This window comes from Serratia sp. P2ACOL2 (assembly GCF_003691565.1).
Taxonomy (GTDB): domain Bacteria; phylum Pseudomonadota; class Gammaproteobacteria; order Enterobacterales; family Enterobacteriaceae; genus Serratia; species Serratia liquefaciens.
This window is the reverse complement of the sequence record NZ_CP033162.1, coordinates 2,231,886-2,288,395: the sequence shown is the minus strand read 5'-3', so window position 1 is coordinate 2,288,395 and position 56,510 is coordinate 2,231,886. Positions and strand designations below refer to the sequence as shown.

The window sequence follows — 56,510 nt, the reverse complement described above, 5'->3', positions numbered from 1 at the left end:
TGATGGTGCTGGGCTTTCCCTGCAATCAGTTCGGTTCCCAAGAGCCCGGTAATCCCCTGGAGATCGCCAACTTCTGCACTCTGAACTACGGCGTCAGCTTCCCGCTGTTCAGCAAGATTGAGGTCAACGGTCCTGGGGCGCATCCGCTGTTCAATGAATTGAAACGCCTTGCTCCGGGCGTATTAGGCAGCCAGCGAATCAAATGGAACTTCACCAAATTCCTGCTGACCGCCGACGGTCAACGGGTGAAACGCTTCGCACCGATCACCAAACCCGAGCGCCTGTTCGACCGCATTGAAACCCTGCTGAAATAACCTTGTTTTAGACGGGCTGAGCCCCTTCAGCCCCTCTCACCTTCCCTTCCTACAAAAAGGTTCCATCGGTAAGAAAATTTTCCTTGATGTAACCTTTCGTTCACATGATAATGATTCTCACTTTGATATTAATTGCTATTTAACGGTCTGTTTTATAAACACATGACGATGGATAATCACAATCACGACTTACCTGCCAAAACCGTAAGCCCCGCGGTGAGTGGCCTGACCTCGCCTCCCTGCTACGACAGCGCTCAGCTGCTCGACGCCGAGGGCGTGGCGATCATCATCCATCAGGGCCAGCGCTACCAGCTGCGGCAGACCAAAGCCGGGAAATTGATCCTGACCAAATAACACCCATCCCTCACGCCAGCCACCCCGATCGATATTGATCCAGGCAGCCAGCAAATCTATTGATATGTTAAAAACATACGGAGAGTTGCGACATGCCTCTGATCCCTTACACCCGGCTGCGTTTATCCGCATTGAGTCTGGCGATTGCCTGCGCTCTGCCGACGGTGACTTTTGCACAAACCAACCACACGGCTTCTTCTTCCAGCGATGTGTCGGCTAAAACGAGTAAAGCCAGCGACGAAACCCTGACCGTTGCCGCCACCGGCAATGCACGCAGCAGTTTTGAAGCGCCGATGATGGTCACCGTGATCGAAGGCAATAGCCCTGAAAGCCAGACCGCCACCAGCGCCGCCGACATGCTGCGCCGCGTGCCGGGCATAACCGTCAATGGCACCGGCCGTACCAATGGCCAAGATGTTTTCATGCGCGGCTACGGTAAAAACGGCGTACTGACGCTGGTAGACGGTATCCGTCAAGGCACCGATACCGGTCATCTTGGCGCCACCTTCCTGGATCCGGCACTGGTAAAACGCATTGAAGTGGTACGCGGCCCTTCGGCCCTGCTTTACGGCAGTGGCGCACTGGGCGGCGTAATTGCTTATGAAACCGTGGATGCCGCCGATCTGCTGCTGCCAGGTCATGACACCGGGTTCCGGGTTTACGGCACCGCGGGCAGTGGCGATCACAGCCTGGGTATGGGCGCCAGCGCCTATGGCAAGACCGACAACCTCGACGGCCTGCTGTCATTCGGCACTCGCGACGTTGGGGATTTGCGTCAGGGCAACGGTTTTGACGCGCCCAACGACGAGACCATCAGCAATGTGCTGGCCAAAGGCACCTGGAAGATTGATGAAAATCAATCATTAAGTGGTGACCTGCGCTACTACAACAATCGGGCGCAGGAACCGAAAAACCCGCAGGAGTCCGCCAGCAGCAGCGGTAACCTGATGACCGATCGTTCAAGCATCCAGCGTGACGGTCAACTCAGCTACAAACTTAAACCGGTGGGTCAGGATTGGCTCGACGCCGTAGCCAAAGTCTATTATTCCGAAGTGGAGATCAACGCCCACACTCATGGCAACGAAGACGAGGCGCGTAAACAAACTACCCGTGGCGCGAAACTGGAAAACCGCACCCGCCTGTTTGCTGACACCTTCGCTTCTCATCTGTTTACCTATGGCAGTGAAGCTTACAAGCAGGAACAAACGCCGGGCGGTGCAACAGAGAGCTTCCCCCAAGCGAAAATCAACTTTGCTTCCGGTTGGTTACAAGATGAAATTACCCTGCGAGACCTGCCGGTGACCCTGCTTGCCGGGACTCGTTACGATAACTACAAAGGCTCAAGCGACGGCTATGCGGATGTGGATGCTGACAAGTGGTCATCTCGTGGCGCTATCAGCATTACGCCAACCGATTGGCTGATGTTGTTCGGTTCTTACTCGCAGGCATTTCGTGCGCCGACCATGGGTGAAATGTATAACGACTCTAAACATTTCTCTATTCCCATGGGACCTACCACCATCACCAACAATTGGGTACCTAATCCGAATCTGAAACCGGAAACTAATGCCACCCAAGAGTATGGTTTCGGGCTGCGCTTTGACGATCTGCTCTTAGCTGACGATAGTCTGCAATTCAAAGCCAGTTACTTCGACACCAAAGCCCGAGACTACATCACTACCGACGTCACCATGGAGTTGGGACGTGGTCCCCGTGGCCCTTATTGCATCAGTTGCACCACTTTCTCGACCAATATCGATCGTGCGAAGATCTGGGGTTGGGATGCCATGTTGAGCTATAAAACGCCAATTTTTGGCTGGGATTTGGCATACAACCGAACACGTGGAAAAAATGAAACCAGCGGCGAATGGTTAAACAGCATCAATCCAGACACCGTTACCAGCACGCTGGATATCCCGCTGGGTGAAACCGGTCTCTCTACCGGGTGGGTTGCGACGTTGGCCCAACGCGCCAGCCGTGTAGAAACTGGCACGCCAGAGCAAGGCGGCTACGGCGTCAATGATTTCTACCTGAGCTATAAAGGCCGCGATCGTCTGCAGGGCGTTACCACCACCGTGGTGCTGGGCAACGCCTTCGACAAAGAATACTACTCGCCGCAGGGCATTCCGCAGGATGGCCGCAACGCCAAACTGTTGGTCAGCTATCAGTGGTAACGTTTTGAATCCGGCGGGCAACCCGAATGCCCGCCGATTGCACCTCTCACAGGAGAACTATCAATGAGCAATACCCTCTACCAACGCTACCAGCAGGCAAAAATTGATAACCCAGGCAAATACGCGCGCGATCTGGCCGAGCTGCTTAGCGTTAGCGAAGCAGAACTGACCCATGCTCGCGTCGGTCAGGATACTCGTCGTCTGCAGGCCGATGCCCGCACCCTGCTGACCGAGCTGGAGCAGGTTGGCGTCACCAAATCCATCACCCGTAACAGCTACGCGGTGCACGAGCAGATGGGGCGCTACCTCAACCAGCATCTGAACGGCCACGCGGGGCTGATCCTCAACCCACGCGAATTGGATTTGCGGCTGTTCCTCAATCAGTGGGCCAGCGCCTTCGCCATGAGCGAAACCAACAAGCGCGGTGTGCGTCACAGCATTCAGTTCTTCGATCATCAGGGTGATGCGTTGCATAAGGTGTACACCACCGACGAAACCGACCTGGCCGCCTGGATGGCGCTGGTGGAACGCCACCTGAGTGCAGAAAACCCGGCGTTGGCACTGAAAGCCCCGGACGCCACCGTCAGTAACGCCGCACCGGACAACGAAAAGATCGACCGCGAATGGCGTGAAATGACCGATGTTCACCAGTTCTTCCAGTTGTTAAGCCGCAATAAGCTGACGCGTCAGCAGGCCTTCAAGGCCGTCGGCAACGATTTGGCCTACCGGGTGGATAACAGCGCCCTGTCCCAGTTGCTCAACGCAGCGTTGGATCTGCAAAACGAAATCATGATTTTTGTCGGCAACCGCGGCTGCGTGCAGATCTTCACCGGTCAGATCGAGCGTCTGATGCCGCAGGAAGGCTGGATTAACGTGTTTAACCGTCGTTTCACCCTGCACCTGATCGAAGACGCAATTGCCGAAAGCTGGATCACCCGCAAGCCAACCAAAGACGGCTTTGTCACCAGCCTGGAGCTGTTTGCCGCGGACGGCACGCAAATCGCCCAGCTTTACGGCCAGCGTACCGAAGGCCAGCCGGAACAAACCCAGTGGCGTGAGCAGGTTGCCGCGCTTGAACCCAAGGACATTGCCGCATGAAACCCTCATTGACCCGTCGCCTGGCGTTGTGCATTGCGCTGGCGTTACCCTTCTCCGCTGCGGCGGCGGAACGTATTGTCTCGATAGGCGGTGACGTCACCGAAATTGCCTTCGCACTCGGCGCGGGCGATGAGGTGATTGCGCGCGACAGTACCAGTCTGCAACCGGAAGCCGTCAAAAAGCTGCCGGATGTCGGCTACATGCGTCAGCTTAATGCCGAAGGTATTCTGGCGTTGAAACCTTCGCTGGTGCTGACGACCGAACTGGCCGAACCGGCGCTGGTGCTCAAACAGCTGGAAGAAAGCGGCGTTAAGATCGTACGCATTCCGGGCGATACCACGTTGCAAAGCGTGCCGGAGAAAATCGAGGTGATCGCCAATGCGTTGCAGCGTACCGAGCAAGGCAAAAAGCTGAGCCAACGGTATCAGCAACAGCTGGCGGCGGTGAAAACCGATGCTCTGCCGGTCAAGGTCCTGTTCGTCATGAGCCACGGGGGGATTACGCCGATGGCCGCCGGGCAACACACCGCCGCCGACGCGGTCATCACGGCAGCCGGTTTGAAGAATGCGATGCAGGGATTCAGTCGCTATCGTCCCCTGTCGCAGGAAGGCGTGATCGCCAGCGCGCCCGATCTGCTGTTGGTCACCACTGACGGCATAAAAACGCTCGGTGGCCAACAACAATTGTGGAACTTGCCGGGCGTCGCACTCACGCCAGCGGGGAAAAACCACCGCGTGCTGGTGGTTGACGATATGGCGCTGCTGGGCTTTGGGCTGGAAACGCCGGCGGCGTTGGCCAAACTACGCCACGCGGCGGAGCAAAAGTAATGCGCAGTCGCACTTCCCCACGCGTGGCGATTGCCGGCCTGCTGGTGTTACTGGCGCTGCTGGCGCTGGGTGCCGCCAATATGGGGGCATTGCCCCTGTCGTTTCGCACTCTGTGGCAACAGCCGTTCAGCGACACCGCCTGGCATATCTGGTTAAATATCCGTCTGCCGCGCGTACTGCTGGCGGTGGTGATCGGCTGTGCATTAGCGGTATCTGGTGCCGTCATGCAAGGGTTGTTTCGCAACCCGCTGGCTGACCCGAGCCTGCTGGGCATCAGCAGCGGCGGCGCGCTGTTTGTCGCGCTGATTATCGTGATGCCTCTGGCGTTGCCTCCGGTGATTGCCCTGTATGGCCATATGCTGGCGGCGTTCCTCGGCAGCATGCTGGTGTCGCTGTTGATCTACGGTATCAGCCGCAGCGGCCACGGCAGCCTGTCGCGCCTGCTGCTGGCGGGGATTGCCATCAACGCCCTGTGCATGGCGGCGATTGGCGTGCTGTCTTACCTCAGCAACGACCAACAGCTGCGTCAGTTCTCGCTGTGGATGATGGGCAGCCTTAGCCAGTCGCAATGGCCGACGCTGGTGGTGTGCGCTTCCCTGATCCTGCCGACCACCTTACTGACCCTGTTACAGGCGCGTCGCCTGAATCTGTTGCAACTGGGGGATGAAGAAGCACATTACCTCGGGGTCAACGTCCAGCGCGCCAAGCTGCAACTGCTGTTGCTTAGCGCCTTGTTGATTGGCGCTTCGGTGGCGATGAGCGGCGTGATTGGCTTTATCGGTCTGGTGGTGCCGCACCTGGTACGCATGCGCCTCGGCGGCGACCACCGCTGGCTGTTGCCCTGCTCCGCGTTGGGCGGTGCCTGCCTGCTGTTGGTCAGCGATACGCTGGCACGCACCCTGGTAGCACCGGCGGAAATGCCGGTCGGGTTGATGACCAGCCTGATCGGCGGGCCTTACTTCTTATGGCTGGTGATGCGCCAGCGGGAGCGTGTGGGTGGATAACTCCTCAAGCCTGACGGTGCAGCAATTGCGTTACAGCCTGGGTTCACGTCGGCTGATAAACGACGTTTCGCTCAGTATCGCCAGCGGCGAAATGGTGGCAATAATCGGGCCAAACGGCGCAGGTAAGTCTACGTTGTTGCGCTTGTTAACCGGCTATCTGGCTCCGGGTTGCGGCGAATGTCAGCTGCTGGGACGACCGTTAGAACAGTGGCAACCGCAGCAGCTGGCGAAGGTACGCGCGGTGATGCGCCAGCACAGTGATTTGGCCTTTCCTTTTACCGTGGAGGAAGTGGTCAGCATGGGACGCGCGCCGCATGGCAAACGCGATGCACGGCACGCGGTGCAACAGGTGATGGCGCAAACCGACTGCCTTGAACTGGCCCAACGCGATTATCGCCAGCTTTCCGGCGGCGAGCAGCAACGGGTACAGTTGGCCCGCGTGCTGGCACAACTTTGGCAACCACAGCCCACCCCGTCCTGGCTGTTCCTTGACGAACCGACTTCGGCACTGGATCTCTACCACCAGCAACATACGCTGAGGTTGCTGCGCACGCTTACGCGCCAACAGCCGATCGCGGTGTGCTGCGTGCTGCATGACCTCAACCTGGCCGCGCTGTATGCCGACCGCATTTTATTGCTGCATCAGGGGCAATTGGTCGCCTCGGGTACGCCGCAGGAGGTGTTGCAGGCGGAAATACTCACCCGCTGGTATCAGGCAGATTTGGGGGTAGTACATCACCCGGAAGTGGCGTTACCGCAGGTGTATTTACGCCAGTAGTGGCAGTACCGGGCGCGGTACCCGCCGCGCCCGTCATCCTTTCATTTCCGTGCCTCTAACTCGAGCAGGATATCTCCAGATGCTTGCCCCAATCCGGCGGCAATGCGGCGAGATCGTCATATTCCGGCGCGTCAGCAAACGGCGTCAACAAGGCCTGATGCAGGCGCGCCAGTTTGCTGACATCATCCCGTTCGGCACTTTCAATCGCCTGCTGCGCCAGATAGTTGCGCAGGATCAGCTTCGGATTCACCGCCTTCATCGCCTGTTGACGCTCAGCGTCGCTCACCTGTTCTTGCTGCAAGCGCTGGCGGTATTGTTGGTACCAACCGTCGAACGCAGCGCGATCGATAAATTCATCACGCAGCGGCGACTGCGCCTGTTGCTGTTCGGTATGACTTAACAAGCGGAAAGTTCGGCTATAGTCCCGGCCTTCTTGCGCCATCAGGCTCAGCAACCCGGTGAGCAAATCGTTATCCTGCTGCGATTGGGTGAAGAAGCCGAGCTTGGCGCGCATCTGTTCCCCGTAAGCGCGCATCAGGGCCGGTTCATAGGCCGCCAGCGCCTGCTGCAGCTGTTCCGTACTCATCAGCCCGGACAGGGTCTGTGCCAGCCGATGGAGGTTCCACAGCGCCACCGCCGGTTGATTATCGAAGGCATAGCGCCCCTGATGATCAGAGTGGTTGCAAATATAGTCGGGCTTGTAGTCGTCGAGGAAGCCATAAGGGCCATAGTCGATGGTAAGACCCAGAATCGACATGTTATCGGTGTTCATTACGCCGTGAGCGAAACCGACGGTCTGCCAATGGGCGATGAGCCGCGCAGTGCGCTCAACCACGTCGGTAAACCACAGTAAGTAACCCTCCGCCTGATCTTGCAACTGCGGCCAGTGACGGGCAATGACAAAATCGGCCAGCTGCTGCACCTGTTCCGGCTGCTTGCGGTAATAAAAATGCTCAAAGTGGCCGAAACGCACGTGGCTTTCCGCCACGCGTAGCAACATCGCTCCACGCTCAGGTTGCTCACGGTAAACCGGCTCCTCACTGGTCACAATGGTCAGCGCACGGGTGGTTGGAATGCCCAGATGGTGCAGTGCCTCGGAGGCGAGGAACTCACGGATCGCCGAACGCAGTACCGCACGCCCGTCGCCCATGCGTGAATAAGGCGTCAATCCCGCCCCTTTCAGGTGCCAGTCCATGCTGCGGCCATCCGCCAGGCGTTGTTCACCCAGCAAAATGCCCCGGCCATCCCCCAACTGCCCGGCCCAAACGCCGAACTGATGGCCACTGTAAACCTGCGCCAGCGGTCGCGTGCCCGGCAACAGTTTCTCACCCGCCCAAATCGGGGTTTTGTCCTGGGTAAACCAGCTTTCGTCCAGCCCCAGTTCGCGTGCCAGCGGTTCGCTGTGATACAGCAAACGAGCGCCTTTCAGCGGAGTGGGATTCAATTCGGTATAAAAACCGGCTAACTGATGTTGGTAAGCGTTTTCAAACTGCGGCATAGGCCCTCCGTTGCACCTAGTGTAGAGCTTGAACGGGGCGATTAACACAGAGGAAATGCAGGGAGAACGCATCTGCCTGATACCTGGGCAGATGCGGGGATCAGCGTTTATGCCGATACGGTTTGAATGCCTTTTTACGCTGAGCGGGAAAATACCCGATCGGCGAGAAAATCATAATGAATAACAGCGCCGGAATCACATCTGACATCATCCAGTCCATTATTGGCTCCGTTGTGTGTTGTACTCTCAATTATTGTTATTGAACTCATCGGGTGTTACCCGTAACGCTGCCAGATTGTCCACACCAACGCTGGGCCATAAAAAACCTTGCAGGCCAAAAACCCCGGCGTGTCTGAGCTTATTAAAATATTCCCTTTTCTCTATTCCTCCGACGATTACCCCCTTACACAGTAGATTGATATTCTTTAATAACGAGTCAATGACCACGTCATATCCCTGATGGGTAAACAACTGCCAGTAAAAACGCTTGTCGATCTTGACGTAGTCGAACAACCCATCATACAAGGCGGTCAGGGTCGCCTGGCCGGAGCCGAAATCATCCAACCACAGCGAAAACAATTCGCTCAGCCGGAGGATCTTTGGATTGTTTTTGCCGGCCGAAAGATTCGGAAAACCCTCACTGATTTCGAAAGCAATAAATGGCCATTGCCTGATACGGTCACAGAGTTGGCCGTCAGCGAGAATCAAATCGACCAGGGTTTCTTCAATATTAAGCGTCAACAAAACGTCGTTTTCGACAAACCAGGCGGCATTCTGTTCTGCCAGTTTCAATTGCTCATTAAATAACTCAATCTTTTGCTCAGCGGTCAGTAAATTAATCCCAATGTCAGCCGGCATAGCCAAATCACCGTCCAGACTATTAAAGCGGTTCAAAATTTCTACCGCTAACAGCCTGCCCTCCATTGAGTAAACAGGTTGAAAAACATAGCTACTAATAAAGTCAGCTTCGAATTGTATTTTCATTTCAATGCCACAGGCTGAATGGCGAGCATCTCATCGTATATCAATATATTTTATCGATCAATCCCTCTGAGATTAATCGGAAATATCAATGCAATTAGTGATAACTTATCATTTAATTGATAGATTAAAGCTATGTTGCGTCCACTTGGCACGGTATCAAAAACAATTTGGCTTAAGACAGAGTTGGCGAAACCCCACTAAATTTAAGCCATATTTAGGTTAAGTAATATAGTCACACTGAAAATTTGGCTTATCGCTATTGTTTTCATTAAAGAAATTCTTAAACATATCTAAATATCAATTAAGCATGAAATCTGCACAAGCGCAAGCGCGCCGCAAACTGATTAAATTTAATAACGCATCAATTCCGTACGTTATTCTTTGCATTGAAACAGCAAAAAAATGCCCACCTTGCTTTATTGGAAATTCATGCTACCCACTATTGAGGTGGCTTTCGGCAGCAGAAAGCCGATAAAAACAATAAAGCGGCGCAAACTTGCGGCATAAAAAAAGGATGACACCGTCATCCCTTGATATTTAAAGCGTGGTTGTTATTTGATCGTTTCGACCAGCCATTGCCGCAGCTCGGCTAACTCGGTAGCCTGCTCCGGGAACTGAGCAATCAGTTTGTCGCAGCACTCAGCCAAGGCTTCACTGCGGTAAGCGCAACCCACCAGCATCTCTGCCAAACGCTGCAGCGGTGCCGGACTCAGGCTGTCGGTAAAAATCTGCGCCCGGCAGATCTGCCCCTTTTCTACGTCAAAGAAGATATCCACCCCACCCCAGACAAAGCGTTCGTTCAGTAAATGGCTAAATGCCGGCGCCTTGCCGAAATTCCATTCCCAACTGCTCTGTTTGGCAAACTGCGCGGCGAAATCCGGCAGGTCGGGATAGACATCCGGTGAGATGATTTCCGCCGTAGCGGTCTCGCCATAGTAGTCAAAGAATGCCTGAGTCACCGCATCGCAGACCTGCTGGTGGCTGATGTCAGGTTTAAATTCCACCAGGTTGGCCACCCGGGAGCGTACCGAGGTGATGCCCTTGGCCTGCAGCTTTTTGGGATCCGGATTAAGATAATCCGCCAGACGGTTAAGATCGGCATTCAGTAATAAGGTGCCATGGTGGAACCCGCGATCCTGGGTTTCCCGATAGGCCGAGCCGGAGATTTTACGCACGCCTTCCGGCGTTTCGATCACCAGATCATTGCGGCCCGATGCCGTGGCAGAAATACCCAACTGGGCCAACGCCTGCAGAATGATACCGGTGGAAAGAGTTTTGTCGTAACCCGGTTTGCCCGCCATAAAGGTAAAACAGGTGTTACCCAGATCGTGGAATACCGCTCCACCGCCGCTGCTACGACGCGCCAGGCGAATGCCGTCCTGCTCCATTCGCCGGGTGTTGCACTCTTTCCATGGGTTTTGTGACTGGCCTATGACCACCGTTTCGGCATTGCGCCATAAGAACAGGATTTTCTGCGTGGTCATTTCGCGGAAGATGCACTCTTCCACGGCCAGATTGAACCAGGGGTCGTAAGAATCGGAAATCAGTAAGCGTAAGTTATTCATGGCGGTCCCCGCTAAGCACGTGATGCCGCCATGATACACCAAATCAACAGCTTAAGATTAAATGCGCCGCGCCTGCCAGTAGGCTTTTTTCCAATATACATTGTCCAGCGAGGATCGCATTACGCCACGGCTGGTGGAGGCATGAATAAACTGATCGTTGGTATCATAAATGCCAACGTGCAAACCGTTCTCACCGCCGCCGGTTTTGAAAAACACCAGATCGCCCGGCATCAGCTCATCACGCGAGACTTTGGTTCCCAACGAGGTTTGTTCCACCGTCGAACGAGGTAGTTGCATATCGAAACGGTCGCGGAAGGTGCGATAAACGAAACCGGAACAGTCAACGCCGCCGCGATCGACCCCACCGTAACGATAAGGTGCGCCGTACCATTGACGCAGTTGCTCATTCAACTGAGCCACCACCACGATAGAGTCCGCCAGCCGACCGCTGGGCGGCGGTGCATGACTGCTACAACCGGCAAGAATTAAACTGGCTAATAAAAACCAAATACGCATCCGCATAATATCCCTTCATTGAACACGTTGCCGCATCATGCCGTCCGGTAAAAGCATACCGCCTGCGAGGCAAAGCCGGCACCACGTAAGGAAAGCGCTATTTGGGGCTAATTTATCCCCCTGCCGGGGAAAAAGGCAAGCACGGTGAAGGAGATAATCGCATTGGCGCCACTTTTTGCGCTATTAAGGCGTTTTTACCTTGGCCTGGCTGTTAATCAGCCACACGCCAAACAGGATAAACAGCGTTCCCAACGTTTTCAACAGGGTGGCGGATTCGTTAAACCACGGCAGGATCACCGCGGCCAGGTACACCAGCGCATAGCTCACGCTCAGCAGTGGGTAAGCGCGGTTTAGTGGCAGATGGTGCAGCGCGAAGAACCAGCATAGCATGGACAACGCATAACCGAAGATACCACCGCTGACCGCCAGTAGCGGCACCCAATACTGGGCAAACAGGCTTAACGTCACGTCGGCAAACGACATCAGAGGGATCTGCGCCATACCCCACTTCATCAGTAGCTGCGCCAGCGTGACCAAGAGTACGCTGGCCGCGCCCCAGGCGTAACCCCTCATGGATTGATACTCATCAGCAGGATCCCCAACATGATCGACGCCACGCCGTACCAATGACGTGCGGTGGTGGGTTCGTTAAACAACCACCGGGCAGCTAATGTCACCAACACAAAATTCAGGCTGAGCGTCGGATAAGCCAGGCTGAGCGGCAAGCGCTGCAGCACGTTGAGCCAGACCGCCATGCCCAACCCCAGCAACAACACCGCCAGAAGCAGCCAGCGCAGCGTCACCCCCCGTCTGACGTCGGGGGGCAATTGCCAACTCTGGGCCGCTTGTTTCTGGCACAGCTGCCCACCGCAGGTGAGCAGGCTGACCACCAGCACCAGCAAGTAGCCGACTATCATGGCTGCTGTTGATACCAAAGCAGCGCTAAGCGGTTCATCTCAACCACTTTATCCGCTGCCGGTAAGGTTTGCGGCACGTGATCCCCTCTCGACAGTTGCAATACCAATGAGACGTCACCCTGTTTTCGCGCCTGGGCCAACCACTGCGGGAAGTCGGCATCGCTGATGAAATGGCTGCGGGAATCCGGGTAGGCCAGGCCATAAGCCACCTCACCTTTCTCGCTGAACATCAGCACATCGCTGCGCTTCAACTCCCAGGCCAGCCCTGCCGCTACCCCTGCGCTGTCGGTCAATACGTAACGGCTATGGCCCAACTGCGCCATATTTACGCTGATAAAGTTTTGCGGCAGCTTGGAGTCAGTGACCTGCTGCGGAATGGCGTAACCCACCAGCAAGCACAGCAGTAGCGGACAAGCCGCCGCCCAGCGCCAGCGTTGCGCGTTATTACGCGCCGACACTATGGCAAATAACAGCCAACCGCCGAACATAATAATGCCGATGACGATCTTCGGCCACTCTTGTGCCCCAAACAGCTTCACCTTCGGCAGCAATCCTGAACCCAGCACCAGCAGCGCCACCACGCAAATCAGACCAAATAAGCCGTTCAGCAATGCGTTGATCTTGAAGGTTTTGCTGCGTAGGCTTGCCGCATAATCCTCAGCGTAAGCGGCCATCAACAGCGCCAACGGCGCCATGCACGGCAAAATATAGGTCGGCAGTTTGCCTTTGGCGATGCTGAAAAAGATCAGCGGCATCATCACCCAACTCAGCAGGAAGAACAGCTCCGGCCGTTGGACGCGTTCACGCCAACCCTTAAGCAAAGATCCCGGCAACAACGCCAGCCACGGTAATACCGCCGCCATCAAAATCGGGATGTAATACCAGAACGGCGCTTTGTGCTGGGCGTTATCCTCGGCAAAACGCTGAATATGCTCCACCCAGAAGAAGTAGTTCCAGAAGTCCGGCTCACGTTGAGCAATAGCCAGCGCCCAAGGCAGGCTAAGCAATACCGCGGTCAGGATCGCCAACGGGCCGTAGATCAAGAGATCCTTGATCCGCCGCTGCTGAATGACTATCGGGATCACCGCAATCACCGGCACCGCCAGCGCCAGGAACCCCTTGGTCATAAAGCCCATGCCGCAGGCCAGCCCCAGCAACACGTAACCGCCGACTTTACCCTTGACCGTGGTGGCTTTCAGCGTCAGGTAATAACTGACCATAGCCGCCACCAGCCACAGGGAAATCATCGGATCCAGCACGCTGTACGTGCCGATGCTGAACACCAGCACCATCGACAGAAAAATCAACGTCGCCAGGCTGGCGCGGCGCGCGTTGCGCCACATCAGCATTGCCAGCGCGAACACCAGCACGGCGGTCATGCCGGTGCTGAATACCGAGCCAAAACGCACCGCGAAGTTGGTATCGCCAAACAGCCACTGGCTGATGTTGTTGAACCAATATCCGGCAACCGGTTTTTCAAAATAACGCAGCCCAAGCAGATGCGGCACTACCCAGTCGCCGCGTTGCAGCATTTCACGGCTGATCTCGGCGTAACGAGTTTCATCCGGTTGCCACAGCAGGCGACCATTGAGGGGGATCAGGTAAACCAGAGCAAAAAAAATGGCCAACACAATGGCCCAGGATCCTTTTAGCGCCTTCATGAATCGTCCTTCACATCGGTTTGACAACCCAGCCAACCTTCGCGGCCAGGGAAAGGAGCACGCTCGACGCGGCCCAATGGCAATGACGCCAAATCTTGTGGCAACAAGGTGCTTAACGGGCAGAATTCTATGCCCTGCCGTTGCGCCCGTTGCAGTAACTGCTCAAACATTGCGGCCTGAGACATACCTTCAACTTCGGTATGAATGGTATAAACCGGCACGCCGCGATCGTTTTCAATCGCCCGTAAAATGTAATCGTTGAAGTCAGCCATGCTGACTTCACTGCCAATCACCTCATCAAAGGTCGGTAACGTCACCGGGATCTGCACGGTTCCCACACGGCCATCGCTTAACAGCGGACGGAACGGATGGGTACCACGACAATCGCTGTTGTAGTGAAAACCGAAGCGCTGCTTCACTTCCAGCACCCGTGTGTCCGCGCGCCAACCGGCAACGGCCGAACATTTGACCGGCAGCCCGGTACTGGCAGTCAGCGCATCAACACCCAGCTGCACCTGTTGCGTCAACTGCGCCTCAGACCAACGGCCGACCTTGGCCTGCCAGCCCTGATGATCCCAGGCGTGCAGGCCCACTTCATGCCCCGCCTGGGCGGTGAGTTTCATCAATGGCCCCAGGGCACGGGCGATATTACGCCCCGGCCAGGCGGTACCGGCCAGCAGAATATCCCAGCCGTACAGCGACGCGGCGTTCGAGCGCAGCATTTTCCACAGGAATTTCGGACGTAAAAGGCGCCACAGATGGCGCCCCATATTGTCCGGCCCTACGCTGAAGAAGAAACTGGCCTGAATGTTGTACTTGTCGAACAACTCCAGCAACTGCGGTACCCCTTCACGGGTACCGCTGAAAGTATCTACATCAACTCGCAGACCGACTTTCTTCATGCACCGTCACCTTCCTGAACGGTGGTGCGCAAGAAGTAGTCCAAGGTATCGGCAACGGTTTGCTGCATCGCGATGGTCGGCTGCCAATCCAGCAGGCGACGGGCATTTTTGATGCTTGGCGTACGGTGCTCAACGTCCTGATAACCCTTGCCGTAATAGCTGCTGCTTTCGACATCCTTAAAGCCGGCAAACGGCGGGAAGCGGTCGCGCAACGGGTGATTATTGAAGCTTTCGAGCAGCATTTCCGCCAGTTCGCGGATGCTGGCCTCGTTGGTCGGATTACCAATGTTGACGATTTGTCCATCGCACAAGCCGTCGCGGTTTTCGATAATGCGGAACAGCGCTTCAATACCGTCGTTGATATCGGTAAAGCAGCGTTTTTGCGCCCCGCCGTCCATCAGTTTGATCGGCGAACCTTCCACCAGATTGAGGATCAACTGGGTGATGGCACGGGAAGAACCGATGCGCGCTGCATCCAGGTTATCCAGGCGCGGTCCCATCCAGTTAAACGGACGGAACAGCGTAAACTTCAGTCCTTCTTTGGCACCATAGGCCCAGATGACTCGGTCCAACAGCTGCTTGGACACCGAGTAAATCCAGCGTTGTTTGTTGATTGGCCCGACGATCAGGCGGGAATGATCTTCGTCGAACTCTTTGTCGTCGCACATACCGTACACTTCGGAGGTGGACGGGAAGATGATGCGCTTGTTGTATTTCACGCAGTCACGAACGATTTTCAGGTTTTCTTCAAAATCCAACTCAAACACGCGCAGTGGATTGCGGGTGTACTCGATCGGCGTGGCGATGGCCACCAGCGGCAGAACGACATCACATTTCTTGATGTGATACTCGATCCACTCGGAATGGATGCTGATATCCCCTTCCACAAAGTGGAAGCGCGGGTTATCCAGGAAACGGCTGATGGCATCAGAACCGATATCCAAACCGTAAATGTCGTAACGATCGTCACGCAGCAGACGTTCGGTCAGGTGGTTACCGATAAAGCCGTTAACGCCGAGGATCAATACGCGGGTTCTGCGCTTCATCACTGCGTTGGGCTTGGCGGCCAGACGTACGTCGGTGACGATGCCCATTTCCTGCGCCAGACGGCTACCCTGTACGTACAGGCCGGCATCATTTTGACCGGCAACGATTTCCAGTGCGCCTTCGCCGCAGGCAATGACCAGCGGAGAAGTACTGAGCACGGTACCAGGCTGCTTGTCATGCTGCGCATCCAGCACGCGAGCACGCCAGACAATCAATTTACGCTGGCCGAGATAGCTGAAGGCGCCAGGATAAGGTTCGGTCACTGCGCGGATCAGGTTGTTGATTTCCTGCGCCGATTTATGCCACAGGATCTCACCGTCTGCCGCAGTCCGGCGGCCAAAGTAGCTGGCTTCGGCTTCGTTTTGCGCACTGAATGTCGCCGTGCCGTTTTTCAGCTTCGGCAGTTCGTCCTTCAGCAATGACTGTGCGGCTTCCAGCACTTTTTTGTGCAGCGTCAGCGCCGTGTCGTCAGCGGCGATTGCCACTTTGCGCTGACCAACGATATCGCCGGCGTCCGGACGCTTGACCATTTTATGCAGCGTAGCGCCGGTTTCTGTTTCGCCGTTCACCAGCGCCCAGTTCACCGGTGCGCGGCCACGGTAGCGAGGCAGCAGTGAACCATGGAGGTTGAAACCGCCAAGCGGCGCCAGCGACAGCAGCTCGTCGCTCAGCAGATTACGGTAATAGAAGGAGAAAATAATGTCCGGCTGCATCTGGCGAATGCGTTCGATCCACAGCGGGTGGTTAACGTCCTCCGGCGCATAGACCGGTAACTCCAATTCTGCACCCACACGGGCAACGGAGGAGAAGAAGTTGTTCTCACCAGGATCGTCGGTATGCGTGAATACTGCTTGAACGTCATAGCCTGCGTCAGTCAGCGCTTTCAGACCTGCGCAGCCAATATCATGGTAAGCAAATACAATAGCTTTCATCATTCTTCTTCCTGAGTATTGTGGTTCGGCTGTTCACCGACCACTTTCTGAACAAAATAACGAGGACGAGCACGCACGTCGGTATAAATACGACCGATGTACTCTCCCAACAGACCCATGCCGACAAATTGGGCGCCAATAAAGGAAAACAGCACGGCAAACAGGGTGAACACCCCGCCGCCCGCCCATTCAGGGCCCATGATCAAACGCAGGGCGATCAGCAATACCGCCAGCACGAAACCCGAAAGCGCAATCACGCTGCCCACTACGCTCAGCAAACGCAGCGGCGTGGTGGTCAAACAGGTGATCAGGTCGTACATCAGATTAATCAGCTTCATCAGGCTGTATTTAGAGTCGCCAAACTCGCGTTCAGCGTGCAGCACGTCAATTTCAGTGGTACGACGGGCGAAGGTATTCGCCAGGATCGGGATAAAGGTGCTGCGCTCGTGGCAGTTCAGCATCGCTTCGATAATGTGGCGGCGATAGGCGCGCAACATGCAGCCATAGTCGCCCATCGATTTACCGGTAGCGCGCTGGATCATCATATTGATGATGCGGGAAGCGCTTTTACGGAACCAGGAGTCCTGACGGTTGGCGCGCACAGTGCCGACCACGTCGTAACCCTCTTCCGCCACCCGCACCAACCGCGGGATCTCTTCCGGCGGGTTTTGCAGGTCAGCATCCAGCGTGATCACCAGATCGCCGCTCACCTGATTGAAACCGGCCATGATTGCCGAGTGCTGCCCATAGTTGCGGTTCAGCAATACGGCAATGACGCAACTGCCGGGCTGTTCGGCGGCAGCGGTCAGCATATCGGCAGAATTGTCGCTGCTGCCGTCATCGACCAGGATAATTTCATAGGGCTGGGCCAGCTGTTTACAGGCGGCGGTGGTACGTTCAAGCAAGGCAGGTAAACTTTCCTGCTCGTTGTACACCGGGATCACCACCGAAACTTTTTTAATCGGTTCAACGCGAGACACGTAACGACTCCACAACAGAAGATAAGGCTTTGACCACGCGATCAACATCAGCGTCGGTCATATCAGGGAATAGCGGCAAGGTGCACAAACGCGCCGAGTTCCATTCGGTATTGGGTAAGGACAATTGCGGATAGCGGTCGCGGTAAAACTTCTGGGTATGCGCGGCACGGAAATGCAGACCGGTACCAATGCCCACCTCTTTCAGGCGTTCCATCAGTTGGTCGCGATCGATACCGCAACGCTCGGCGTCAACGCGCACCATGAACAGGTGCCAGGCGTGGTCATGCGGATAATCAGGCAACCCCAGCGGCAGGAAAGGTGAACCTTCCAGCGCGGTGAGATAACGCTGTGCCAGCTCTTTACGGCGGGCGTTCAACTGCGGCAGGCGCGCCAGCTGTACGACGGCGATGGCCGCGTGGATATCCGAAAGGTTGTATTTGTAGCCCGGTTCCACCACTTCGGCCTGCGGCTTGCGGCCCAGTTGCTGACGGTCGAAAGCGTCAACGGCCAGACCGTGAAACTTCAGACAGCGCAGACGATCCGCCAGTACATCGTCGTCGGTGGCAATCAGGCCACCTTCGGCACAGGTCAGGTTTTTAATCGCGTGGAACGAGAAGATGGCCGTTCCTTGTGCGCCAACCCATTCACCGTTGTAACGGGAACCCACCGCATGAGCGGCGTCTTCAATCAGCGGCAGATTATGGCGTTTGGCCACGTCTCGCAATGCATCCATTTGCAGTGGCGCACCAGCGTAATGCACCGGGACAATGGCTTTGGTTTTGGTCGTAATGGCGGCTTCAACATCTTTGGCATTGACCATCAACGTATCGCGATCAACGTCGATCATTACCGGCGTGGCGCCGAGCAACTCAATCATGTTGAGGGTTGAAACCCAAGTTTGTGAGGGAGTGATGACTTCATCGCCGGGACCAATGCCCAGAGCCATCAGGGTGATATGCATGCCTGCAGTAGCGGAACAAACGGCAATCGCATGTTTGCAGCCGAAGGTGGCGCAAAACTCACTTTCCAACTGCTGATTTTGCGGTCCGGTGGTGATCCACCCTGAGCGCAATACCTTTTCTACCGCCGCGATTTCTTCATCGCCGATCGCCGGGCGTGAGAAAGGTAAAAATTGATCCATAGTTAACCCCAAACGTATCAAATTTCTTTTAATGACACTGTAGATCTCTTTTATTTAACGAATATTAAACGCCAGAGAGAATCGTTCCCGGTGGATTAACTGCCAATGTACGGCCGCAAGCTTAACTAAACCTTAAGGCGAGATTAATTATCAGCGGACTATCTGATTTGCGAGGGCCATCATCATCATTTTATATTGATTTAAAAATCAATTAGTTATGGTTATTAATAATTATTTACTTATTTTATTCGAACTAAATCAGCGTAGCACGTCAGCGACGGTTTTCAAGATTTATGAGATAATTTTTGGCGAAGAGTGAAATAAAGCCGATGCTTACTCGGCTATTTATATCGAGTCCGTTTAATTTTCGTTTAGGCCGCATTTTCAATACGCTAGCGCACTAGGCGGTTTTGGTCATAATCCAGCGTTGATCGCCCACTGCCTGCAAATGAAAATCGACGTCATAAATTTGTGACAGCAGAACCGGTTCCATCACCTCCCGCGTGCTGCCCTGAGCAACTAAGCGCCCCGCATGCAGCAGCCAGACCCGATCGGCCTGCTGTAAGGTGTGGTTGAGATCGTGCGCGCAAACCAAGGCACTGCGCCCACTCTGGCAAAACTCTCTTAATAGTCGGTCCAATGCCACCTTCTGCGCCACGTCCAGGCTGTTGGTCGGTTCATCCAACAGCAGCAATTGGCTGTACGGGTTAACCGTCGGCCAGACCTGCAGCAACACCGCGGCCAGACGTACTCGCTGCCATTCCCCGCCGGATAGTTGAGTCAACATGCGCGGCAGCTTGTCCATCAGCTTTAAACGCTGGCACAGATAAAGAATGGTGCTTTCCAGCGCCTCTTCCGAAGCTCCCGCCGGTTGATGCAATGCCAGATACTGGAATACCGGCATCAACGCCACCGGGGGTTGCTGTTGGCTTAAATAACCACGACGCAGTGCCAGCTCATTGCCCTGAAAACTTTTCAGCGGATGACCGTCCAGCAGGATCTCCCCGATACCGGGCAAGATACCCGCCAGGCAGGCCAACAGCGTGCTTTTACCGGCGCCGTTCGGGCCAATAAGGTGAAACTGCAACCCAGCATCAACCTGTGCTGAAAACGGGGCCAAGCGCCCTTCTACCCCAACCTGCCTGAGTTGCAGCATGATGTATTACCGCTCCTTCTTTAGTCGGCCAGCGCCTGTTTGACGGCGGCCAGCAACGCAGGATCTTCCGGCGTCGTATCCGGGGAAAAGCGTTCGATGACCTTGCCATCGCGGCCAATCAGGAATTTCTCGAAGTTCCACAGGATATCGCCAGTTTGCTTTGGTGCCCGCCCCTTGCTGCTCATACGCGCCAGGAACCCACTGCCCTGTGGCGCAACGGCGTGCGGTTTGGCGGCGGTCAACGCCTGATACAATGGATGGCGGTTTTCGCCGTTCACTTCCAGTTTGGCAAACATCGGGAACTGAACGCCAAAGGTACCCCGGCAAAACGCCAGGATCTCTTCGTTGCTGCCCGGCTCCTGCCCCAGAAATTCGTTGGAGGGGAATCCCAGCACCTCAAAACCTTGATCCCGGTAGGTTTCGTACAGGGCTTCCAGCCCTTCATATTGCTTGGTCAGGCCGCATTCCGACGCCACATTCACCACCAGCAACACACGGCCTTTATATTGTGCCAGCGTGGTAGATTGATTCTCGATGGTGTTCAGCGGAATGTCATAAATAGCTTGAGTCATGGAGCTTATCCTCTTGTTTTACTTGCAGGTGAACAGAGAAACTACCTTACGCTTTTTACCCGGGTGAGCAACCAGATAAACAGGGGTGCCCCCAGGGTGGCTGTCACCACCCCGATGGGCAATTCAGCCGACAGCAGCGTAATACGCGCCACCACATCGGCCGCCAGCAAGACGCCGGCACCGGCCAGTGCGCAACCCGGCAGTAAATAACGCTGATTGGTCAAACCGCTAAGGCGCAGCATATGCGGTATCACCAGCCCGACAAATCCGATCACCCCCGCCAACGCCACGCTGACGCCTACCAGCCAGCCGATTGCCAGCACCAGCAGATTACGCCACAAATGCAGTGAAAGCCCGAGCTGGCGGGCCTGTACCTCGCCCAGCGCCATAAAGTTCAGCGCCTTGCCCTGGCAACACAGCCACAGCACCACCGGCACCAGGGCCAGCACCAGCCATTTTTGGCGCCAGTCTACGCCGCCAAAGCCGCCCATCATCCAGTACATTAGCTGGCGCAGATCCAGGCTGGAACTGAAGTACACTGCCCAGGTCATCACTGCACTGCACACAATGCCCAAGGCAACGCCGACCAACAATAATCGCGCGTTGGTAAGACGCTTGCGACGAGCAAAGCTCAGCAGCATAAAGGTCATGATTAACGCACCCGCAATGGCGCTCAGGCTCATCAACGCCACCGGCAGCAGGCCGTTGCCCAGTAATACCATTAGCACCAGTGCAACCCCGGCACCGTTAGCCACTCCCAATAAGCCAGGCTCAGCCAACGGATTCTCAAACAAGGCCTGCATTACCGCACCGGCAATGGCCAGGCTGGCTCCGACCAACATCACCGCTAGCGCACGCGGCAGGCGTAATTGCCAGACAAACAGCTGCGCCGCATCACTTGACCACTGTGAGGGCCAAAGCCAGACATCACCCGCGCTGAGGCTAAAAACAAAAGCCACGGCAACGCCCAGCGCCAACAGCCATAAATGGCGTTTATCGCGATGACGCTGTTTGTACAGTAATAAAGTAAAGGTCTGGCTGGTTGGCATAGGTGTGGCGATTCCCTGCGGGCCGCGAGCGGCGGTCGAATAATTGACGTCTGGGGCAAATATTAGGGGGTTAGCGCCAGAAGGGAAAGCCTTGCTTAAGGATTATGGCAGGAAAACAACGGCTGATGCTGCCCCCCTCCACTGAGGGGCAACACCAGACGTCGTACACTCAATTAGCGTCGCGGATCATTTCCGTTTTGTGGGTAGGGTTTACCGTGGTCATTGTCGTTGCCGCGGCCCTTACCGTGGTCATTATCATGACGGTTGCCATCGTTACGGTTATCGCGTTCACCGTGGAACGGATTGCCGCCCCGCTCTGGACTCCGGTGATCGTTGCCGCGCGGCGGTGAGGGTTGCCAGCGACCACCGTCCCAGTACAGACCACGGCTATTACGCTCACCCACGCCGCGTCCCTGATGAGCATGCCACCACTGTGGCGGACGCCAGTCATAGCCGTCCCAGTAGTAACCTCGCCGATCCTGATCCCCCAGATGGACCGAGACGCCCGGCACGTTGATATCAATGGAGACATCTGCCTGGGCCACGAGCGGCAACAGCAGCGGTAAACACACCAGCAACAGGATCTTTTTCATTTTGGCACTCTCACTTTATTTTTTGCTGAGCTGGTTATATCAGCGCGATTATTTTACGCCTATCGCCGCAATGCCTATTTTCAGATCGTTTTCACCTCGCTTACATAATCCATACACTCTCATTTTTCAGATTAAATAAAACAGCTGATAACAACGTTTAACGAATAGCTGACATACCGGATGCCATGCCGCTATTTATAATGACGCTGACACTTATCAAAGAGATATTATTATGATTAAACGCATTGGAATGTTGTTCACGGTCGCCGTGTTGACCACCGCGCTCAGCGCCTGCTGCTTCGGCCCCCACGGTGGCGGTCATCGTGGCGGTGGTGGCCCGGGTCACTATTACAACCATTATTAAAAACCAGGAGCCGAGGCTCCTGATTTTATTTCAGGTAAAGAAAGGACATTAATATCCATAAGAAAAATCCGCAAAAAATTGGATATCTTAATATTAAACACCAACCCACTTCATTTAATCGCATAGGCTCTTACGGCCATAATTTAGGAATAAACCGAATTTTTCTTCAAAAAAAGAAAAAGGCCGCAAAAGCGGCCTTTTTTGGTTTCACGCAACTTACTCTTTCGGGCTTGCGTTCTCTACCCGACTTTTCAGTTTTTGCCCTGGACGGAAAGTGACCACGCGGCGCGCCGTAATCGGAATGTCCTCGCCGGTCTTCGGGTTACGCCCCGGACGTTGGTTCTTGTCACGCAAATCAAAATTGCCAAAACCTGACAGTTTCACCTGCTCACCGTTCTCAAGAGCACGACGTACCTCTTCGAAAAACAGTTCTACCAGGTCTTTGGCATCCCGTTTGCTAAGCCCAAGCTTTTCAAACAGGTGTTCTGACATTTCAGCTTTAGTAAGCGCCATAGGTTCAATCCCTCAAGGATGCTTGGAATCGCTGTTTTAGAGCCTCTACACATTTTGCAACGGTAACGGCTATCTCCTCTTCTTCCAGTGTACGAGCGGTATCCTGCAATACCAGACTGATAGCCAGGCTCTTATAACCCTCTGCCACGCCCTTGCCACGGTACACATCAAACAAGTTTACGCCAACTACCTGATTTGCGCCAACTTTCTTACACTCTGCCAAAATATCTTCTGCGGGGACGTTTTCAGCCACCACAACGGCGATATCTCGACGGTTTGCCGGGAAGCGAGATATCTCCCGCGCCTGAGGCACGGCGCGGCTTGCGACCTTGTTCCACTCCAGTTCAAACACCACGGTACGGCCGTTAAGATCCAGTTTACGTTCAAGTTCCGGATGAACCACACCGATGAAACCGACACGTTCGCCCTGGAAATAAATAGCGGCGCTTTGCCCTGGATGCAGGGCTGGATTGGTCTCTGCCTTGAACTGAATTTCGGATAATTTACCGGTCAGCTCCAGGACAGACTCCAGATCCCCTTTCAAATCATAGAAGTCGACCGGCTTACGCGCCAGATCCCAATGTTCTTCATGCGTATGGCCGGCAATCACCCCTGCCAGCATGACATCCTGACGGATACCCAGATTTGCCGCAGTATCAGGCACAAAGCGCAGGCCGCTTTCAAACAGGCGCAGACGAGTCTGCTGACGATTCTGGTTATACACCACCGCAGACAGCAAGCCGGTCCACAGCGACAGGCGCATAGCGGACATCTCTACCGAGATTGGGCTTGGCAGGATCAGCATTTCTTCGCCCGGGTGCAGCAAGGCCTGAACCTTAGGATCGACGAAGCTGTAAGTGATCGCTTCCTGGAAGCCGTGATCGACCAGCATGGTTTTCACACGCTTGAGCGTTAGATCCGCTTCGCGATGCTTGGTCATGATCAGGTCAGCACGTACCGGCACGTCAGGAATATTGTTGTAGCCGTAAACGCGTGCGACTTCTTCTACCAGGTCCTCTTCGATTTCCATATCGAAACGCCAGCTCGGCGCGACCGCCAGCCAGTTGTCACCTTGCTCGGTCACCTGGCAACCCAAACGACGCAGAATATCGCTCACCTGCTCGCTTGGTACCACGTGGCCGATCAGACGGTCCAGCTTTTCGCGACGCAGGGTGATGGTGGCACGCTTCGGCAATTCGGCTTCAGCTGTCACATCGATGACCGGGCCAGCCTGACCGCCACAGATATCAATCAGCAGGCGGGTCGCACGCTCCATCGCTTTGTACTGCAATGCAGGATCAACGCCACGCTCGTAGCGATGTGAAGCGTCAGTGTGCAAACCATTACGGCGTGCACGACCGGTAATGGACAGCGGGCTGAAGAACGCGCATTCCAGCAGCACGTCCTGAGTAGTTTCATTCACGCCGGAGTGTTCACCACCGAAGATGCCGCCCATGGCGAGCGCTTTCTGGTGATCGGCGATCACTAAGGTATCGGCATTCAGTTTGGCTTCGTTGCCGTCCAGCAGCGTCAGGGTTTCGCCTTCGCTCGCCATACGCACCACGATACCGCCTTCAATACGGCTCAGATCGAAGGCGTGCATTGGCTGACCCAGTTCCAACAGTACGTAGTTGGTCACGTCAACCACTGCGTCAATGGAGCGGATGCCGCAACGACGCAGCTTCTCGCGCATCCACAGTGGGCTTGCCGCTTTGACATTGATGCCTTTTACTACGCGGCCCAGGTAACGCGGGCACGCCTGCGGCGCGTCAACGCGAATTGGCAGCGTATCCGCAATAGTGGCGGCTACCGGGCTCATATCCGGCTCGGTCAGCGCGACCTGGTTCAGCACCCCAACGTCACGCGCCACACCGATAATGCCCAGGCAATCGGCACGGTTTGGCGTTACGCTGATTTCGATGGTGTTGTCGTCAAGCGACAGGTATTCACGGATATCGGTGCCAATCGGCGCGTCTTCCGGCAGCTCAATGATACCGTCGTGATCGTCGGTAATGCCCAGCTCGGAGAACGAACACAGCATGCCTTCGGAAGGCTCGCCGCGCAGTTTGGCAGCTTTGATCTTGAAGTCACCCGGCAGTACTGCGCCTACGGTGGCAACCGCCACCTTCAGGCCGGTACGGCAATTTGGCGCGCCACAGACGATGTCCAGCAGGCGATCGCCACCCACGTTGACCTTGGTCACGCGCAATTTGTCTGCGTTCGGGTGCTGACCGCACTCAACCACATGGCCTACCACCACGCCGTTAAAGGCGCCGGCAACCGGCTCCACGCCGTCTACTTCCAGACCGGCCATGGTAATTTGATCGGATAATGCTTCGCTGCTGATGGCCGGGTTTACCCACTCGCGCAACCAGAGTTCACTGAATTTCATGTGATATTCCCGCCTTACTTAAACTGTTTGAGGAAACGCAGATCGTTTTCGAAGAACGCACGCAGGTCGGTGACGCCGTAACGCAGCATCGTCAGACGCTCCATACCCATACCGAAAGCGAAGCCGGAATAGATTTCCGGATCGATGCCCACATTGCGCAGAACGTTCGGGTGCACCATGCCGCAACCCAGAACTTCCAGCCACTTGCCGTTTTTACCCATCACATCCACCTCAGCGGAAGGTTCGGTAAACGGGAAGTAAGACGGACGGAAACGAACCTGCAAATCTTCTTCAAAGAAGTTGTTCAGGAAATCATGCAGCGTGCCCTTCAGATTGGTGAAGCTGATGTCTTTATCGACAATCAGCCCTTCCATCTGATGGAACATCGGGGTGTGCGTTTGGTCGTAGTCATTACGATAAACGCGGCCCGGCGCAATAATGCGGATTGGCGGCTGTTGGTTCTTCATGGTGCGGATTTGCACGCCGGAAGTCTGGGTGCGCAGCAAGCGCGTGGCGTCGAACCAGAAGGTATCGTGATCGGCACGCGCCGGGTGGTGACCCGGAATGTTCAACGCGTCGAAGTTATGATAGTCGTCTTCAATCTCAGGCCCAGTCTCAACGGAGAAACCCAGTTCGCCGAAGAAAGCTTCGATACGGTCGATGGTACGGGTGACCGGATGCAGCCCACCGTTTTCCATACGACGGCCCGGCAGGGAAACGTCGATGGTTTCTGCTGCCAGTCGCTCGTTCAGCGCAGCCGATTCCAGCGTATTTTTACGCGCGTTCAGCGCATCCTGCACTGCCTGTTTTGCCTGGTTGATTACCGCGCCTGCTGCCGGGCGATCTTCTGCCGGCACGTCACGCAGCGATTGCATCTGCAAGGTAAAATGGCCTTTCTTGCCTAAATATTCGACGCGCACCAAATCCAACGCGGCAACATCCTGGGCATCTTCTACGGCTGCCTTGGCATTGGCAACCAGCTCTGCGAGATGTGGCATTGCTTTCCTCTTCCTCTGGCCGATATGGCTCTAAGTAATTGTTATCTATTATTCGAACACGCCTTTAGCACATCTTCAAAGCATTTAACGCTTTAACCCGGCTCAGAAGACGGCCAAAAACAAAAAAGCCTCCACAGGGGAGGCTTAGGCGCTACTTTTCGTTTCTTTTCTTACGCGCAAAGCCTCCTGAGATCAGGCGCTAAAGTAAAAGAAGAAACGAAAAATAGCAGCGTGCATGATTGCGTTACCTTGTCGATGATTGTCCACCAGTGATAAAGCGGCGGGCAATAAAAGTCAATATTGTCTCTGAAAGCTAAAGATTAAAAGAGGGAGCAAGCTCCCTCTTCAACTGACTTACGCCAGTGCTGCTTTCGCTTTCTCAACCAGTGCAGAGAATGCCACTTTGTCGAAGACCGCGATGTCAGCCAAGATCTTACGGTCAATTTCAATAGAAGCTTTTTTCAAGCCGTTAATGAATTTGCTGTAAGACATGTCGTTCTGACGTGCAGCTGCGTTGATACGTGCAATCCACAGCTGACGGAACTGACGCTTACGTTGACGACGGTCACGGTAAGCGTACTGACCTGCTTTGATTACTGCCTGGAAGGCAACACGATAAACGCGCGAACGGGCACCGTAGTAACCTTTCGCTTGTTTTAAAATTTTCTTGTGACGTGCGCGTGCAATTACACCACGTTTTACGCGAGCCATATGCTCTCTCCTAAAGTCTTATTCTAGATTCAAAAAAAATGGCTTAAGCGTACGGCAGGCACGCGGTAACCAGGACCAGATCGTTTTTAGACACCATGCCTTTCGGACGCAGGTGACGTTTACGCTTGGTTGCTTTTTTGGTCAGAATATGACGCAGGTTAGCATGTTTACGCTTAAAACCACCGCTGCCGGTTTTTTTGAAGCGTTTGGCTGCACCACGTACAGTTTTAATCTTTGGCATTTTAATTAAATCCACTTCGCATTGTTAAACAACGAATCAGTGAGGCGAATAAAACCCACACAACGCAAGCGCTGCGCGGGTTCGATTACTTGGAAGCCTTACTGTCTCTTCTTCGGTGCGAGCACCATGATCATCTGACGGCCTTCGATCCTCGTAGGGAAGGATTCGACAATGGCCAAATCAGAATCTTCACACAGGTCTTTACGGACGCGGTTAAGCACTTCCATACCGATCTGTTGGTGCGCCATCTCACGCCCACGGAAACGCAGGGTGATTTTGGCTTTATCGCCATCTTCCAGAAAGCGAATCAGGTTGCGTAGTTTGACCTGATAGTCGCCATCATCGGTACCAGGACGGAATTTGATTTCCTTGACCTGAATAACTTTTTGCTTCTTCTTCTGTTCTTTTGTCGACTTGCTCTTCTCGTAGAGGAATTTGCCGTAATCCATGATTCGGCAAACTGGCGGTTCGGCATTTGGGCTGATTTCTACTAAATCAACGCCCGCTTCCTCAGCTTTTTCAAGAGCTTCATTCAGACTGACAATACCAATCTGCTCGCCATCGACGCCGGTTAGGCGAACTTCTTGCGCGCGAATTTCTCTGTTAATGCGATTAGGACGCGCCGGTTGAACTCGTTTTCCGCCTTTAATACTTTATTCCTCCAGTTGATGAAGACTACGGCTGCGAATCTCTTTTTGCAGCTTGTCTACGACTTCGTTTACGTCCAGGCTTCCCAGGTCTTTGCCACGGCGGGTACGAACGGCAACTTTGCCTGATTCGACCTCTTTATCACCGCAGACCAACATGTAAGGAACCCGTCGTAAAGTATGTTCGCGAATTTTAAAGCCAATCTTCTCATTTCTCAAGTCCGCTTTAACGCGAATCCCTGCGTCCTGCAGTTTTTTGGTCAATTGCTGGACATAATCAGACTGGCTGTCGGTGATATTCATCACCACCACCTGCACCGGAGCAATCCAGGTTGGGTAGAACCCTGCGTACTCTTCGGTAAGAATACCGATGAAACGCTCCATGGAGCCCAAAATAGCGCGGTGAATCATTACCGGGACCACGCGATCGTTGTTTTCGCCAACATACGATGCGCCTAAACGGCCAGGTAAGAAGAAATCGAGCTGCACGGTACCACATTGCCATGCACGATCCAAACAATCATGCAGAGTAAATTCAATTTTTGGTCCGTAGAAGGCACCCTCACCCGGCTGATATTCAAACGGAATCCCGTTTTCAGTCAGCGCCGCAGCCAGATCCTCTTCCGCACGGGTCCACATATCGTCAGTCCCGATACGCTTTTCAGGGCGAGTAGAAAGTTTTACCGCAATCTTGTCGAAGCCAAAGGTACCGTAAACATCATAGACCATACGGATACATTCGTTCACCTCGGCACGCACCTGCTCTTCAGTACAGAAGATATGGGCGTCATCCTGGGTGAACCCGCGTACGCGCATCAGGCCATGCAGAGAACCCGAAGGCTCGTTACGATGGCAGCTGCCGAACTCACCCATACGCAGCGGCAAATCACGGTAGGATTTCAGGCCCTGGTTGAAGATCTGCACGTGACCCGGGCAGTTCATCGGCTTGATGCAATACTCGCGGTTTTCCGACGAGGTGGTGAACATGGCATCTTTATAGTTTTCCCAGTGGCCGGTTTTTTCCCACAGCACACGGTCCATCATAAATGGCCCTTTCACTTCCTGGTACTGGTACTCTTTGAGCTTCATGCGCACAAAGGCTTCCAGCTCGCGGAAAATTGTCCAGCCATCGTTGTGCCAGAACACCATACCCGGCGCTTCTTCCTGCATATGGTACAGGTCAAGCTGCTTGCCGATCTTGCGGTGGTCACGCTTGGCGGCTTCTTCCAGACGCTGCAGATAGGCATTCAGCTGTTTCTTGTCTGCCCATGCAGTGCCGTAGATACGCTGCAGCATTTTATTTTTACTGTCGCCACGCCAGTAGGCGCCAGACGTTTTCTGCAGTTTGAAGTGATGGCAGAAACGCATGTTCGGCACGTGCGGACCGCGGCACATGTCGACATATTCTTCGTGGTGATACAGGCCAGGACGGTCGTCATGGCTGATGTTCTCATCCAGAATCGCCACTTTGTAGTTTTCACCACGCGCGGCAAAGGTGTCACGGGCTTCTTGCCAGCTAACCTTCTTCTTGATGACGTCATAATCTTTGTCGGCCAACTCATGCATCCGCTTTTCCAGCAGATCCAGGTCTTCCTGCGTCAGGGTACGGTCGATATCAACGTCATAATAGAAACCGTTGTCGATCACTGGGCCGATAGCCATTTTGGTGTCTGGCCACAGCTGCTTGATGGCATGACCCAACAGGTGCGCACAGGAGTGGCGCATGATTTCCAGGCCTTCGGCATCCTTGATGGTGATGATAGCCAACTGCGCGTCTGATTCGATCAGATCGCCGGCATCAACCAGTTCACCGTTCACACGGCCGGCAATACAGGCTTTCGCCAGGCCAGGGCCGATATCGCGGGCAACATCCAAAGGGGAAACAGGGTGATCGAAATGACGCTGACTTCCGTCAGGAAGAGTAATAACAGGCATTAATAATTCCTTATCTACAGTGGTGACCCACACGACAGATCACATGCAGTACGAAAATTGAGTTTGGGTTTAGTCAGCCAAGTTTCAGATCTCGCCCACAATTGCCAGATTGAAACCTAACTTGGTACACAGAATGGAAAGCATACCTTCACAGCCATATTGGCTAAGCGGATAGTATCACTAAAATTGTTCCGGATAAATAAACTGCGGCACAGGCCCGGCTTTAGCGGGAAGCTGGGCGGTCCTTCAGGTAACCCAACGCGGCAATCAGGCAGAAGGCGTAACCCAACAGCTCGCAGCCCTCTTCCACCATGTTCTTCACCACTCGGTTATAGCCATCCAGCATCAGCATTTGCCACAGAGAATTCATGCCAAACAAGCGTGAAAATACCAGAATGCACAGCAGGCCTGCGCACATCATGCCGTAGCTCGGATGCGTCACGAAATGCGCCAATCCCTGCACCGTGGCCTCAATGTGGCGTGACGCATACCACAGGCATCCAAGCGTCACCGCCAAGGCGAACCACAACCAGGAACCGTGCCACAGCATATCGAAGGCAAAATCCATCTCGCGGATCAGCATGCAAAGGAAGAAACCTCCCGCCAACACCCATGCGGGCCGGTAGGCAACTTGCCGGCGTGCAGCCACCAAGAACAAGCCTGAGATGGCGGCCAGCATCACTTCCTGCGCCGATTCGGTTAAGGAGGTTTCGTAGACAAAATTATGCAACCAGTGCACATCAATGAACATTAAGCCCATCAGCGCAGCCAAAAATGCGCTGTAAAGCAGAAAAGAGCCTATTTTTCCCAGTAAAATTTGCAGATCATGTTTCATAGTCATACTCGTTATTATTTAAAGCGCGACTATGGTATTCACCTGCGCAAGGGGATCGTAGCAATTGATGCGGAATAGGCTTACTTCGTGTCTGATTTGCCACTAAAGGGCCATAAAAAACAAAAATCCCCGGCAAATTGCCAGGGAGGATGCCAGTCTTTCCTGGCTGTCACTTCACCGTCGTGAAGATCCGGGCCTCTCATCCCGATACTGAGACGCGCAAGTAAGACCCGGCTTACTCCTTGTCGCCGTTATTCTCTCACCACCACGATACGGCTGTTGGTCTTAACGCCCCACAGGCCGGCCAACGCGCTGATGACTGCGCCAATCAGCAATGCGAAGAATGACCACAGGGCCGCATGAGACAAGGCCTTAGCCGCTTCCGCTGCCTGCTCGCGCGCTTTTTGCTTCAGCTCTGTATATTCCTGCTTAGCCTGATTGATTTTTACTTCCACGTCATTCAAGCGCTGATTCACCAGCTGCGCCGTTTTGTTTTTCGCATCCACCAGATTTTTGACGGTCTGGTCAACTTCCTGCGGTGTCATATCGGTATTCTCCGACAGCGCTTTCTTGAGCGAATCCTCATCGACGTCCTGCGAAATGGCCTCACCGTGCTTTTTCAATTTGGCAACCAGATCCTGAATAATTGCATCGCTATTGTCAGGCTGCAGCGCCAACGCTTTTACCGCGTCCCCCACTTCACTCTTGGCCGCGTCCAACTGTTGCTGCATAAACTCCGGCTGCAATGAAGGGATATCGCTTTTTTTCAGTGCCGCCACGACATTGTCTTGTAACTTTTCGGATTCCAACTTGGTGTCGATACCCAACTTATCAAACACTTTGCCGCCGGCATCCGCGAGACCCGAAGCGCCTTTACCAATGGCTGACCCGGCACCGGAAAGCAGGCTACCGGAAGTTGAGGCAATAGCCCCCAGCGCGTTCCCGGTAGCTTTGACTGCAGACCCCACCAACAAAGCGCCCAACACGGCCGCTACAATCAGCGAGGTGGCCCAAACCAGGAAACCGTGGATTAACCCATCATTCGCTGCCAGACGACCGGCAATAAAGGCACCGGCAGCCAGGCTCAGGATGATCGAAATTGCAGACCAAACCACTACAGTAGTGCCGGCCCCGTTGACCGGATCGTCAGAGGTCGGATCGACGATGGAAAACCCCAGACTGGTCCCCAGAGTAGACAGCAGCAGCGACACCGCCAAAACGGTGATAACCCCGCCAATTACGCTGCCCCACGATATTTTTTTAACCGTTGCCAATTCGTTTGCCACTTGCATAGTAAAACTCCTTTTAAGCTTTTCGATTAAGTGAAACTGCCCGAAAGCCCTATCAGTATAGAATCCAATAAAAAAAGGGGTGGCTTAATGATCAAAAATATAAAATTAACTAATGATACATGTACTCTTTGTCCGTGTTTAGCCGGCGTTTTGCTCCCTGCACATTGCGCAAATCAGCGATGGCGAACATCTCTGGCTCCCGCTATCCTGATGCCATTAACGGCAGAGTTGAGAAGCACCCCGCATCATGAACCGGTTATTGAAATTACTCGTTGGCGCCTGCCTTGTGCTGACGGCTCTTTTTGTCCTGCTCCATCTGGGAGCAGACCGTCATCCACGGGCCATCGCGGTGAATGAGCCGCCGATGGAATGTGAGGATACACCGGAGATTACCAATGATTGCGTGAACGACGATGACGCTAATACCGACGCCGTTCTTGAATTGCTCCCCCCTGGCAGTCCAGGTTAACGGCGTGAGAACCTTTTATTAATTCATTGTATTTTAAGTCACTTATTGCGGAAGCAATTCGCATTTCATGGCAGGCGATCAGGTTGCGCTGTCGTGTTTTAACTGAAAACAGGGAGTTCGCTTTATGACAAGTATTCTGCAGTTATTCCAGGCCATCGGACTGGGTTTGGTGCTGCTGTTGCCACTGGCCAACCCGCTGACCACCGTCGCGCTGTTGCTTGGCCTGTCGGGCAATATGACGCGCGAAGAACGCAATCAGCAGTCGCTGATGGCATCCATTTATGTGTTCTTTATCATGACGGTGGCGTTCTACGCCGGCCAAGTGGTGATGAACACCTTCGGCATTTCCATTCCCGGTCTGCGTATTGCCGGTGGGTTGATTGTGGCATTTATCGGTTTCCGCATGTTGTTCCCGCAGCAAAGCGCAGAAGACGCGCCAGAAGTGGAAACCAAGTCAAACGAACTGCGTAAGAAAACCTCGGCCAATATCGCCTTTGTCCCCCTGGCAATGCCAAGCACCGCTGGCCCCGGGACTATCGCCATGATCATCAGCTCCGCATCGAGCATTCACGAAAATACGCTGGGTTTCGCCCATTGGGTGCTGCTGGTGGCCCCGGTGGCGATTTTCTTCTCGGTTGCTTTTATCCTGTGGGTTTGCCTGCGCAGTTCCGGCGCCATTATGCGCCTGGTGGGCAAAAGCGGCATCGAAGCTATTTCGCGTCTGATGGGGTTCTTGCTGGTGTGTATGGGCGTGCAGTTTATTATCAACGGCGTGCTGGAAATCATCTCCACCTACGTGCCTGCGGCCTGACAATAAGGGCGCGGTATCAGCCGCGCCCTTCACGATATTTACTTTCCTGCCGGTGCCTGCGCACCCAATATCCCCTTACCTTCCGGCACTTCGGTAAAGCGGCTGAGGATTTCGCTGTAGGTTTTCGCCGGATCCAATTCCTTGAACTGATTCGGATAGATAAACTTCGCCAGATATTCCAGCCCGACGATGTTGTACGGGTGGTTATAGAAGTTATGGTAAATGCCGTAGAAGCGCCCCTCCTTCACCGCCGTGACCTGAGCGAAACCCGGGCGTTGCTTCATCCGGTTAAAAGCGTCATCAACCTGCTGCTGCGTCACGCCGTAACCAAAGGGCACTGCGGCATTGGTTTTGGTCGCCCATTGAGAGCCGGACACGATATAGGCGTCAGGTTTCATGCTGATCACTTTTTCCAGGGAGACGTCGCCGGTTGCGCCAGGCAACAGTGCGGAGCCCAGGTTACGTGCGCCCACCGCCTCGATCATCCCCCCCCAACCGACGTGAGAATGAGTGAAACAACAGGACTCAAGCCCGTTAAGACCGGCTTTTGCCTCGATAAATACCAACGGCTTTGGCTCGACGGCTTTGGTTTTATCCAGGATGTTCTGATAATGCTGCTGATAGAAGTCGGTGTACTGTTTCGCTTCGCTTTCGCGGTTGAGGGTCTCACCCAGCAGCGTGATGCTTTTCGGGGTGTTTTCCACCGGCTTGAGCATGGTGTCGATAAACAGCACCGGAATGTTGAGCGCTTTCAGCTTATCCAACACGCCAGTCTGGCTCAGTGAAGGCTTGGAACGCAGTTGAGCCACCATCAGATCAGGCTGTTTGGCGATCACGCTTTCCAGGTTGACCTCGCCCTTATCACTAAAACCCATATCGATAATGCCGTTGGCTTCCGGCCACTTGTTACGCAGGATCTTCCAGGTTTCACCGTCGCTTTTCTTGAGCAGGTTATTCCAGGCCACCAGCCGGGCGAAAGGATCGGCGCGGTCGAGCAAGGCCAGCGTCAGAATATCGCGCCCGTCCTGCACCACAATGCGCTTCGGCTCTTGCTTGATGGTCAGACTCTGGCCAGAGGTATCTGTCAGGGTTAACGGATAAGTGGTCGCCATCGCCTGAGCGGACAAACCGCAGGCGCAGGCCAAAGCCAACAGGGTGATTCGACGGTGCACGTAAAACTCCTTAGCGTAGGAAATCAGTGCGGAAATAATAATGAGAACCGCTCCCATTATCAAAGATAACCCCGGGTGCGTTTTCGCTTAATTGAAAAGGGATGTGAACAGGGAAAAAGCAGCGCACCGAATCCGATGCGCTACTGAGGTCAAATCAGGCCGTAAATCAGCGCCGACAGCGCTATCAGGCCCATCACCAGGACAAAGACGTTGCTCAGCGCACGATAGCGGCGCATCGCGGGCACTGCACGCACAGCGTACATCGGCAGAATAAACAGGATCGCTGCAATCAGCGGACCGCTGATGGTTTCGATAATGTGCAGCGCACTTGGGTTCCACACCGTCGCCGCCCAGGTCAGCAGGAACAGCGATATCGCAGAAATTCGGTGCGTAATTCGCGAGCTCAAGGGTTTACCAACCGCTCGCGTCAGGCCGTCGATCAGGCTGGTTGCCCCTTCGGTCACGCCCAGGGAAGTACCGAGATAAGACTTGGCCATCGCCAGCATCGCCATCATTGGGCCAAGGTAGGCGATCAGCGGGTTGGAGAATTTGTTCGCCAGCGTGGTCAGCACGGTGATGTTTTGATCTTTCGCCTGCTGCATATCCTCATGTGACAGGCTCAGTACGCAGCTAAAGACAAAGAACAAGACGGTGACGCAGATCAGCACATAGCTGTAGCGCATGATACGCGCGCAGCGGCGTTCGGCCTTCTCACCGTACAGGCTCTTTTGCGTGGAGGCGAAGGACGAAATAATCGGCGCATGGCTGAAAGAAAACACCATCACCGGCACCGCCAGCCACAGTGAATGCCACAGGTCCGGGCTGCTGAACTGGGTGTTGGCCAGGCCGCTGACAAAGTTTGCCGTTTGCCAGGTGGGTACCAGATACAGCGAGATACCCATCAAAAACACCAGCAGCGGGAACACCAACATGCCCATCGCCGAAACGATAGCGTCTTTGCCGCGCAGCAACACCAGGTTCAGAACCACCACCACCGCCAGGCTCAGCCAGACACGCGGTAGCGGCGCCAGGTGAAACTGATGGATCAGGAAGCTGTCCAGCGCATTGGTGATCGAGATGCTGTACACCAGCACGATCGGGAAGAACGCCATCAGGTACAGCACCATGATGATTTTGCCGGCCAGCACGCCAAAGTGCTCCACCACCACATCATGGATATTGCCGTCACGGCTGGAGCCTGACAGCACAAAGCGGCTCAATGCGCGGTGCGGTAAATAAGTCAGCGGGAAAGCGAACAACGCCATCAACAACAGGACCAGCGGGCCATTCAGACCTGCATTGATCGGCAGGAACAGGGTTCCTGCGCCGACAGCGGTGGCATAGAGCCCAAACATCCACACGGTATCGGTTTTATTCCATTTGGCAGCCTGGGCGGTTGCCAGCGTGCCTGAATCGGGAGAAATCGTACTCATAAGAAAGCTTACCTTACTCTTCAGCGACAACGATTGCGCTCAACGGGATATCCTTCTCCGCGAATTTTTAATATTAATCAGTGGATTAACGCAGTATTTCACTCTTGTTCCTGCTAAAAGGACGGCAAAGGATAATGAAAAATGCGGCTCGGGTCTATGTTTTATCGGCTGACAGAGTGATTTACGAGCAGAAAATGCTGCCAAAATCAGCACGCTCGGCCAAAAGAAAAGGGCCTCGAACGAGGCCCTTTCAGATTTACTTGTTGGCGTCCGGATGTTCCGGTACGGCGGCGCTGCCCATCTCCTTCTCATCGCGGATCATCGAGCGGTCTTTACGCACGCTGGCCACGTCTGAGGCGTCGATTGGCTTGGCGCTGTTGCCCCAGCTTGAACGGATGAAGTTCACCACATCCGCTACCTGCTGGTCGTTCAGACGCCAGCCGAACGGCGGCATGGTGATGTTGGAAACCGCCCCTTTCACCGCCGGCGTGGTATTACCTGTCAGCACGATATGAATCAGCGAAGTCGCGTCTTCGGTCTGTACCACCGGATTGCCCTTAAGCGCCGGGAAGGCGCGTTTATAGCCTACGCCATCGGTGCGGTGGCAGGCCGCGCAGTTATCGACGTACAGCGCCGCTCCGGGCTTGCTGTCGTTACCGCGCCACAGATCCTTGGCGACGCTGTCTTCGACCGGTGCCGCCTGCTGCTTGCCGTCTTTCGGCGGCAGCGTTTTCAGATAGCGCGAGATCGCCGTCAGATCCTCATCGCTGAGATACTGCAGGCTGTGCTCTACCACGTCGCTCATGCCACCAAACACGATAGACTTGTCGTTGCGTCCGGTTTTCAGGAACTCCGTCAGTTCGGCTTCGCTCCAGGTCCCCAACCCATCCTTGTTGTCACCGCGCAGGCTGGAAGCCACCCAACCGTCGATCGGCGCATTGCTGCCGGACAGATAGGTGTCGCCGTCGTTATTGCTCAGCGCTTTTTCCTGCATGGTAAGGCTACGTGGCGTATGGCAGGCGCCACAGTGACCCAGCCCTTCCACCAGATAGCGACCGCGTTCAATCACCGGATCCGCCTTGGTGTCAGCCACAAAGTCGTCCGGTGAAGGCGCAAACATGCCGCGCCAGATGCTCAACGGCCAACGCATCGACAGCGGCCAAGGAATGTCGGAATCCTTGTTGGCCTGCTCCACCGGTTGCACACCGTGCATGAAATAGGCGTACATGGCGCGCATGTCATCCTCTTTCACCAAGGCAAACGACGGATACGGCATCGCCGGGTACAGGGTGCTGCCGTTTTTGGCGACGCCTTTGCGTACCGCATTGTCAAAGTCTTCGAAGCTGTAATCACCGATACCGGTTTTCTTGTCCGGCGAAATATTGGTGGAGTAGATGGTGCCGATCGGCGTTTCCATCGCCAGACCGCCTGCAAACTCTTTACCGCTTTTGCCGTTGGTGTGGCAGGCCACGCAGTCACCGGCGCGCGCCAAATACTCACCGCGTTTGATCAGCTCGCTGCTGACGGTGGCGTCCTGCGCCCATACGGAAAAACTCAGTGCACTGAGAACCAGTGCGGGAACAAATGCTTTCATCAGTCGCCGTCCTTATGCCTGCACCAAAGGGCCTGGGTTTTTCAGATACTGCTCGCGAATGGCACGGGCAGACCAGTAAGCCAACGCGGCCACGGTGCCGGTCGGGTTGTAACCCAGCCCCTGAGGGAAGGCCGAAGCGCCGATCGAGAATACGTTATGCACGTCCCAGCTTTGCAGATAGCGGTTCACCGCGCTGGTTTTCGGATCTTCCCCCATCACCGCCCCGCCGTTCATATGGGTGGTCTGGTAGCTGGTGGTATCAAAGTGGCTATTGGCGTTTTTCGGGCTGCCGGCGATCAGTTTAGGGTTCATGGCCTTGGCGATAGGTGCCATTTTGTCGTACATGAACTGCGACATCTTGACGTCATTTTCCTGCCAGTCGAACGTCATGCGCAGCAAGGGCTGGCCGAAGACGTTCTTGTAGTTGGGATCGAGGTCCAGATAGTTGCTGCGGTACGACTGATGCGCACCGTGCGCATCCATCGATACATGGTGGGTATAAGCATCGGCCACTGCCGCTTTCCACTTGCTACCCCAGGCTGGCGTTCCTGGCGGCGTTGGCAAGCCGGAAATAGGCTTGGTCCCTGCCTGGTTGACCCAGAACGGCGAACCGCCGACGAAGCCTTCTTTGGCATGATCAAAGTTATCGGCGTTGAAGTCGTCAACACCGACACCGTTACCGCCGGCGCCGATGAACGGGTTGGTGTATACGTCCTTGTCGAAGAACGCCTTGATGGTGGTCATGTTCTGATAGGCGAAGTTACGCCCTACCACACCTTCGCCGGTCACCGGATCGTAAGGTTTACCGATGCCGGACAGCAGCATCAGATGCACGTTGTGGAACTGGAACGCCCCCAGGATCACCAACTCCGCCGGCTGCTCGACTTCACGACCCTGCGCGTCAATGTAATTCACCCCGGTCGCACGGGATTTATCGGCGGTCAGATTCACTTTCAACACGTTAGCGTTGGTGCGCAGCTCAAAGCGTTTTTCCATACGCAGCGCCGGCAGAATGTTGACGTTCGGCGAAGCCTTGGAATACATGTAACAGGCATAACCGCTGCAGAAACCGCAGAAGTTGCACGGCCCCATCTGCGCACCGTACGGGTTGGTATAGGAATCGGAGGTGTTGGCGGAAGGCAGGTTATACGGGTGATAACCTACTTCCAGCGCCGCTTTCTCGAACAGCTGGGCAGAGAAGGTATTTTTCTGCGCCGGCAGCGGGAAGTCGTCCGAACGGTCACCGGCGAACGGGTTGCCGCCCTTTTGACCCACTTTCTGGCCTTTGATGGTCCAGGCGGTGCCCGAAGTGCCGAATACTTTCTCGGCCTTGTCGAAGAATGGCTCCAGCTCGGCGTAGCTCACGCCGAAATCCTGGATGGTCATGTCTTTCGGGATAAAGCTCTTGCCGTAGCGCTCTTCGTAATGGCTGCGCATACGCAACTCAATAGGATCGACCCGGAAATGGACGCCGGACCAGTGCAGGCCCGCGCCGCCCACGCCGGTACCCGGTAGGAACGCCGCCAACTGGCGGTAAGGCACCGCAGTCTGGCTGGTATTATGACGAATGGTCACGGTGCTTTTCGACAGATCCTGGAACAGCTTGCGGCGGATGTTATAGGTCAGTTCGTCGATCACCTGCGGATAGGAACCGTCCGGATAGGTATCGCGCATCGGGCCACGCTCCAGCGCCACCACGTTCAGGCCCGCTTCGGTCAGCTCTTTGGCCATAATCGCGCCCACCCAACCGAAACCGACGATCACCGCGTCTACTTTTTTCATTACCGTTGCCATTGTTACCCCCTCTCCCCACGAATCGAGACCGGAGGTAAGGGATAACGTTCCCCTCGCTCAACCCAGTCCATAAAGTCGGCGCGCGCGCCCGGAAAATTAATCAGCTTCCAGCCAACCATGTCTTTATTGCCGCCATGGATCGGGTCGCTGAAGAAACCTTCGCGGGTGTTTTGCAACAGGTAGGAGAAGAACAATTTTGCCGGCAACTGCGAGAATTCCGCCTCTCCGGACTCAAACTTCTGCAACAGCGCATCCTGCTGTGCAGCGTCAAGTTCAGCAAAGGGTTTACCGGCGGTTTTCTTGCAGTAGGCATCAGCATCTGCGATGCCCAGGTTATAGATCTGTTTTGGCACCAATGGCAGTTGATAACCCATTTCTTTCGGTGCATCCGGGTTAAACGGTCCCTGCATGTACCAAATAGAACCGGTGGCGTACGGGGTATTCATTTGACGATCGATAAACTCCGGCACGCCGGCCTCCAGCGCACCGGGGCCGCGTTCATCCGCCGGGATCAGTCGCGCCACAGCGGCTTTAACGAAGGCCCACTCTTCCGGCGTAAAGAAAGTCGGTTGGTAATCTTGCTGTTTTGAGGTGTCTGTTGCCGCAACCGCCGGGATTGGAGCTGTCAGCGCACTCACGCCACTGCCGCCAATCACTGCTGCGGGAATTAAAGTCATCGATTTCAACAGGAAATCGCGCCGTGAATTGTTAGTTTTATCGTCCGACATATCACATTCCATCCAAAGATAATCACAACTATTTAACCTCAACCTTGCGGTCGATGCGGGTTTTAAACACAAATTGTTACTTATTTGTATATTTATTGAAGACCAAAATGTGAACAAAAGCCAAAATGTTACCGGTAACTTATTGAATAAACGTAAAGATTTGATGGGTAATGTAAAGTTAACGATTCGTGCGGTTTTTTAGGTAACAGGATGGGAAATAACGAAAAATGAGAGATATGTCGCGAATTTAGCGCTAGCCAATAAAAAACCGGCTGCTGACGCGGCCGGTTTTACGAAAAAATCTTGGCTAGGGTGACATCGCCTGGTAGGCGGTGGTCACTTTCCAGAGATAGCGTGGCGCCTGCGGGGCAGGATGCTTTTTCTGGATGTGTTGATAAAACTCATCCGGGCTCATTTGGTTGATACGGTTCACCGCCACACGCTTGTCCGATGAGAAAGTGCGAAGCATAGCGCCCGCCCCATTCACGTAGGAAACGATGGTGGCGTAACGCAACGTCTGTGGATTGTTGATCCCGGCTAGCTGCTGGCTTTGAAGAATATTGATATAGGCCGTTCCCAGATCAATATTGACCGCCGGATCCTTCAACTCACGCGAGCTTGGTTGCCCGCTTCTTCCTTTTAAACGATAGGCATCACGCCCGGCGGTTGAAGGCTTCAGCTGCATTAATCCCACTGCGTTCGAGGTGCTGACTGCGTTCGGGTTAAACCCGGACTCCACCTGAATAATCGCTTTAATCAGCGTTTCGTCAACGCCATAGCTGCTGGCTGCCTGACGAATGTAATCGTTATAGGCTATCGGTGTCCCCGTGCGGTTAACCGGTGCCTGCGGGGGGGTTTTTAGCCAACCACCACGCGATGTGCCACTGCCTGAATTATTAGTTGCTGTTTGCGGGTCTTTCGCACACCCCGACAAAAGCAAAATTGCCGTCAGGCAACCTATTTTTGTTTTCACAGAATCCCTCACTCCTTTCAATGAGTTGCGTAGCATATACAACTTGTAAGGACGCCTGTACGGTTTTTTTGGTCTATTCTCAAGCTACTCGTATACCAAGAGGTGATTTATGAGTCAATCTGCAACGACGTGTTTTGTGGTGACTTTTCGCTATCAGGAAGAAGGATTAGCTGATTTAGCCAAGCTGACAGGACAATTAACCCTGCAAGGATTTGTCACGTCGGTGGCCGACGAAAATGGCGTTCCGCACGAGCTGGGCAGCAACAGTTTTGCGTTAATAACCCCACTGGATCAAGAGGATGTACGGCAATTGGCCCAGAAGCTTGGTCAGGTGGCCTTGGGCAAGGCGCCGGAGGTCGACATCGTCACCTATGAGGACTACGTAAAGCGGTTACATACTGATACATAAAATGCTATAACTCACTGCTGGGTATTATTTCGCTTCGCTGTGGAAATAACCGGCAGTTTGCCTGCAGGTGACGCTTGACTTTGCTCTAATTGATATTGATAATCATTTTCATTTGAGCCAGGAGATGTCACCATGTTTTTGAAACAACGCGCTTTTCCCCGCCTATCCCTCGTTAAGAATAGGGCCTACTTCCGCCCTTTCACCCTGCTGTGTCTGTTGTTGACCGCCAGCCTTGCCAGCCATGCCGCGTTGGCGGAAAAGAAGCTGCGCGTGGTGACCACTTTCACCATTATTCAGGACATTGCCCAGAACGTAGCCGGTAACGCCGCCGTAGTGGAGTCGATCACCAAACCGGGTGCAGAGATCCATGATTACCAGCCTACACCACGCGACATCGTCAAAGCGCAGCACGCCGACCTGATCCTGTGGAACGGTATGAATCTGGAACGCTGGTTCCAACGCTTCTTCGAGAACATTAAACAGGTGCCTGCGGCCGTGGTCACCGAAGGCATCACCCCGCTGCCGATCCGCGAAGGGCCTTATAACGGCAACCCGAATCCACATGCCTGGATGTCTGCCAGCAATGCGCAGGTGTACATCGAAAATATCCGCAAAGCGCTGGTGCAGTACGACCCGGCCAATGCAGAAACCTACAATCGCAATGCTAAAGCCTACGCCGCCAAAATTGCCGCGCTGGATGCCCCGCTGCGCGAACGCCTGTCTCGCATTCCGGAAGCCCAGCGTTGGCTGGTGACCAGCGAGGGCGCCTTCAGCTATCTGGCCAAAGACTATCAGTTGAAAGAAGTCTATCTGTGGCCGATCAACGCCGATGAACAAGGTTCACCGCAGCAGGTTCGCCGGGTGATTGACGCCGTGCGTGCCAACCACATCCCGGTGGTGTTCAGCGAAAGCACTATTTCAGACAAACCGGCCAAGCAGGTCGCGAAAGAAACCGGCGCAAAATACGGCGGCGTGCTCTATGTCGACTCCCTGTCCACCCAGGATGGCCCGGTACCGACCTATATCGACCTGCTCAACGTCACCGTACAAACCATTGCCAAAGGATTTGATCAATGACAAGTGAGGTTTTTGTCCGCCCTGAGTTGAGCGTGGACGACGTTACCGTGACCTACAACAACGGCCATACCGCGATCCACAACGCCAGCTTTACCCTGAGCGGCGGTGCCATCTGCGCGCTGGTTGGCGTCAACGGCAGCGGTAAATCGACCTTGTTCAAAAGCATTATGGGCCTGGTGCGGCCCACCACGGGCCGCGTACAGCTCAACGAGCAGCCGGTCGCGCAGGCATTAAAGAAAAACGTTATTGCTTACGTGCCGCAAACCGAGGACGTTGACTGGAATTTCCCGGTGCTGGTGGAAGATGTCGTCATGATGGGCCGTTACGGCAAGATGAACTTCCTGCGTATTCCTTCAAAGGAAGACCGGCTGCGGGTGGACAAGGCGCTGGAGCGCGTTGGGCTGAGTGAGTTACGCACCCGCCAGATCGGCGAGCTTTCCGGCGGGCAGAAAAAACGCGTCTTTCTGGCGCGGGCACTGGCGCAACAAGGCAGCGTTCTGCTGCTGGACGAGCCTTTCACCGGGGTCGACGTCAAAACCGAGAACGCCATTATCGACCTGCTGCGCGCACTGCGTGATGAAGGCCACCTGATCCTGGTTTCAACCCATAACCTGGGGAGCGTACCGGAATTTTGCGATCGGGTGATCCTGATTAACCGCACGGTGCTGGCTGCCGGCCCAACAGAAACCACCTTTACCCAAAGCAATCTGGAACAGGCGTTTGGCGGCGTACTGCGCCATATCAATCTGTCAGGCCCGGATCTGCACGACGACAACGATCCGCGCACGGTCACGGTATTGACCGATGACGAGCGGCCAGCGGTGTTCTACGGCCATACCAAGAGCGATCCGCCGGCGCAAAGCCAGCCGAAGGGGAAACAACCCTGATGCTGGAACTTCTGCTGCAACCCTTCAGTTACAACTACATGGTCAAAGCCATTTGGGTCAGCGCCATCGTCGGCGCCGCCTGCGCGTTCCTTTCGGCCTACCTGATGCTAAAGGGCTGGTCGCTGATGGGGGACGCACTGTCACACTCGGTGGTACCCGGCGTTGCCGGGGCCTATGCGCTAGGCCTGCCCTACGCCGCCGGAGCCTTCTTCACCGGCATGCTGGCCGCGCTGGCAATGACGCTGGTGCGCCACGTGACTCGCCTGCGCGAAGACGCCATTATCGGCTTTATCTTTTCCACCTTCTTCGCCGTAGGCCTGTTGATTGTGTCGCTAAACCCGACCTCGGTTAACGTCCAGTCGATTATCTTCGGCAATATCCTCGGCATCGCAGATGAAGACGTATTGCAGGTCGAGATTATCATCGGCGTTTCGCTACTGATCTTGTGTCTGGTGTGGAAAGACTTACTGGCAGTGTTTTTTGACGAAAACCACGCCGTGTCTATCGGCCTGTCGCCGCTGCGGTTAAAGATCCTGTTCTTCACCCTGCTCAGCGCCTGCACCGTAGCGGCATTGCAAACCGTTGGCGCCATTTTGGTGATCGCTATGGTGATCACGCCGGGGGCTACCGCCTACCTGCTGACCGACCGCTTCAGCCGGTTGGTGATTATCGCCATCGTGATTGGCGCACTGACCAGCGGCCTGGGCGCTTACCTCAGCTTCTTCCTCGACGGGGCTACCGGCGGGGTGATCGTGACTCTGCAAACGCTGGTATTCCTGGCCGCCTTTTTCTTCGCCCCCAAACATGGGCTACTGGCGTCCAAACGCCGCGTGGCACGTGAACAGACCGGAGGCCACTGATGGAAATCCTGTATCAACTGCTCAGCGAGCCCTTCGCCTATCCCTTTATGCAGCGGGCAATCCTGGCCGCCATCGTGACCGGCGTGGTGTGTGCGGTGCTCTCTTGCTATCTGGTGCTCAAAGGCTGGTCGCTGATGGGTGACGCCATCTCGCATGCGGTGCTGCCCGGTATCGTGGTGGCGTTCGTGCTCGGCATCCCGGTGGTGATAGGCGCCTTCTTCTCCGGTATTTTCTGTGCGGTAGCTACCGGTTACCTGAAAGAAAACAGCCGGGTGAAAGAGGACACGGTGATGGGGATCGTTTTCTCCGGCATGTTTGCCTTTGGCCTGGTGCTGTTTTCCCGTATCGATACCGATCAGCACCTCAGCCACATTCTGTTCGGCAATATGCTGGGCATTACCGATGCAGAGCTGAAGCAGACGTTGCTGATGGCTGGCATTACGCTGCTGGTGGTGTTGCTGAAACGCAAAGATTTGATGCTCTACTGTTTTGATCCCAACCATGCCAGGGTGATTGGCCTGCCGGTGAAACTGTTGCACTACGGGCTGCTGTGCCTGCTGGCGCTGACGATTGTCGCCTCATTGCAGGCCGTCGGGGTCATTCTGGTGATTGCGATGTTGATTGCTCCAGGCATCATTGCCTTCATGCTGTGCCGCAGCTTCGACCGCATGCTGATAGTCGCCACGGTGGTGTCTGTGTTCTCCTGCGTACTCGGCACCTTGATCAGCTTCCACATTGACGGTGCCACCGGCCCCTGCATTGTGATAGTCCAGGCCATTCTGTTCGTGTTCGCCCTGCTCTACAGTAAATTTAAACCGTTACAACGTCACGAAAATGGAATGCTCGACGCAAAACCTTGAAACAGGCGGCGGTGCCTAATGGCCCCGCCGCTGCTCATTACGCCTGCTGATAGATATCCGGTCGGACAATATGCCAGACAAAATCCTCGCGGTTTATCGCTTCATAACCCACCTTTTGATACAACCACGGCGCAGTACCGGTCACCAGCATAATCCGCCGCAGCCGCTGCAACACCGGGTGTTCCAGCGTGCAATCCATCAACCAACGCGCTAACCCTTGTCCCTGGTAGTCCGGGGAGACAAACACATCGCACAGATAGCCAAAAGTAGCGTAATCCGTCACCAGACGCGCAAAACCAATCTGCTGGTGTTGATGGTACAGGCCAAAGCACAGGCTATTGTCGATAGACAACTGCACCGTCGGCAACGAAATGCCGCTCGCCCAGCTTGAAGTGGTCAAAAATGCGTGAGTAAAGGAGAGGTTCAGTTCACTTGTATCGCAGTTGATCCGGTATTCCCCTCGGTGCCACTGCCGGTTTTGCTCCATTGTTGTTCATCTCATTGATAATGATAGTTATCTGAATCCTGCCCCTGCCGTAATAGCTGACGACCTTATAAACATCGCTCTCACGCCGCCAAGTTGCAACAGACGTCGTACTTAAATTAATCAATAGCGTATATACTTTGAGCAAATGCGATGGCGATAAAATCGCCGGTTGTTGGTGCCAGCTGTGCGCCAGGTCGTGTTTTCACAGGGCTAAAGACGCTAACCTAATGAATTCGCAGGCAACACAGAGGGGGTGTACCATGTGGCAAGCCGTTAGCCGTCTGTTAAGTGAACATCTTGGCAGCGCAGAAATCCGCGAAAGGACCGAACTGCCCGGGGGAGAAATCCATCCGGCGTGGCGCGTGAGTTACGGTGACAATCAGGTGTTTGTCAAATGCGACGCTCGCGAACTGTTGCCCATCTTCACCGCCGAAGCCGACCAGCTGGCCTTGCTGGCGCGCAGTAAAACCGTGCGGGTTCCGCAGGTGTACGGCGTAGGCAGCGATCGCGATTACAGCTTCTTGCTGCTGGAATACCAAACCCTGAAACCTTTAGACGCCCATGGCGCTCACTGTCTCGGACAACAGCTGGCCCATTTACACAAGTGGAGCGAACAGCCGCAGTTTGGCCTCGACTTCGACAACGACCTGTCCACCACCCCGCAGCCCAACGCCTGGCAGCGCCGCTGGTCAGAGTTTTTTGCCGAACAGCGCATTGGCTGGCAACTGCAGATGGCGGCAGAGAAAGGCATGACCTTTGGGGATATCGATGAGATTGTCGACATCGTGTATCTGCGTTTGCAGCATCATCAGCCGCAACCTTCTCTTCTGCACGGGGATTTGTGGCCGGCCAACTGCGCAATGACCGCCGACGGCCCACTGCTGTTCGATCCGGCCTGCTATTGGGGCGACAGAGAGTGTGATTTGGCCATGCTGCCGCTGTATCCGGAACTGCCGCCGCAAATTTACGACGGCTACCAGAGCGTCTGGCCGTTAGAGAGCGGCTTTATCGAACGTCAGCCGCTTTATCAACTGTATTACCTGCTCAACCGCAGTAACCTGTTCGGCGGGCAGCATCTGGTTCGGGCCCAACGCGCGGTGGAAGCGTTGCTGCATCCCGAGTCCCGATAAAATAAAGGCGCTGAAATCAGCGCCTTTTTAATGAGCAGCCGTTATCAGGCCGCCCCGGCCAGTTGGCCGAGCAGCTTGATCACAAACCAGCCAATCACCGCAATCACCACCGGCAAGATGTACAGCGGGAAGTATTGCAGCAAGATGGTGTGGTGCGGCAGCGTAATGCGCTCTTCCAACTGCGCACGCGTATGCCCTTCGCTGCCTTTAGCCTGTTCGAGGATCATCTGATCTTCCAGGCCTTCGCGGATAAACTTCACCTGACGTGACATACGTGCGCCAGAGGCCTGCAGCGCCAGCCCGACAAAAATCAGAATATAAATGATGATAAACATCAGGTTCGCGCCGCTGAACAGGCTTTTTTCTACGTCCGGTACCGGCGAGTTATACCAGAAGATATTCAGGAACGGGGTGTTAAAGCGCACCATATCTACCATTACGTGAACGAAATCCAGCATTACTGCGTTGATGCCTTTGGTCTTTTCGCTGTGTTGATACACAAACATCAGCAGCGAGATCAGCGTTGACAGTAACGCAGGGATGAAAACCACCCAGCCAAGAATACGTTTTAAAATGGCAATGCGCCCAGCCTGTTGATACGTCATGTGTTCCCCTTGTAAGCGACGTAACCGTAATGGGCTAAGTCTACCTGTAGTTATTGAAACTCGCCCACCGTTTTCTTCAGCACTGCTGTGCTACAAGCGTAGCCGGGATTATCCGAAATCAACAGCTTAACGGCGAGCGCGCGTTGCCGGTAAATAGTTATATAGTTAAATCAAACCGTTTAAACAGGGGCCTTCATGATTCGGCTGATTATCTTATTGCTGGGTGCGCAGGCGCTGCGGGGGCAACGCCGCCTGCTAATGCTGTTCGGCTGGGCGTGGATCGCCGTAGGCGCGCTGATGCTGTTCGATTTACTTCAGGACGGGCGTTCGGTGCTGGCGTTGGATGCGCTGGCGGTACTGCTGGCGCTGGAGGGATTAGTGGCGATTTCCGCCGCATTGGTGATCGGCTCATCCGCCAGTCGCCCAGTGATGCTGAAGGGATTGGGCTTTTTGTTTCTGGCCTTTTTAGTTTGGGACGTGCCCGCCGACGACAACATCGTCGCCACGCTGGTGTTTGGCAGTGCGCTACTGCTTGACGGTGCGGTTCGCATTGCTTCTTCTACGGTGATCCAGCACAGCCGCTGGAAACCGGTCGCGCTGGCGGGCAGCGGCGAAATCTTGCTTTCGCTGATGATTTTTATTGGCTGGCCGGTGCCGCATCGGATGACGGTTCCTTTTTGTATCGGCGTGATGATCCTGCTTTCCGGCTGGGCACTGCTACGCATTGCCCGCAGGCTGGAAAGCTTCTCGCTAAATCAGAACCCGCAGTTAGCCACTCAGCCGCAAACCAATGACGCTAATCCGCTCAGGGTGTATGTCTGGACACCGACAGGATCGGCAAAAGATGCCCGCAGGCGTTACATCGTCGATCGCTATATCGCGGCGGTGGACGGCAGCGGCAATATATCCACTGGCCATGCCGCCCTGGCGTTGGCACCGGACGTGTATATCAGCCACTATCCGCTTAACGAAATCAGCCAGTCTGCACAAGATTTCCGCCGGCTATTGCACTCCGGCGAACAAAACAACGTCGACGGACGCTTTCTGCCCGATTTGCAACAGGAAGTGGCAGCCTGGTGCCCGCCGGACAAAAGAATACAGTTTCGCCGTTACAACCCGACGGCATTACGAGTCTTCTGGCAGCGTTATCGTCAGGATGCCACTTACAATCTGACTCGTCGCAACTGCTCCACCACGGTTATTCAGGCGCTCGATAGCGCGCTGGAAGGCGTACTGGGCGATAAACATCTGTGGCGGCGTTTCCTGTTGCTGATACTCGATCCCAACCTGTGGATGTTGGCGGTGCTGCGTAGCCGTGGCGAAAGCATGACCTGGACACCGGGGTTGGTGCTTGATTATGCCCGCATGCTGCAACAGGTCACCGAACGCCAACATCAGCGCTGGTGGCTAAAAGTGCAGGAGATGTGGCGCATCCTGCGTTTTGGCAAGGCTCAGCCACGCAGGCAAAAATTTTAGTCTCAACGCCGGCGATGTTAAAGTGTCGGGCACATTCACCGGCAGGAGTTAACCGATAATGGCCTATTCGCAACGCATTGAAACCGCTATTTTTGATATGGACGGTTTATTGATCGATTCAGAACCGCTGTGGCTACAGGCAGAGCTGGATATCTTTGGCGCACTGGGGCTGGATTTGTCAGACCGCCACAAACTGCCGGATACCCTGGGTCTGCGCATCGATCTGGTGGTGAAGATGTGGTACCAGGCCATGCCGTGGCAAGGGGTGTCGCAAGAAGAAGTCTCTGCACGTATTATCGAGCGCGCCATCGAGCTGGTGCGTGAAAAACGCCCCCTGCTGCCTGGCGTACAACAGGCGCTGGAGCTGTGCCGCAGCCTGGATCTGAATATTGGCCTGGCCTCCGCCTCACCGCTGCACATGCAACAACAGGTGCTGCAGATGTTTGACCTCGAACGCTACTTTGATCAACTTGTCTCCGCCGAATACTTGCCTTACAGCAAGCCGCACCCGGAAGTGTACCTGATCGCCGCCGAGCGCCTGGGCAGCGATCCCCTGCGCTGTATAACGCTGGAAGACTCGTTCAACGGCATGATTGCCACCAAGGCCGCGAGGATGCGTTCTATCGTGATCCCTGCGCACGAGTATCGTCATGATGGCCGTTGGGCGCTGGCCGACCACAAGCTCGATTCCCTTGAGCAACTCACCTCCGATCATCTGGCCTGATTTTCACGGCATCGGCTTACTGCCGGTGCCGCTAATCTGACTTCTCCCGCCTTTTCGTTGCTTAAGTTCAAAATCTGGCTGCACGTCATAAAATAAATAAAACATTATTTCATTTTTATTGAGTTACTGTAGCGGCCTCATTATGCTGCAGTTCAAGAAAGTCGCCGGACGTTAGGCACAGGCTGTCACTGCCACGCAGCCTTACCCTGTCGCCCGGCGCTTTCTCCCACGCCCATCCCCTTACCGCAGCAAAAGCGTACAGCACTTGACCATTTAAGTAACAAGCCGTTGTAAAACCGGGAAAAATAAACAATTGGTTACAGGGTAACTGCTTCCACTACTGGGAATTTTCCCATATACTGGATAAATTAACAGTTTATCAGCCGGAACAGCAGTATGACCGCGGAAGGACATCTTATTTTTTCTGTCGCTTGCGCGATTTTCGCCAAGAAGGCCGAGGTGACCCCAGAGCTGGCAACGGGCGACTGGTGGCACATCATCCCTGCCGCGCTGTTGACCTCACTGCTGCCCGATATCGATCACCCCAAGTCGGTACTGGGCCAACGGTTGCGCTGGATTGCCATTCCGATATCGCGCGCCTTCGGCCACCGCGGTTTTACCCATAGCCTGCTGGCGATCGCCGGCGGCATGGCGTTGTTCCAGCTTGACGTGCCGCGCAGTTGGCCGATTCCGGCCGACGTCTTGCATGCCATGATCATCGGTTACTTCAGCCATCTGCTGGCGGATATGCTCACTCCCGCCGGCGTCCCCCTACTCTGGCCATGCCGCTGGCGTTTTCGTCTGCCGCTGCTAAATTCTCAGAAAGGCAATCAGCTTGAGCGCGCCCTGTGCCTGTGCCTGGTGGCTTTCGCTATCTATTGGCAGGGCGGATGCACCATCCCAGTGCAGTCTTATTTTGAGCAAATAAAAAATATCAGACTGTGATCACATAAAAACGGACATTTAATAACCATAGAGTGCATAAATTAAACAAATTTACGCAATGAGTTATATCAAATTCCATTTGGATATAAGTGAGCCGTTAAGCAAACTGTTACGATATTTAGTATCGCTACGCCATGGTGCATAGCCATTTTCATATAAGAAAAAATTTTGGAGACATTGGGGATGAATTTTCCGCTGGTTATTAACGTGGTGATTTTTGTCGCCCTCCTTTTGCTGTTGGCGCAAAGCCGCCATAAGCAATGGAGCCTGGCGAAAAAGGTACTGGTCGGCCTGGTCATGGGTGTGGTGTTCGGTTTGGCACTGCAGCTGGTGTACGGTTCGGACAATCCGGTACTGAAAGAATCCATCAGCTGGTTCAACATCGTCGGTAACGGCTATGTGCAACTGCTGCAAATGATTGTCATGCCGCTGGTCTTCGCCTCGATTCTGAGCGCGGTCGCCAAGCTGCATAACGCCTCTTCCCTGGGGAAAATCAGCTTCCTGACTATCGGCACCCTGTTGTTCACCACGCTGATTTCGGCGCTGGTGGGCGTGCTGGTAACTAACCTGTTCGGTCTGACCGCTGAAGGCTTGGTGCAAGGGGCGCAGGAAAGTGCGCGTCTGTCCGCAATCCAAAGCAACTATGTGGGCAAACTGGCCGACCTGACCGTACCGCAGATGGTGCTGTCCTTCATTCCTAAAAACCCGTTCGCCGATCTGACCGGTGCCAGCCCTACCTCAATCATCAGCGTGGTAATCTTCGCGACCTTCCTGGGTGTGGCGTCGCTGCAGCTGCTTAAAGACGACAAGCCAAAAGGTGAGCGCGTGCTGGTCGCTATCGACACCCTGCAGGCCTGGGTGATGAAACTGGTGCGTCTGGTGATGAAACTGACTCCCTATGGCGTTCTGGCGCTGATGACTAAAGTGGTTGCCGGCTCTAACGTTCACGACATCATCAAACTGGGTAGCTTCGTCGTGGCCTCTTATCTGGGTCTGGCGATCATGTTTGCGGTGCACGCTGCCCTGCTGGCCTTCACCGGCGTTAATCCGCTGAAGTTCTTCCGCAAGGTATGGCCGGTCATCACTTTCGCCTTTACCAGCCGCTCCAGCGCCGCCAGCATTCCGCTGAACGTGGAAGCGCAAACCCGTCGCCTGGGCGTACCGGAATCCATTGCCAGCTTCTCGGCCTCGTTCGGTGCCACCATTGGCCAGAACGGCTGTGCTGGCTTGTACCCAGCGATGCTGGCGGTCATGGTGGCCCCAACCGTCGGGATTAACCCGCTGGACCCGGTGTGGATCGCTACCCTGGTCGGTATCGTCACCATCAGCTCTGCCGGTGTCGCCGGCTTGGGTGGCGGCGCGACTTTCGCTGCGCTGATCGTGCTGCCGGCAATGGGTCTGCCAGTGACGCTGGTTGCCCTGCTGATCTCCGTTGAACCGCTGATCGACATGGGCCGTACTGCGCTGAACGTCAACGGCTCTATGGCGGCAGGCACCATCACCAGCCAACTGATGAAGCAAACGGACAAGTCCATTATGGACAGTGAAGACGAAGTGGAACTGGCTCACCAGTAAATCTCGTCGGCAATAAAGAACCGGGGGCTTGTTCGCAGCCCCGGTTTTTTTATATCTGCAATCCGCTCAGGGCCGTTCGCCCGCCGCCAGCCGCTGATTGATTTCAGCAATCACATCCGGCAGCTGTGCCAATGTATCAATCACATAGTGCGCACCGGCGGCATACAGTTTATCGGTTGCCAAAGCGCGCCGCTTGTCGACTTCCGACTCGCTCATTTGTCGATATTCTTGCCAGGTAGCACCAAACTCGTTACCGGACAGCGCCAGCCCGATGCTCCACATGCCTGCATTCAATCCTTCGCTGATACCCGGCACTGCATCATCTACTTTCACACAGTGCGCCACCGAATCGATACCCAGCGTAATCACGTTTTGCAGCGCCATCCACGGGCCTGGACGCCCACCAGCGGCCAAATCGTCAGTCGCAACCCAGTGATCCGGCGCGTAACCTCGCAGCGCCGCTGCTGGCGCCAGCACCTCCATCACCGCCCGCGGATAGCCCGAACAGGAACCTATCTTGATGCCCTGCTCACGCAATGCAGCAATCACCTGTGGCACACCCTCAATCGGATCGGCAAAGTCGACCACCTTGGCAATTTGCAACGGCATAAAAGCCTGATACAGCGCGTCAATGTCCTGATGACTCATGGAGCGGCCCAACTGCTGCCGCCAACGCGCATCCACCTCGGGCAATTTGCCCAAAGCCTCAATGTGCTGCCATTTGCCCAACCCCATCGGAATGCGCGCCTCCGCCAGGCTGATGTCGATATCAAAGGTCTGCTTAAAGGCTTCAACAAAAATCTGCGTTGGCGCAAAGGAGCCGAAATCTACCGTGGTGCCGGCCCAGTCGAGTATCACTGCGTTAATCTGACTCATGCTCATCCTCATTGCTCCCAGTACATTGCCTGCCCGACCGCGGCCAGCAAACGTTCGATATCCTGCGGGTAAACTTCGCCGATATTGCCAATGCGGAAGCAGTCGCTCTGCGATACCTTGCCCGGATAGATGACAAAGCCCTGCTGTTTCAGGCGCTGATAGAACTCGGTAAAACGGTAAGTGTCGGCCTTCGGGGAATAGAACGCGGTGATGATCGGCGAGTGCAAATCATCCTCCAACAAGGTTTCGAACCCCAGCGCGCGCATCCCAGCCACCAGCCGCTGCTGGTTTGCCCGGTAACGAGCGTGGCGGGCCTCAATCCCCCCTTCTTGCTCCAGCTCGCGCAGCGCCTGAGCAAAAGCCAGCACCGTATGCGTCGGCGAGGTAAAGCGCCATTTTCCGGCGTTATCTTCCATACAGCGCCACTGAGCATACAGATCCAACGACAGCGAACGCGAGCGCCCCGCGCACTTATCCAGTTCATTGCGGCGGGCAATAACAAAGGCGAAACCCGGCACGCCCTGAATGCATTTATTGGCCGAGCTGATCAGATAATCAATGCCCAGCGCATCGACATCCAGCGGAATACCGCCGAAACTGCTCATCGCATCCACGATCAGGGTTTTGCCATTTCGCGCCGCCAGGCCTGAGACGCGCTCCAGCGGATTCAGCATTCCCGTGGTGGTTTCACAATGCACCATGGCGATATGACTGATGCCTGCATCGCCTTTCAATACCGCCTCCATCGCCTCAACATCCGGCTCATTCACTTCGCCACAGTTGAACGCATGGTGGTTGATGTCCATCAACCGGGCCATTTCGATCATCCGCGCACCATAAGCGCCGTTATTGACGATCAGCAATTTGTCCTGCGGCCCCATTACCGTGCCCAATACCGCTTCAACCGCAAAACTGCCGCTGCCCTGCAACAACACCGAGGTGTAGCCCGTCGACCGAGTCGCCAGGGCCTCGAGCTTCTGACGAATGTTCTGCACCACGCCCAGGTTGTAATCTTCATCCCAGGTACAGCTATCGAACAGCATCGCTTCCTTCACCGTTTTTGAGGTGGTCAACGGGCCAGGGGTTAACAGCAAATAATCGTGCTCAGACATTTCATTCACCCAATTGGTCTATACCAGATGAGTATTATACTGACCGCAACCCGGCCTTCGGGTCAAACGCCAACCGCAGGTGAAACAAAAAATTCATCTGCGCATGTATACCCCAAATAATTCGAGTTGCTTGTAGGCGGCAACTGAGTGAATCCCCAGGAGCTTACTCAAGTAAGTGACTGGGGTGAGTGAAGGCAGCTAACACCCAAGCCACTTGAAGTATGACGGGTATATAATGAGCGCGTGCCGTAATGCCATAGCGAGATGAAATGAAAGAACATCTGGGTGAGTTGCCCCACTACCTGCAAATCAAGGAACAGCTACAGGCGCGTATCACGCGCGGCGCGCTGCAGGCGGGCGATAAGCTGCCTTCCGAACGTGAGCTGTGCGCCATTTTCTCTACTACTCGTGTCACCGTACGGGAAAGCCTGGCGCAGTTGGAAGCCACCGGTGCCATCTACCGCGCCGACCGCAGGGGTTGGTTTGTTACGCCGGAAAGGTTGTGGTTGGATCCGACGCAGAACACCAACTTCCACCGGTTATGCCAGGAGCAGGGGCGCACGCCGCGCACTGAGCTGTTGTCCGCCGAAAAAACCGCGGTGCCACTCGACGTAATGCGACCATTAGCGCTGGAGCCGAATGACCCAATTTATCTGCTGCGCCGCGTACGCTATGCCGACGGCCGGGCTATTTGCTATTGCGAGAACCACTGCCTGCCACAGCGGGTGCCTGAATTGCTCAACCAGGATCTTAACGGCAGCCTGACCGAGATTTATCAGCAACGGTACAATTTGATTTACCACCGGATGCACCTGTCGTTTTACCCTACCGCCCTGCCATACGCCGCCGCCACTGCGTTGGGCGCGATGGTTGGCTTGCCCGCACTGCTGCTACGCCGGTTAAACTACGACCAGCACGGGCGAATTCTCGATTTTGATATCGAATACTGGCGACATGACAGCCTGCGCATTGAGGTCGATACGCTGTGATCTCTGCCCTGTGCCAAACAAAAAAGGGCGCCGCCGGTGAATGGCTGCGCCCTTGATTTGGTCAACTGACGGGATCAGTACGGGTAGTCGTGATAGCCCATTTGCTCAGAAATGTTGCGCGCGGCGGTGTGCAGACGTTTGACGTAATCTGCCCTGGCATCTTCAGAGTAACGAATCGACGGGAACGAAATGCTCAGGCCGGCGGTCACTACACCAAAGCGGTCAAATACCGGCACCGCAATACAGCGGAGCCCTGCTTCTTGCTCTTCGATGTCCTCACCCACACCTTGCTCACGCACTTGATCCAACAGCGACAGCAGCGCCCCGGCATCGGTCAGGGTATTCGGCGTGCTGCGGGTAAATTCAATCTGCGACAGAATTTGCGCCACTTCCGCCCTATCGCGCCACGCCAACAACACTTTACCGATCGCGGTACTGTGCAACGGGTTACGCCGACCGATGCGTGAATACATGCGCAGGTTATATTGCGCGTCGATTTTATGGATATAGACAATGCTGTCTTCGTCCAGCGCCCCAAGGTGAATGGCTTCCCGGGTGTGATTCGACAGTTCACGCATTTGAACATCTGCAATACGGATCAGATCGACGTTCTGCAACGACTTGGCACCCAGTTCAAACAGCTTGAGCGTCAGGGCATATTTTTCCGTTTCCCCTTCCTGCGACACATAGCCCAACGACTTCATGGTCTGAAGAAAACGGTATACGGTACTTTTGGACATCATCACCCGCTGGGAAAGCTCTGTAATGCCAATCTCACGCTCCTCGCCCAGCGCCTGCAAGATACCGAATACCTTCAGCACGGAGGAAACCGCATCCGGTTGTTTGTCTGGATCTGCGTTCACCATAGTCAAAATCCTACCCAGCTTTTGTGTTTTAAGAAATTTGAACAAGGGTTTCAGTATACGCGGTACCGCAGAAGCCACGCAATCGGGCTGGGCTGAATGCAGGCTGGGATCTCATCGGTTATTACAATTGAACGGAAAACTGTGGATGCAATCGCAGACGAACATGATTAGCATGGTAATACTCCCCCGGATTAATACCTTCGAGATCAACATGCGTTCTTGTACCGACGGCCTCCCCGTCCCGCAGCGCTATGGGGCAATCCTCGCCATTGCCCTCGGCATCACCGTTTCCGTGCTCGACGGCGCAATCGCCAACGTGGCGCTGCCGACTATCGCTCGCGACCTGAACGCCAGCCCAGCCAGCTCCATCTGGGTGGTGAACGCCTATCAGTTAGCCATCACCATTTCCCTGCTGTCGCTGGCCTCGCTCGGCGATCTGATTGGCTATCGCCGCATCTATCAGGCCGGTTTGCTGGTCTTCAGCGTGACCTCACTGTTTTGCGCACTGTCCGACTCGCTGACGACGCTGACTATTGCTCGCGTGCTTCAGGGGTTTGGCGCCGCCGCCATCATGAGCGTCAACACCGCACTGATCCGCATTATCTATCCGCAACGTTTTCTCGGACGCGGTATGGGTATCAACTCGCTGATTGTCGCCTTTTCTTCGG

Annotated in this window: 58 protein-coding genes and 1 other annotated feature (2 of these 59 cut by a window edge); of the genes, 22 read left to right on the top strand and 36 right to left on the bottom strand. The window is 54.8% G+C overall.

Annotated features, from left to right (window positions below; genetic code table 11):
• From EBA31_RS11300 to EBA31_RS11270, 7 genes are all read left to right on the top strand, one after another.
• On the top strand, positions 1-314 hold the 3' portion of the coding sequence (locus EBA31_RS11300) for a glutathione peroxidase (RefSeq protein ID WP_122079096.1). The gene continues 172 nt to the left of window position 1, outside the view; only the last 314 of its 486 coding nucleotides appear in the window; its start codon lies beyond the left edge, outside the window; the stop codon is at positions 312-314.
• Between the two features lie 162 nt (positions 315-476).
• A complete protein-coding gene (gene hemP, locus EBA31_RS11295) occupies positions 477-668 on the top strand; it encodes a hemin uptake protein HemP (RefSeq protein ID WP_170868563.1) in 192 nt (63 codons plus the stop codon).
• 92 nt (positions 669-760) lie between these two features.
• Positions 761-2,842 carry a TonB-dependent hemoglobin/transferrin/lactoferrin family receptor gene (locus tag EBA31_RS11290; RefSeq protein WP_122079093.1) on the top strand — a complete coding sequence of 694 codons (2,082 nt, stop codon included), beginning with the start codon at positions 761-763 and terminating at the stop codon, positions 2,840-2,842.
• A 63-nt stretch (positions 2,843-2,905) separates the two neighbouring features.
• Positions 2,906-3,940: a hemin-degrading factor gene (locus EBA31_RS11285; RefSeq protein ID WP_122079089.1), complete on the top strand. Its 1,035-nt coding sequence runs from the start codon at positions 2,906-2,908 to the stop codon at positions 3,938-3,940.
• Positions 3,937-4,767 carry a hemin ABC transporter substrate-binding protein gene (locus EBA31_RS11280; protein ID WP_046373706.1) on the top strand — a complete coding sequence of 277 codons (831 nt, stop codon included), beginning with the start codon at positions 3,937-3,939 and terminating at the stop codon, positions 4,765-4,767. Before EBA31_RS11285 ends, EBA31_RS11280 begins: the two co-directional genes overlap by 4 nt.
• A complete protein-coding gene (locus EBA31_RS11275; protein WP_122079087.1) occupies positions 4,767-5,771 on the top strand; it encodes an iron ABC transporter permease in 1,005 nt (334 codons plus the stop codon). The genes EBA31_RS11280 and EBA31_RS11275 overlap by 1 nt, the downstream gene beginning before the upstream one ends.
• Positions 5,764-6,549, top strand: a complete 786-nt coding sequence (locus tag EBA31_RS11270; RefSeq protein ID WP_122079085.1) for a heme ABC transporter ATP-binding protein — start codon at positions 5,764-5,766, stop codon at positions 6,547-6,549. The genes EBA31_RS11275 and EBA31_RS11270 overlap by 8 nt, the downstream gene beginning before the upstream one ends.
• 55 nt (positions 6,550-6,604) lie before the next feature.
• Here the strand turns inward: EBA31_RS11270 and EBA31_RS11265 are convergent, their stop codons facing one another.
• The 15 genes from EBA31_RS11265 to EBA31_RS11195 form a co-directional block, all read right to left on the bottom strand.
• Positions 6,605-8,047 (bottom strand): protein adenylyltransferase SelO, encoded by a 1,443-nt coding sequence (locus EBA31_RS11265; RefSeq protein ID WP_122079083.1) that lies wholly within the window; start codon positions 8,045-8,047, stop codon positions 6,605-6,607.
• Between the two features lie 246 nt (positions 8,048-8,293).
• Entirely contained in the window at positions 8,294-9,031 is a 738-nt protein-coding gene (locus EBA31_RS11260; protein ID WP_122079080.1) for an EAL domain-containing protein, read from the bottom strand.
• A gap of 551 nt (positions 9,032-9,582) precedes the next feature.
• Complete coding sequence (locus tag EBA31_RS11255) at positions 9,583-10,596, bottom strand: lipoate--protein ligase A (protein ID WP_122079077.1); 1,014 nt, start codon at positions 10,594-10,596, stop codon at positions 9,583-9,585.
• Positions 10,597-10,653: 57 nt separating this feature from the next.
• On the bottom strand, positions 10,654-11,118 hold the full coding sequence (locus EBA31_RS11250; RefSeq protein ID WP_041414519.1) for an NlpC/P60 family protein: 465 nt from the start codon (positions 11,116-11,118) through the stop codon (positions 10,654-10,656).
• 177 nt (positions 11,119-11,295) lie between these two features.
• Positions 11,296-11,685: a 4-amino-4-deoxy-L-arabinose-phosphoundecaprenol flippase subunit ArnF gene (gene arnF / locus EBA31_RS11245; RefSeq protein ID WP_122079074.1), complete on the bottom strand. Its 390-nt coding sequence runs from the start codon at positions 11,683-11,685 to the stop codon at positions 11,296-11,298.
• On the bottom strand, positions 11,682-12,029 hold the full coding sequence (arnE, locus tag EBA31_RS11240) for a 4-amino-4-deoxy-L-arabinose-phosphoundecaprenol flippase subunit ArnE (RefSeq protein ID WP_048762677.1): 348 nt from the start codon (positions 12,027-12,029) through the stop codon (positions 11,682-11,684). Before arnE ends, arnF begins: the two co-directional genes overlap by 4 nt.
• On the bottom strand, positions 12,026-13,690 hold the full coding sequence (arnT, locus tag EBA31_RS11235; RefSeq protein WP_116928033.1) for a lipid IV(A) 4-amino-4-deoxy-L-arabinosyltransferase: 1,665 nt from the start codon (positions 13,688-13,690) through the stop codon (positions 12,026-12,028). Before arnT ends, arnE begins: the two co-directional genes overlap by 4 nt.
• Positions 13,687-14,592 (bottom strand): 4-deoxy-4-formamido-L-arabinose-phosphoundecaprenol deformylase, encoded by a 906-nt coding sequence (arnD, locus tag EBA31_RS11230; protein ID WP_020826631.1) that lies wholly within the window; start codon positions 14,590-14,592, stop codon positions 13,687-13,689. Before arnD ends, arnT begins: the two co-directional genes overlap by 4 nt.
• Entirely contained in the window at positions 14,589-16,571 is a 1,983-nt protein-coding gene (arnA, locus tag EBA31_RS11225) for a bifunctional UDP-4-amino-4-deoxy-L-arabinose formyltransferase/UDP-glucuronic acid oxidase ArnA (RefSeq protein WP_046375045.1), read from the bottom strand. Before arnA ends, arnD begins: the two co-directional genes overlap by 4 nt.
• Complete coding sequence (arnC, locus tag EBA31_RS11220) at positions 16,571-17,551, bottom strand: undecaprenyl-phosphate 4-deoxy-4-formamido-L-arabinose transferase (RefSeq protein WP_020826629.1); 981 nt, start codon at positions 17,549-17,551, stop codon at positions 16,571-16,573. The genes arnA and arnC overlap by 1 nt, the downstream gene beginning before the upstream one ends.
• Complete coding sequence (gene arnB / locus EBA31_RS11215; RefSeq protein ID WP_122079072.1) at positions 17,538-18,692, bottom strand: UDP-4-amino-4-deoxy-L-arabinose aminotransferase; 1,155 nt, start codon at positions 18,690-18,692, stop codon at positions 17,538-17,540. Before arnB ends, arnC begins: the two co-directional genes overlap by 14 nt.
• 400 nt (positions 18,693-19,092) lie before the next feature.
• Positions 19,093-19,848: a vitamin B12 ABC transporter ATP-binding protein BtuD gene (gene btuD / locus EBA31_RS11210; protein WP_116690594.1), complete on the bottom strand. Its 756-nt coding sequence runs from the start codon at positions 19,846-19,848 to the stop codon at positions 19,093-19,095.
• 20 nt (positions 19,849-19,868) lie between these two features.
• Positions 19,869-20,420, bottom strand: coding sequence for a glutathione peroxidase (locus tag EBA31_RS11205; RefSeq protein ID WP_122079071.1), 552 nt, complete (start codon positions 20,418-20,420; stop codon positions 19,869-19,871).
• Between the two features lie 41 nt (positions 20,421-20,461).
• Positions 20,462-21,469, bottom strand: coding sequence for a vitamin B12 ABC transporter permease BtuC (gene btuC / locus EBA31_RS11200; protein WP_122079068.1), 1,008 nt, complete (start codon positions 21,467-21,469; stop codon positions 20,462-20,464).
• A gap of 173 nt (positions 21,470-21,642) precedes the next feature.
• Positions 21,643-22,062 (bottom strand): DUF2502 domain-containing protein, encoded by a 420-nt coding sequence (locus tag EBA31_RS11195; RefSeq protein WP_020826624.1) that lies wholly within the window; start codon positions 22,060-22,062, stop codon positions 21,643-21,645.
• A 232-nt stretch (positions 22,063-22,294) separates the two neighbouring features.
• Between EBA31_RS11195 and EBA31_RS27175 the strand changes: the two genes are divergently transcribed.
• Complete coding sequence (locus tag EBA31_RS27175) at positions 22,295-22,426, top strand: hypothetical protein (RefSeq protein ID WP_020826623.1); 132 nt, start codon at positions 22,295-22,297, stop codon at positions 22,424-22,426.
• 216 nt (positions 22,427-22,642) lie between these two features.
• Here EBA31_RS27175 and ihfA read toward each other — a convergent pair whose 3' ends face one another.
• The 10 genes from ihfA to EBA31_RS11145 all read right to left on the bottom strand — a co-directional run bounded on the left by ihfA (position 22,643) and on the right by EBA31_RS11145 (position 31,990).
• Entirely contained in the window at positions 22,643-22,939 is a 297-nt protein-coding gene (gene ihfA / locus EBA31_RS11190) for an integration host factor subunit alpha (RefSeq protein WP_004943604.1), read from the bottom strand.
• A gap of 4 nt (positions 22,940-22,943) precedes the next feature.
• Positions 22,944-25,331, bottom strand: a complete 2,388-nt coding sequence (gene pheT / locus EBA31_RS11185) for a phenylalanine--tRNA ligase subunit beta (RefSeq protein WP_122079066.1) — start codon at positions 25,329-25,331, stop codon at positions 22,944-22,946.
• Between the two features lie 14 nt (positions 25,332-25,345).
• Complete coding sequence (pheS, locus tag EBA31_RS11180; protein WP_020826621.1) at positions 25,346-26,329, bottom strand: phenylalanine--tRNA ligase subunit alpha; 984 nt, start codon at positions 26,327-26,329, stop codon at positions 25,346-25,348.
• Between the two features lie 118 nt (positions 26,330-26,447).
• Positions 26,448-26,570 (bottom strand) — a sequence feature (Phe leader region).
• Positions 26,522-26,566 carry a pheST operon leader peptide PheM gene (gene pheM / locus EBA31_RS26920; RefSeq protein ID WP_121626058.1) on the bottom strand — a complete coding sequence of 15 codons (45 nt, stop codon included), beginning with the start codon at positions 26,564-26,566 and terminating at the stop codon, positions 26,522-26,524. It overlaps the preceding feature by 45 nt.
• A gap of 113 nt (positions 26,571-26,683) precedes the next feature.
• Positions 26,684-27,040 (bottom strand): 50S ribosomal protein L20, encoded by a 357-nt coding sequence (gene rplT, locus EBA31_RS11170; protein WP_020826620.1) that lies wholly within the window; start codon positions 27,038-27,040, stop codon positions 26,684-26,686.
• A 43-nt stretch (positions 27,041-27,083) separates the two neighbouring features.
• The gene (rpmI, locus tag EBA31_RS11165; protein ID WP_004931418.1) at positions 27,084-27,281 is read right to left on the bottom strand and encodes a 50S ribosomal protein L35; all 198 of its coding nucleotides are present in this window, start codon (positions 27,279-27,281) and stop codon (positions 27,084-27,086) included.
• 98 nt (positions 27,282-27,379) lie between these two features.
• Positions 27,380-27,931, bottom strand: coding sequence for a translation initiation factor IF-3 (infC, locus tag EBA31_RS11160; RefSeq protein ID WP_013812633.1), 552 nt, complete (start codon positions 27,929-27,931; stop codon positions 27,380-27,382).
• Between the two features lie 3 nt (positions 27,932-27,934).
• Positions 27,935-29,863 carry a threonine--tRNA ligase gene (thrS, locus tag EBA31_RS11155; RefSeq protein WP_041414516.1) on the bottom strand — a complete coding sequence of 643 codons (1,929 nt, stop codon included), beginning with the start codon at positions 29,861-29,863 and terminating at the stop codon, positions 27,935-27,937.
• Between the two features lie 223 nt (positions 29,864-30,086).
• A complete protein-coding gene (locus EBA31_RS11150; protein WP_122080611.1) occupies positions 30,087-30,698 on the bottom strand; it encodes a hypothetical protein in 612 nt (203 codons plus the stop codon).
• A 251-nt stretch (positions 30,699-30,949) separates the two neighbouring features.
• Positions 30,950-31,990 (bottom strand): PspA/IM30 family protein, encoded by a 1,041-nt coding sequence (locus tag EBA31_RS11145; protein WP_122079062.1) that lies wholly within the window; start codon positions 31,988-31,990, stop codon positions 30,950-30,952.
• Between the two features lie 247 nt (positions 31,991-32,237).
• Between EBA31_RS11145 and EBA31_RS11140 the strand changes: the two genes are divergently transcribed.
• Positions 32,238-32,459: a hypothetical protein gene (locus EBA31_RS11140; protein WP_122079060.1), complete on the top strand. Its 222-nt coding sequence runs from the start codon at positions 32,238-32,240 to the stop codon at positions 32,457-32,459.
• A gap of 124 nt (positions 32,460-32,583) precedes the next feature.
• On the top strand, positions 32,584-33,270 hold the full coding sequence (locus EBA31_RS11135) for a MarC family NAAT transporter (RefSeq protein ID WP_020826577.1): 687 nt from the start codon (positions 32,584-32,586) through the stop codon (positions 33,268-33,270).
• Between the two features lie 38 nt (positions 33,271-33,308).
• Here EBA31_RS11135 and EBA31_RS11130 read toward each other — a convergent pair whose 3' ends face one another.
• The 6 genes from EBA31_RS11130 to EBA31_RS11105 all read right to left on the bottom strand — a co-directional run bounded on the left by EBA31_RS11130 (position 33,309) and on the right by EBA31_RS11105 (position 40,964).
• Positions 33,309-34,442, bottom strand: coding sequence for an ABC transporter substrate-binding protein (locus tag EBA31_RS11130; RefSeq protein ID WP_046375047.1), 1,134 nt, complete (start codon positions 34,440-34,442; stop codon positions 33,309-33,311).
• Between the two features lie 149 nt (positions 34,443-34,591).
• Entirely contained in the window at positions 34,592-35,875 is a 1,284-nt protein-coding gene (locus tag EBA31_RS11125; RefSeq protein ID WP_020826575.1) for a septum site-determining protein, read from the bottom strand.
• A gap of 256 nt (positions 35,876-36,131) precedes the next feature.
• Entirely contained in the window at positions 36,132-37,469 is a 1,338-nt protein-coding gene (locus tag EBA31_RS11120) for a cytochrome c (protein ID WP_162302885.1), read from the bottom strand.
• Positions 37,470-37,481: 12 nt separating this feature from the next.
• Complete coding sequence (locus EBA31_RS11115; protein WP_041414502.1) at positions 37,482-39,263, bottom strand: GMC family oxidoreductase; 1,782 nt, start codon at positions 39,261-39,263, stop codon at positions 37,482-37,484.
• Between the two features lie 2 nt (positions 39,264-39,265).
• A complete protein-coding gene (locus EBA31_RS11110) occupies positions 39,266-39,991 on the bottom strand; it encodes a gluconate 2-dehydrogenase subunit 3 family protein (protein ID WP_122079055.1) in 726 nt (241 codons plus the stop codon).
• A gap of 307 nt (positions 39,992-40,298) precedes the next feature.
• Positions 40,299-40,964, bottom strand: coding sequence for a transglycosylase SLT domain-containing protein (locus EBA31_RS11105; protein ID WP_020826571.1), 666 nt, complete (start codon positions 40,962-40,964; stop codon positions 40,299-40,301).
• A gap of 109 nt (positions 40,965-41,073) precedes the next feature.
• Here EBA31_RS11105 and ghoS point away from each other — a divergent pair, with 109 nt between their 5' ends.
• The 5 genes from ghoS to EBA31_RS11080 all read left to right on the top strand — a co-directional run bounded on the left by ghoS (position 41,074) and on the right by EBA31_RS11080 (position 45,057).
• Complete coding sequence (ghoS, locus tag EBA31_RS11100; RefSeq protein ID WP_020826570.1) at positions 41,074-41,373, top strand: type V toxin-antitoxin system endoribonuclease antitoxin GhoS; 300 nt, start codon at positions 41,074-41,076, stop codon at positions 41,371-41,373.
• 132 nt (positions 41,374-41,505) lie between these two features.
• A complete protein-coding gene (locus EBA31_RS11095; RefSeq protein ID WP_122079053.1) occupies positions 41,506-42,450 on the top strand; it encodes a metal ABC transporter substrate-binding protein in 945 nt (314 codons plus the stop codon).
• Positions 42,447-43,337, top strand: a complete 891-nt coding sequence (locus EBA31_RS11090; RefSeq protein ID WP_122079050.1) for a manganese/iron ABC transporter ATP-binding protein — start codon at positions 42,447-42,449, stop codon at positions 43,335-43,337. Before EBA31_RS11095 ends, EBA31_RS11090 begins: the two co-directional genes overlap by 4 nt.
• Positions 43,337-44,197: an iron/manganese ABC transporter permease subunit YfeC gene (gene yfeC, locus EBA31_RS11085; RefSeq protein ID WP_046373759.1), complete on the top strand. Its 861-nt coding sequence runs from the start codon at positions 43,337-43,339 to the stop codon at positions 44,195-44,197. The genes EBA31_RS11090 and yfeC overlap by 1 nt, the downstream gene beginning before the upstream one ends.
• Positions 44,197-45,057: a metal ABC transporter permease gene (locus EBA31_RS11080; protein ID WP_122079047.1), complete on the top strand. Its 861-nt coding sequence runs from the start codon at positions 44,197-44,199 to the stop codon at positions 45,055-45,057. Before yfeC ends, EBA31_RS11080 begins: the two co-directional genes overlap by 1 nt.
• 37 nt (positions 45,058-45,094) lie before the next feature.
• Here the strand turns inward: EBA31_RS11080 and EBA31_RS11075 are convergent, their stop codons facing one another.
• Entirely contained in the window at positions 45,095-45,544 is a 450-nt protein-coding gene (locus EBA31_RS11075; RefSeq protein ID WP_122079045.1) for a GNAT family N-acetyltransferase, read from the bottom strand.
• Between the two features lie 260 nt (positions 45,545-45,804).
• On the opposite strand from EBA31_RS11075, the gene EBA31_RS11070 reads away from it, so the two are divergent.
• A complete protein-coding gene (locus tag EBA31_RS11070) occupies positions 45,805-46,674 on the top strand; it encodes a fructosamine kinase family protein (RefSeq protein WP_020826564.1) in 870 nt (289 codons plus the stop codon).
• Positions 46,675-46,718: 44 nt separating this feature from the next.
• On the opposite strand, the gene EBA31_RS11065 is transcribed toward EBA31_RS11070, so the two are convergent.
• On the bottom strand, positions 46,719-47,279 hold the full coding sequence (locus EBA31_RS11065; protein ID WP_020826563.1) for a YniB family protein: 561 nt from the start codon (positions 47,277-47,279) through the stop codon (positions 46,719-46,721).
• A gap of 195 nt (positions 47,280-47,474) precedes the next feature.
• Here EBA31_RS11065 and EBA31_RS11060 point away from each other — a divergent pair, with 195 nt between their 5' ends.
• The 4 genes from EBA31_RS11060 (at position 47,475) to EBA31_RS11045 (ending at position 51,999) form a co-directional block, all read left to right on the top strand.
• Positions 47,475-48,755, top strand: a complete 1,281-nt coding sequence (locus tag EBA31_RS11060) for an HdeD family acid-resistance protein (RefSeq protein WP_122079042.1) — start codon at positions 47,475-47,477, stop codon at positions 48,753-48,755.
• 58 nt (positions 48,756-48,813) lie between these two features.
• Complete coding sequence (gene hxpB, locus EBA31_RS11055; RefSeq protein ID WP_122079040.1) at positions 48,814-49,479, top strand: hexitol phosphatase HxpB; 666 nt, start codon at positions 48,814-48,816, stop codon at positions 49,477-49,479.
• Positions 49,480-49,875: 396 nt separating this feature from the next.
• On the top strand, positions 49,876-50,424 hold the full coding sequence (locus EBA31_RS11050; RefSeq protein WP_020826560.1) for a metal-dependent hydrolase: 549 nt from the start codon (positions 49,876-49,878) through the stop codon (positions 50,422-50,424).
• A 183-nt stretch (positions 50,425-50,607) separates the two neighbouring features.
• Positions 50,608-51,999: an L-cystine transporter gene (locus EBA31_RS11045; RefSeq protein ID WP_162302884.1), complete on the top strand. Its 1,392-nt coding sequence runs from the start codon at positions 50,608-50,610 to the stop codon at positions 51,997-51,999.
• Positions 52,000-52,065: 66 nt separating this feature from the next.
• Here EBA31_RS11045 and phnX read toward each other — a convergent pair whose 3' ends face one another.
• Positions 52,066-52,875, bottom strand: coding sequence for a phosphonoacetaldehyde hydrolase (phnX, locus tag EBA31_RS11040; RefSeq protein ID WP_122079036.1), 810 nt, complete (start codon positions 52,873-52,875; stop codon positions 52,066-52,068).
• 8 nt (positions 52,876-52,883) lie between these two features.
• Positions 52,884-53,987, bottom strand: coding sequence for a 2-aminoethylphosphonate--pyruvate transaminase (gene phnW / locus EBA31_RS11035; RefSeq protein ID WP_122079033.1), 1,104 nt, complete (start codon positions 53,985-53,987; stop codon positions 52,884-52,886).
• A 269-nt stretch (positions 53,988-54,256) separates the two neighbouring features.
• Between phnW and phnR the strand changes: the two genes are divergently transcribed.
• Positions 54,257-54,976: a phosphonate utilization transcriptional regulator PhnR gene (phnR, locus tag EBA31_RS11030; RefSeq protein ID WP_122079031.1), complete on the top strand. Its 720-nt coding sequence runs from the start codon at positions 54,257-54,259 to the stop codon at positions 54,974-54,976.
• A 74-nt stretch (positions 54,977-55,050) separates the two neighbouring features.
• On the opposite strand, the gene kdgR is transcribed toward phnR, so the two are convergent.
• Positions 55,051-55,842, bottom strand: a complete 792-nt coding sequence (gene kdgR, locus EBA31_RS11025; RefSeq protein WP_122079028.1) for a DNA-binding transcriptional regulator KdgR — start codon at positions 55,840-55,842, stop codon at positions 55,051-55,053.
• 211 nt (positions 55,843-56,053) lie between these two features.
• Between kdgR and EBA31_RS11020 the strand changes: the two genes are divergently transcribed.
• A protein-coding gene (locus EBA31_RS11020) for an MFS transporter (RefSeq protein WP_122080610.1) crosses the window boundary here: on the top strand, positions 56,054-56,510 show its 5' portion. 938 nt of this gene lie beyond the right edge of the window; 457 of the gene's 1,395 nt are visible here — the first part of the coding sequence; its start codon is at positions 56,054-56,056; its stop codon lies off the right edge, out of view.

Excerpts from the sequence above, each read along its gene's own strand:
- yfeC (WP_046373759.1), top strand. The coding sequence starts at position 43,337 with ATGCTGGAACTTCTGCTGCAACCCTTCAGTTACAACTACATGGTCAAA.
- EBA31_RS11135 (WP_020826577.1), top strand. The coding sequence starts at position 32,584 with ATGACAAGTATTCTGCAGTTATTCCAGGCCATCGGACTGGGTTTGGTG.
- thrS (WP_041414516.1), bottom strand. The coding sequence starts at position 29,863 with ATGCCTGTTATTACTCTTCCTGACGGAAGTCAGCGTCATTTCGATCAC.
- EBA31_RS11265 (WP_122079083.1), bottom strand. The coding sequence starts at position 8,047 with ATGCCGCAGTTTGAAAACGCTTACCAACATCAGTTAGCCGGTTTTTAT.
- arnD (WP_020826631.1), bottom strand. The coding sequence starts at position 14,592 with ATGAAGAAAGTCGGTCTGCGAGTTGATGTAGATACTTTCAGCGGTACC.
- EBA31_RS11065 (WP_020826563.1), bottom strand. The coding sequence starts at position 47,279 with ATGACGTATCAACAGGCTGGGCGCATTGCCATTTTAAAACGTATTCTT.
- btuC (WP_122079068.1), bottom strand. The coding sequence starts at position 21,469 with ATGCCAACCAGCCAGACCTTTACTTTATTACTGTACAAACAGCGTCAT.
- rplT (WP_020826620.1), bottom strand. The coding sequence starts at position 27,040 with ATGGCTCGCGTAAAACGTGGTGTAATTGCACGCGCACGTCACAAGAAA.
- EBA31_RS11120 (WP_162302885.1), bottom strand. The coding sequence starts at position 37,469 with ATGAAAGCATTTGTTCCCGCACTGGTTCTCAGTGCACTGAGTTTTTCC.
- arnE (WP_048762677.1), bottom strand. The coding sequence starts at position 12,029 with ATGATAGTCGGCTACTTGCTGGTGCTGGTGGTCAGCCTGCTCACCTGC.
- EBA31_RS11070 (WP_020826564.1), top strand. The coding sequence starts at position 45,805 with ATGTGGCAAGCCGTTAGCCGTCTGTTAAGTGAACATCTTGGCAGCGCA.
- arnF (WP_122079074.1), bottom strand. The coding sequence starts at position 11,685 with ATGAGGGGTTACGCCTGGGGCGCGGCCAGCGTACTCTTGGTCACGCTG.
- EBA31_RS11280 (WP_046373706.1), top strand. The coding sequence starts at position 3,937 with ATGAAACCCTCATTGACCCGTCGCCTGGCGTTGTGCATTGCGCTGGCG.
- EBA31_RS11250 (WP_041414519.1), bottom strand. The coding sequence starts at position 11,118 with ATGCGGATGCGTATTTGGTTTTTATTAGCCAGTTTAATTCTTGCCGGT.
- EBA31_RS11275 (WP_122079087.1), top strand. The coding sequence starts at position 4,767 with ATGCGCAGTCGCACTTCCCCACGCGTGGCGATTGCCGGCCTGCTGGTG.
- EBA31_RS11075 (WP_122079045.1), bottom strand. The coding sequence starts at position 45,544 with ATGGAGCAAAACCGGCAGTGGCACCGAGGGGAATACCGGATCAACTGC.
- phnW (WP_122079033.1), bottom strand. The coding sequence starts at position 53,987 with ATGTCTGAGCACGATTATTTGCTGTTAACCCCTGGCCCGTTGACCACC.
- pheT (WP_122079066.1), bottom strand. The coding sequence starts at position 25,331 with ATGAAATTCAGTGAACTCTGGTTGCGCGAGTGGGTAAACCCGGCCATC.
- kdgR (WP_122079028.1), bottom strand. The coding sequence starts at position 55,842 with ATGGTGAACGCAGATCCAGACAAACAACCGGATGCGGTTTCCTCCGTG.
- EBA31_RS11050 (WP_020826560.1), top strand. The coding sequence starts at position 49,876 with ATGACCGCGGAAGGACATCTTATTTTTTCTGTCGCTTGCGCGATTTTC.
- EBA31_RS11140 (WP_122079060.1), top strand. The coding sequence starts at position 32,238 with ATGAACCGGTTATTGAAATTACTCGTTGGCGCCTGCCTTGTGCTGACG.
- EBA31_RS11125 (WP_020826575.1), bottom strand. The coding sequence starts at position 35,875 with ATGAGTACGATTTCTCCCGATTCAGGCACGCTGGCAACCGCCCAGGCT.
- phnX (WP_122079036.1), bottom strand. The coding sequence starts at position 52,875 with ATGAGTCAGATTAACGCAGTGATACTCGACTGGGCCGGCACCACGGTA.
- EBA31_RS11110 (WP_122079055.1), bottom strand. The coding sequence starts at position 39,991 with ATGTCGGACGATAAAACTAACAATTCACGGCGCGATTTCCTGTTGAAA.
- EBA31_RS11145 (WP_122079062.1), bottom strand. The coding sequence starts at position 31,990 with ATGCAAGTGGCAAACGAATTGGCAACGGTTAAAAAAATATCGTGGGGC.
- EBA31_RS11090 (WP_122079050.1), top strand. The coding sequence starts at position 42,447 with ATGACAAGTGAGGTTTTTGTCCGCCCTGAGTTGAGCGTGGACGACGTT.
- EBA31_RS11095 (WP_122079053.1), top strand. The coding sequence starts at position 41,506 with ATGTTTTTGAAACAACGCGCTTTTCCCCGCCTATCCCTCGTTAAGAAT.
- EBA31_RS11255 (WP_122079077.1), bottom strand. The coding sequence starts at position 10,596 with ATGAATAACTTACGCTTACTGATTTCCGATTCTTACGACCCCTGGTTC.
- hxpB (WP_122079040.1), top strand. The coding sequence starts at position 48,814 with ATGGCCTATTCGCAACGCATTGAAACCGCTATTTTTGATATGGACGGT.
- EBA31_RS11060 (WP_122079042.1), top strand. The coding sequence starts at position 47,475 with ATGATTCGGCTGATTATCTTATTGCTGGGTGCGCAGGCGCTGCGGGGG.
- arnA (WP_046375045.1), bottom strand. The coding sequence starts at position 16,571 with ATGAAAGCTATTGTATTTGCTTACCATGATATTGGCTGCGCAGGTCTG.
- rpmI (WP_004931418.1), bottom strand. The coding sequence starts at position 27,281 with ATGCCAAAGATTAAAACTGTACGTGGTGCAGCCAAACGCTTCAAAAAA.
- EBA31_RS11195 (WP_020826624.1), bottom strand. The coding sequence starts at position 22,062 with ATGAAAAAGATCCTGTTGCTGGTGTGTTTACCGCTGCTGTTGCCGCTC.
- arnB (WP_122079072.1), bottom strand. The coding sequence starts at position 18,692 with ATGGATCAATTTTTACCTTTCTCACGCCCGGCGATCGGCGATGAAGAA.
- EBA31_RS11285 (WP_122079089.1), top strand. The coding sequence starts at position 2,906 with ATGAGCAATACCCTCTACCAACGCTACCAGCAGGCAAAAATTGATAAC.
- pheS (WP_020826621.1), bottom strand. The coding sequence starts at position 26,329 with ATGCCACATCTCGCAGAGCTGGTTGCCAATGCCAAGGCAGCCGTAGAA.
- EBA31_RS11080 (WP_122079047.1), top strand. The coding sequence starts at position 44,197 with ATGGAAATCCTGTATCAACTGCTCAGCGAGCCCTTCGCCTATCCCTTT.
- btuD (WP_116690594.1), bottom strand. The coding sequence starts at position 19,848 with ATGCTGCAACTCAGGCAGGTTGGGGTAGAAGGGCGCTTGGCCCCGTTT.
- ghoS (WP_020826570.1), top strand. The coding sequence starts at position 41,074 with ATGAGTCAATCTGCAACGACGTGTTTTGTGGTGACTTTTCGCTATCAG.
- EBA31_RS11260 (WP_122079080.1), bottom strand. The coding sequence starts at position 9,031 with ATGAAAATACAATTCGAAGCTGACTTTATTAGTAGCTATGTTTTTCAA.
- arnT (WP_116928033.1), bottom strand. The coding sequence starts at position 13,690 with ATGAAGGCGCTAAAAGGATCCTGGGCCATTGTGTTGGCCATTTTTTTT.
- ihfA (WP_004943604.1), bottom strand. The coding sequence starts at position 22,939 with ATGGCGCTTACTAAAGCTGAAATGTCAGAACACCTGTTTGAAAAGCTT.
- phnR (WP_122079031.1), top strand. The coding sequence starts at position 54,257 with ATGAAAGAACATCTGGGTGAGTTGCCCCACTACCTGCAAATCAAGGAA.
- EBA31_RS11150 (WP_122080611.1), bottom strand. The coding sequence starts at position 30,698 with ATGAAACATGATCTGCAAATTTTACTGGGAAAAATAGGCTCTTTTCTG.
- EBA31_RS27175 (WP_020826623.1), top strand. The coding sequence starts at position 22,295 with ATGATTAAACGCATTGGAATGTTGTTCACGGTCGCCGTGTTGACCACC.
- hemP (WP_170868563.1), top strand. The coding sequence starts at position 477 with ATGACGATGGATAATCACAATCACGACTTACCTGCCAAAACCGTAAGC.
- EBA31_RS11045 (WP_162302884.1), top strand. The coding sequence starts at position 50,608 with ATGAATTTTCCGCTGGTTATTAACGTGGTGATTTTTGTCGCCCTCCTT.
- EBA31_RS11205 (WP_122079071.1), bottom strand. The coding sequence starts at position 20,420 with ATGACTCAAGCTATTTATGACATTCCGCTGAACACCATCGAGAATCAA.
- EBA31_RS11290 (WP_122079093.1), top strand. The coding sequence starts at position 761 with ATGCCTCTGATCCCTTACACCCGGCTGCGTTTATCCGCATTGAGTCTG.
- EBA31_RS11115 (WP_041414502.1), bottom strand. The coding sequence starts at position 39,263 with ATGGCAACGGTAATGAAAAAAGTAGACGCGGTGATCGTCGGTTTCGGT.